Origin of the sequence: Planctopirus hydrillae (genome assembly GCF_001707835.1) — a bacterium.
Taxonomy (GTDB): domain Bacteria; phylum Planctomycetota; class Planctomycetia; order Planctomycetales; family Planctomycetaceae; genus Planctopirus; species Planctopirus hydrillae.
In genome coordinates this window covers 57,672-110,291 of the sequence record NZ_LYDR01000137.1, presented here as the reverse complement: position 1 = coordinate 110,291, position 52,620 = coordinate 57,672, and the positions used below count along the sequence as shown (strand labels likewise).

Annotated in this window: 38 protein-coding genes (1 of these 38 cut by a window edge); 15 read left to right on the top strand and 23 right to left on the bottom strand. The window is 53.1% G+C overall.

Going from position 1 to position 52,620, the window contains the following annotated elements; translation table 11 throughout:
* Positions 1 to 168: 168 nt before the first annotated feature.
* The 6 genes from A6X21_RS17045 to sppA all read right to left on the bottom strand — a co-directional run bounded on the left by A6X21_RS17045 (position 169) and on the right by sppA (position 13,548).
* Positions 169 to 3,597, bottom strand: a complete 3,429-nt coding sequence (locus A6X21_RS17045) for a DUF7133 domain-containing protein (RefSeq protein WP_083233687.1) — start codon at positions 3,595 to 3,597, stop codon at positions 169 to 171.
* A gap of 235 nt (positions 3,598 to 3,832) precedes the next feature.
* The gene (gene ilvB / locus A6X21_RS17035) at positions 3,833 to 5,614 is read right to left on the bottom strand and encodes a biosynthetic-type acetolactate synthase large subunit (RefSeq protein WP_068850171.1); all 1,782 of its coding nucleotides are present in this window, start codon (positions 5,612 to 5,614) and stop codon (positions 3,833 to 3,835) included.
* A gap of 394 nt (positions 5,615 to 6,008) precedes the next feature.
* Complete coding sequence (locus A6X21_RS17030; protein ID WP_068850168.1) at positions 6,009 to 7,739, bottom strand: ABC transporter permease; 1,731 nt, start codon at positions 7,737 to 7,739, stop codon at positions 6,009 to 6,011.
* Entirely contained in the window at positions 7,739 to 8,743 is a 1,005-nt protein-coding gene (locus tag A6X21_RS17025; protein ID WP_068850165.1) for an ABC transporter permease, read from the bottom strand. Before A6X21_RS17025 ends, A6X21_RS17030 begins: the two co-directional genes overlap by 1 nt.
* A gap of 77 nt (positions 8,744 to 8,820) precedes the next feature.
* A complete protein-coding gene (locus tag A6X21_RS17020; RefSeq protein ID WP_240490305.1) occupies positions 8,821 to 11,463 on the bottom strand; it encodes a peptide-binding protein in 2,643 nt (880 codons plus the stop codon).
* 120 nt (positions 11,464 to 11,583) lie between these two features.
* Positions 11,584 to 13,548, bottom strand: coding sequence for a signal peptide peptidase SppA (gene sppA, locus A6X21_RS17015; RefSeq protein ID WP_068850162.1), 1,965 nt, complete (start codon positions 13,546 to 13,548; stop codon positions 11,584 to 11,586).
* Positions 13,549 to 14,133: 585 nt separating this feature from the next.
* Here sppA and A6X21_RS17005 point away from each other — a divergent pair.
* The 4 genes from A6X21_RS17005 (at position 14,134) to A6X21_RS16990 (ending at position 17,908) form a co-directional block, all read left to right on the top strand.
* On the top strand, positions 14,134 to 14,961 hold the full coding sequence (locus tag A6X21_RS17005) for a hypothetical protein (protein WP_068850217.1): 828 nt from the start codon (positions 14,134 to 14,136) through the stop codon (positions 14,959 to 14,961).
* A gap of 111 nt (positions 14,962 to 15,072) precedes the next feature.
* Positions 15,073 to 16,257 (top strand): FIST signal transduction protein, encoded by a 1,185-nt coding sequence (locus A6X21_RS17000; protein WP_068850214.1) that lies wholly within the window; start codon positions 15,073 to 15,075, stop codon positions 16,255 to 16,257.
* Between the two features lie 43 nt (positions 16,258 to 16,300).
* A complete protein-coding gene (locus tag A6X21_RS16995) occupies positions 16,301 to 16,792 on the top strand; it encodes a metallophosphoesterase family protein (protein WP_068850156.1) in 492 nt (163 codons plus the stop codon).
* 129 nt (positions 16,793 to 16,921) lie between these two features.
* On the top strand, positions 16,922 to 17,908 hold the full coding sequence (locus A6X21_RS16990) for a glycoside hydrolase family 16 protein (RefSeq protein WP_068850154.1): 987 nt from the start codon (positions 16,922 to 16,924) through the stop codon (positions 17,906 to 17,908).
* A gap of 43 nt (positions 17,909 to 17,951) precedes the next feature.
* Here the strand turns inward: A6X21_RS16990 and A6X21_RS16985 are convergent, their stop codons facing one another.
* From A6X21_RS16985 to A6X21_RS16965, 5 genes are all read right to left on the bottom strand, one after another.
* Positions 17,952 to 18,749 carry a tetratricopeptide repeat protein gene (locus A6X21_RS16985; protein ID WP_068850151.1) on the bottom strand — a complete coding sequence of 266 codons (798 nt, stop codon included), beginning with the start codon at positions 18,747 to 18,749 and terminating at the stop codon, positions 17,952 to 17,954.
* A 32-nt stretch (positions 18,750 to 18,781) separates the two neighbouring features.
* Complete coding sequence (locus tag A6X21_RS16980; protein WP_068850148.1) at positions 18,782 to 19,777, bottom strand: ABC transporter ATP-binding protein; 996 nt, start codon at positions 19,775 to 19,777, stop codon at positions 18,782 to 18,784.
* A gap of 92 nt (positions 19,778 to 19,869) precedes the next feature.
* A complete protein-coding gene (locus A6X21_RS16975; RefSeq protein ID WP_068850145.1) occupies positions 19,870 to 21,306 on the bottom strand; it encodes an aspartate ammonia-lyase in 1,437 nt (478 codons plus the stop codon).
* Positions 21,307 to 21,448: 142 nt separating this feature from the next.
* Positions 21,449 to 21,856, bottom strand: a complete 408-nt coding sequence (locus A6X21_RS16970) for a hypothetical protein (RefSeq protein WP_068850142.1) — start codon at positions 21,854 to 21,856, stop codon at positions 21,449 to 21,451.
* Positions 21,857 to 21,943: 87 nt separating this feature from the next.
* Positions 21,944 to 22,255, bottom strand: a complete 312-nt coding sequence (locus A6X21_RS16965) for a putative signal transducing protein (RefSeq protein ID WP_165603833.1) — start codon at positions 22,253 to 22,255, stop codon at positions 21,944 to 21,946.
* A gap of 235 nt (positions 22,256 to 22,490) precedes the next feature.
* Here A6X21_RS16965 and A6X21_RS16960 point away from each other — a divergent pair, with 235 nt between their 5' ends.
* From A6X21_RS16960 to A6X21_RS16945, 4 genes are all read left to right on the top strand, one after another.
* A complete protein-coding gene (locus A6X21_RS16960) occupies positions 22,491 to 23,174 on the top strand; it encodes a potassium channel family protein (RefSeq protein WP_068850137.1) in 684 nt (227 codons plus the stop codon).
* A 134-nt stretch (positions 23,175 to 23,308) separates the two neighbouring features.
* Positions 23,309 to 24,391: a flagellar biosynthesis protein FlhB gene (flhB, locus tag A6X21_RS16955; RefSeq protein WP_068850133.1), complete on the top strand. Its 1,083-nt coding sequence runs from the start codon at positions 23,309 to 23,311 to the stop codon at positions 24,389 to 24,391.
* 222 nt (positions 24,392 to 24,613) lie between these two features.
* Positions 24,614 to 25,072, top strand: coding sequence for an STAS domain-containing protein (locus A6X21_RS16950; RefSeq protein WP_068850211.1), 459 nt, complete (start codon positions 24,614 to 24,616; stop codon positions 25,070 to 25,072).
* 212 nt (positions 25,073 to 25,284) lie between these two features.
* On the top strand, positions 25,285 to 25,470 hold the full coding sequence (locus tag A6X21_RS16945) for a hypothetical protein (protein WP_013109654.1): 186 nt from the start codon (positions 25,285 to 25,287) through the stop codon (positions 25,468 to 25,470).
* Positions 25,471 to 25,696: 226 nt separating this feature from the next.
* Here the strand turns inward: A6X21_RS16945 and A6X21_RS16940 are convergent, their stop codons facing one another.
* Entirely contained in the window at positions 25,697 to 26,653 is a 957-nt protein-coding gene (locus A6X21_RS16940; protein WP_068850130.1) for an ROK family protein, read from the bottom strand.
* A 120-nt stretch (positions 26,654 to 26,773) separates the two neighbouring features.
* Between A6X21_RS16940 and A6X21_RS16935 the strand changes: the two genes are divergently transcribed.
* On the top strand, positions 26,774 to 27,583 hold the full coding sequence (locus A6X21_RS16935) for an HAD family hydrolase (protein WP_068850127.1): 810 nt from the start codon (positions 26,774 to 26,776) through the stop codon (positions 27,581 to 27,583).
* An 8-nt stretch (positions 27,584 to 27,591) separates the two neighbouring features.
* Here A6X21_RS16935 and A6X21_RS16930 read toward each other — a convergent pair whose 3' ends face one another.
* The 3 genes from A6X21_RS16930 to hrpA are packed head-to-tail and all read right to left on the bottom strand — an operon-like array spanning position 27,592 to position 33,144.
* Positions 27,592 to 28,302 carry a uracil-DNA glycosylase gene (locus A6X21_RS16930; RefSeq protein WP_068850124.1) on the bottom strand — a complete coding sequence of 237 codons (711 nt, stop codon included), beginning with the start codon at positions 28,300 to 28,302 and terminating at the stop codon, positions 27,592 to 27,594.
* Positions 28,303 to 28,312: 10 nt separating this feature from the next.
* A complete protein-coding gene (locus A6X21_RS16925; protein WP_068850121.1) occupies positions 28,313 to 29,194 on the bottom strand; it encodes a rhomboid family intramembrane serine protease in 882 nt (293 codons plus the stop codon).
* 32 nt (positions 29,195 to 29,226) lie between these two features.
* Positions 29,227 to 33,144, bottom strand: coding sequence for an ATP-dependent RNA helicase HrpA (hrpA, locus tag A6X21_RS16920; protein ID WP_083233685.1), 3,918 nt, complete (start codon positions 33,142 to 33,144; stop codon positions 29,227 to 29,229).
* Positions 33,145 to 33,317: 173 nt separating this feature from the next.
* On the opposite strand from hrpA, the gene A6X21_RS16915 reads away from it, so the two are divergent.
* Positions 33,318 to 34,088, top strand: coding sequence for a class I SAM-dependent methyltransferase (locus tag A6X21_RS16915; protein ID WP_068850118.1), 771 nt, complete (start codon positions 33,318 to 33,320; stop codon positions 34,086 to 34,088).
* 143 nt (positions 34,089 to 34,231) lie between these two features.
* On the opposite strand, the gene A6X21_RS16910 is transcribed toward A6X21_RS16915, so the two are convergent.
* Positions 34,232 to 35,164 carry a ThuA domain-containing protein gene (locus tag A6X21_RS16910; RefSeq protein WP_240490303.1) on the bottom strand — a complete coding sequence of 311 codons (933 nt, stop codon included), beginning with the start codon at positions 35,162 to 35,164 and terminating at the stop codon, positions 34,232 to 34,234.
* Positions 35,165 to 35,376: 212 nt separating this feature from the next.
* On the opposite strand from A6X21_RS16910, the gene mtnA reads away from it, so the two are divergent.
* Positions 35,377 to 36,465, top strand: coding sequence for an S-methyl-5-thioribose-1-phosphate isomerase (mtnA, locus tag A6X21_RS16905; RefSeq protein WP_110766479.1), 1,089 nt, complete (start codon positions 35,377 to 35,379; stop codon positions 36,463 to 36,465).
* A gap of 21 nt (positions 36,466 to 36,486) precedes the next feature.
* Here the strand turns inward: mtnA and A6X21_RS16900 are convergent, their stop codons facing one another.
* The 4 genes from A6X21_RS16900 to A6X21_RS16885 form a co-directional block, all read right to left on the bottom strand.
* Positions 36,487 to 37,008: an MEKHLA domain-containing protein gene (locus tag A6X21_RS16900; protein WP_083233684.1), complete on the bottom strand. Its 522-nt coding sequence runs from the start codon at positions 37,006 to 37,008 to the stop codon at positions 36,487 to 36,489.
* Positions 37,009 to 37,058: 50 nt separating this feature from the next.
* Complete coding sequence (locus tag A6X21_RS16895) at positions 37,059 to 38,546, bottom strand: trypsin-like peptidase domain-containing protein (RefSeq protein ID WP_068850116.1); 1,488 nt, start codon at positions 38,544 to 38,546, stop codon at positions 37,059 to 37,061.
* Positions 38,547 to 38,939: 393 nt separating this feature from the next.
* A complete protein-coding gene (locus A6X21_RS16890; protein WP_068850114.1) occupies positions 38,940 to 42,620 on the bottom strand; it encodes a UvrD-helicase domain-containing protein in 3,681 nt (1,226 codons plus the stop codon).
* A 110-nt stretch (positions 42,621 to 42,730) separates the two neighbouring features.
* Entirely contained in the window at positions 42,731 to 43,795 is a 1,065-nt protein-coding gene (locus A6X21_RS16885) for a M42 family metallopeptidase (RefSeq protein WP_013109641.1), read from the bottom strand.
* A gap of 509 nt (positions 43,796 to 44,304) precedes the next feature.
* On the opposite strand from A6X21_RS16885, the gene A6X21_RS16880 reads away from it, so the two are divergent.
* Positions 44,305 to 44,661: a hypothetical protein gene (locus A6X21_RS16880; RefSeq protein ID WP_068850112.1), complete on the top strand. Its 357-nt coding sequence runs from the start codon at positions 44,305 to 44,307 to the stop codon at positions 44,659 to 44,661.
* A gap of 135 nt (positions 44,662 to 44,796) precedes the next feature.
* Here A6X21_RS16880 and priA read toward each other — a convergent pair whose 3' ends face one another.
* The 3 genes from priA to A6X21_RS16865 form a co-directional block, all read right to left on the bottom strand.
* Positions 44,797 to 47,103 (bottom strand): replication restart helicase PriA, encoded by a 2,307-nt coding sequence (gene priA, locus A6X21_RS16875; RefSeq protein ID WP_068850110.1) that lies wholly within the window; start codon positions 47,101 to 47,103, stop codon positions 44,797 to 44,799.
* A gap of 65 nt (positions 47,104 to 47,168) precedes the next feature.
* Positions 47,169 to 48,824, bottom strand: coding sequence for a RuBisCO large subunit C-terminal-like domain-containing protein (locus A6X21_RS16870; protein ID WP_165603832.1), 1,656 nt, complete (start codon positions 48,822 to 48,824; stop codon positions 47,169 to 47,171).
* A gap of 230 nt (positions 48,825 to 49,054) precedes the next feature.
* Positions 49,055 to 49,516 carry a GlsB/YeaQ/YmgE family stress response membrane protein gene (locus A6X21_RS16865; RefSeq protein ID WP_240490302.1) on the bottom strand — a complete coding sequence of 154 codons (462 nt, stop codon included), beginning with the start codon at positions 49,514 to 49,516 and terminating at the stop codon, positions 49,055 to 49,057.
* Positions 49,517 to 49,819: 303 nt separating this feature from the next.
* Between A6X21_RS16865 and A6X21_RS16855 the strand changes: the two genes are divergently transcribed.
* The 3 genes from A6X21_RS16855 to A6X21_RS16845 form a co-directional block, all read left to right on the top strand.
* The gene (locus A6X21_RS16855) at positions 49,820 to 50,743 is read left to right on the top strand and encodes an NAD(P)-dependent oxidoreductase (protein ID WP_240490301.1); all 924 of its coding nucleotides are present in this window, start codon (positions 49,820 to 49,822) and stop codon (positions 50,741 to 50,743) included.
* A 188-nt stretch (positions 50,744 to 50,931) separates the two neighbouring features.
* A complete protein-coding gene (dapA, locus tag A6X21_RS16850; RefSeq protein WP_068850098.1) occupies positions 50,932 to 51,822 on the top strand; it encodes a 4-hydroxy-tetrahydrodipicolinate synthase in 891 nt (296 codons plus the stop codon).
* A gap of 168 nt (positions 51,823 to 51,990) precedes the next feature.
* Positions 51,991 to 52,620, top strand: partial view of an ATPase, T2SS/T4P/T4SS family gene (locus tag A6X21_RS16845; protein ID WP_068850095.1) — the beginning only. It continues 705 nt past the right edge of the window; 630 of the gene's 1,335 nt are visible here — the first part of the coding sequence; it begins with the start codon at positions 51,991 to 51,993; its stop codon lies off the right edge, out of view.

Here is a 52,620-nt window from a genome sequence, read left to right as displayed (position 1 = left end):
CAACGCCTGACTCAAACCCAACGCCGCCAAGGAGAAAGACTGCTCAACTCCTGCTGAGAAAATCGTGGACGGCGTTGCGTGCCACCCCACCCGGTAGGAGCGAATCGTTGTCTCGCTCAAGTTGACAAAATCAGGCCGCAAGTAGGCATAAAATTCTGGCAGCCAAAGCTATTCAGTCAGTTGCAGATAAGCTTCGAGGTCGGCGAGATCCTGGGCTGAGACACCATTGAGTAAGCCGACCGGCATCAGAGACGTCGTGAGTGGGCGGCGATTCTCAATCTCTTTCGATTCCACACGAAAAACCTGCCCTGTGGCATTTCGCATGAGCAGGCCATCCGTTGATTCATACACAATCATCCCTGTGAGTGTCCTTCCGTCGATATGCTCAATCAGAGTGGCCTGGTACCTTGAAGAAACATCGCGACTGGGATCGATCATCGCAATCAGCAGATCGTCTCGACTGAATCGTTTCGCGGCACCCGCCAGATTCGGCCCCAGAGCACTGGATGTCGACAGCCCTGCACCGGAATGGCACTGCTGGCATGTACGATTGCGAAAGACCATCGAACCACGCTGTGAATCGCCCGTAAGAGTGCGGGCAACCTGCCAGTTATCGACCAGAGCCTTTTGCTCGGCTTGACCAATGTTCGCCAGACGTGTCATTTCCTCTGGATAGAGACGGGACAGGTATCGTTCCCAGGCCGCCAGTGCTTCTGTCTGCGGAACAAAGCCAGCTTCCCCTTTAACAAAGGAGTTTTCGACGTACTGGAGATTTCTCTCCAGAAGTGCGATCACCTGTTCGCGCAAACGGTATTCCTGAGCATCTGTATTCAACCGGCGCGCAGTGGCTAAAAGCGCCAGTTGTGTCGCAGCATCGGTCGCCGGCGTGAGTTGCCCCAGGGCTTGAATCGAAGCTGTGTAGACTTCCCGTTGCGGGGAGGCCAATCCCTCCACAAAAAGTGATCGCTCGGCTTCTTCAGGATGTTCGGAAAGTGCAATCGTGGCCGGCGATTTCAATCGAAACTCCTGGGCCTGTTTGCGGATGAGTTCTCGAAGTTTGGGATCGTTCGCTGAGGCAAGCAGGAAGAGCACATCGCCTGTCCAAAGATAATCAGGATCCGTTTCAATCTGCTTCACGAAACCACCCAGGGCAATTCCAAACAACTCGCCGGGGAATTTACTGAGATAGAGCACATGATGAGACCGGCCCAGTTTGGGATGCTGTGCCATCACGACTGGCAGCATTTCATCAATGGCACAATGGGCCAGATAAATATCTCGGATGCGGTCGTTCCAATAGGTATCACGTGGAAGTTGGTGTGCCATGATCTTGCGATCAAGATCGAGAAACGCGCTGATGATTGCCTCGCGATGGCTGCCAGTGCGAGCCACCCGCATACAGGCAGAAACCGCGAGCACGTGAATATCGTCGATCGGGTTCGATGTTTCGCTCAGTTGGCCAAGGAGCTTTGTGAGGACAGGCTCGTGGGCGAGTTCGATCATGGCGAGAACTCGTTCCAGTTCGACCTGATTGCCCGATGTGCGGCCCAGATAGATTCTGGCGAGGTCAACTCTTAACTGATCGATCTGACGTTCGACTGTCGAGAGATTGGCGCCAGCAACATATCCGAGAAATGCTGGTGGAACATCAGTTGGCCCACCGACACCACCGAGAATTTTTTGCAGAAGTCGAATCGCCTCTTGTTGAGCTTCGATGTCGCTGGATCGTTCCAGAACTTTCAAGGCGACTGAAGCAGCGGAACTTTCGAGCCTCGTTGGAAGAGCATCTGTGCGATCGATCCAACCAAACGCATAAGCTATCGCTGCTTTGGGGCCGCGTTTCCCGGCTTCGCTGGCAATCTGTGGGAGAAGATCCTCAGGAACCCTGGCGACAACTCGCGCAGCCAGAGTACGCACGAGGCGATCAGAATGAGACAGACAGGAGATGATGACGGGAGAGAACTCTTTCCAGTCAGGATTCGATATCTGCGAAGCTTCGATTGTCAATAAGCCTTCAAGCAGAGACTGTTCCAAAAGGCTGCTCTCATGACGGCCTGCCGAAGACTTGGGTTCCTGCTCTATTGCGGGGATCACTCTCTCGATTGCCTCGACCGGTGGAAGGTCACCGTTTCGGAAGACTGACCAGACTGCCCGGGCTACGACAGGTCGACTGGCTTGAGCATCCGGAACCAGATTCAGCAGTTCGACGGCCTTCAGCCCGCCATAGAGTTCGGTGATGGCTTCAATGGCACGGATTCTCTCGGCATCCGATCTGGAAGTCTCCAGCGCTGCAGCCAGAAGTGCTTCCCGGCCAGCCATTCGCGCCAGTGGAATCCACCGCGCCCGCGACCAACTGCTTAAAGGTTGGGGAGCATTCAAGATCGCGTGCATGGACCTATCGACTGGCGATAATGCAGAGTCTGGCTGGGCTGTCGAGACGGCCTGCTTGGGCCGTAAGCGGTAGATTCCGCCTTGTGTGCCGCGACCACCCACACAGATGTAAATGCTCCCATCCGGCCCGACTTCCATATCGGTGGGGGCGAAACCAAATCCTGGTGCGGCAGTGAGAATCAGTGCGGGGGGCTGTGGTGCCTGGCGAGTCTCTTTGTCAGTCGCTGCCACCTGATGGGGAGATATCGACATGAGTCGGCCATAGGTCCAATCGAGCAGAAAAAGCGTGTTACGCCATGATTCACCCAAGGCGTCGTGTTGATAAGAAAGAACACCAGTCGGGGAACCACGGCCTGCAGTGGCGAGCACTCGTGGCGAATCCAACCAATCGTCAGGACGCTTCCAACTGTTGCTTTCCCAGCCCATATGAAAAGTAGGCGTCAGCTCAAGCACGCGAGTCGGCCGATACCATGGCAGCGAAATGTCACGTTCATCATCGCTGTCGAAAGTGACAGCCCGGCCATGCTGATCGAAGGCAAAGTCGTAGGCATTACGTAAACCATCCGTCAAGACCTCAGCGGCCTTCATATCAGGGCGAATCCGCATCCACACGCCATGAACGGGTTTGGTGATGGGAGAAGATTTGAGCGTGACATACCGACTGTCGGCCCGGGCCATGTTTCCGGCCAGAAGATACCACCAGCCATCGGCCCCTTTCTGAAGCGAATGAGCATCATGTTCACCACCAGTCTTGATCTGCAGGTAGACCTTGGCAGGGCCATCTGCGATATCGTCACCATCGCGATCTTCGAAGTGAAGTACGCCACGATCTCCTACTGCCAGGAGGTCTCGCCCATGATAGACCAGACTCTGGGCGCCATTGCGAGGCTCGCTGGCGAAGGTGATGGCTTTGTCGGCGACGCCGTTTTGATCTTCATCGATCAGGATGCGAATATAGCCAGGACCAGCGACAACGACCCGTCCTTGCGGGTCGATGGTCATGCAGTAAATGTCATGGGCCAGTTTATCATCGGCAAAAGGTTCGATCAGAAAGTCGGGATGCACCCGGAAGCCATGCATTTCCTGAAGGGGCTGTTTCGCGTCGTCAGCGATCAAGCGATGGGCAGAAATACCACTGCTGAAGGCCCATAAAAGTCCGAACAAGCACCACAACGATCGTTGAACAGCGAGCCTTTGCAAAGCCATTTGTGGTCATCCTTGCCACATTGCCACCTGCGATTCCTGCTCCATCTCGGGCAAGAATCATTTCCAGAATAGTAGTGAGCCAGCGACTTATGATCCAGTTGAACTTTGGCAACGAGAGTTTCAACGAGCTTGATTGCCAGAGAAACGAGACCGCATGGGTTGAGTAAAACAAGAACCCCATACCTGGCGTCGGCATGGGGTTCTCTCATTCAAAACACATCCGGGGAGAGGTGAACTACTCGAGGATGATGTCTTTCACCGTTTTACCACTTGGGATCATGGGCAGAACATGTTCCTGATATGGTGTCAGCACATCGAGGAGATAGGGGCCCGGGTAAGCCAGCATTTTGGCGAGTGCTGCCGGAAACTCCTTCTTACTCCGCACCTGACTCGCTTCGACACCAAAGCCTTTGGCGATCTGCACAAAGTTCGGATAGGTCTCTTCGTAGTGAGTTCCATCCCCGGCACCCACAGCTTCCGGGTGATCGATGGGCCCCAGATAGGTGTGTGCCCGATTCCCTTCATGGAAGCGATCTTCCCACTGAACCACCATCCCCAGGTGCTGATTGTTCAACAGGAGAATTTTCACGGGGAGTTTTTCACAGGAGAGCGTGGCCAGCTCCTGAACATTCATGAGCATGCAACCATCGCCATCGATATCAATACTCAAAGCATCAGGGAAGGCAGCTTGAACACCCATGGCGGCAGGCAAACCGAAACCCATCGTTCCCAGTCCCGAACTGCTCAGCCAGCGGCGAGGCTTGCTGAACTTGTAGAACTGGGCAGCGAACATCTGGTGCTGACCCACCCCCACACTGACGTAAGCATCGCGATCTTTCGTCTGTCGCCAGAGTTCGTCAATCGCATACTGCGGGATAATGAAGTCACCCGAATCGCGGTACTTCAAAGGATATTTGTCGCGCCATTCATTGAGCTGTCGCCACCAGGCATCCATCTCAGGAATGTCATCATCGCTCACCAGTGCATTCAGCCCATGGAGAACGTCTTTCACATTCCCAACAATCGGGATGTGAGCTTTTTTGTTCTTGTGAAGCTCTGAGGGATCGATATCGACGTGGATGATGCGGCCATGTTTGGCAAACTCATCGAGTTTCCCTGTGACGCGATCATCGAAACGCACGCCCAGCGCAATCAGCAGATCCGCTTCAGCGATGGCCATATTCGAGTAGGCCGTACCGTGCATGCCAAGCATATGCAGCGACTGCGGATGATCACCCGGGAAAGCTCCAATGCCCATCACCGTTGTGGCGACCGGGATGCCCGTTTTAAGGGCAAACTTGGTGAACTCTTCGGATGCATCCGATTGAACGACACCACCACCGATGTAAAAAATTGGCTTCTTGGATTCGCGGATCGCCGCCAGAATTTCGCGAATCTGAGTCGAGGTCGGTTTGCGAATCTCGGGATGGTAACCGGGCAGATTCATTGGCGGATCGAGATCAGGCTCCTCGTCGATCGTTGCGAGCTGCACGTTCTTCGGGAAGTCAATCAGCACAGGCCCGGGTCGGCCCGTGCGTGCAATGTAGAAAGCTTCTTTGACGATGCGTGCGGTATCGCGGACATCGGTAATCAGGTAATGGGCCTTGGTGATCGCGCGGCAGATCTCAACGATGGGTGTTTCTTGAAACGCGTCAGTGCCGATGACTGTCGTTGGCACCTGGCCGGTAATGGCTACCAGCGGAATGCTATCCATCTTGGCATCGGCGATGGCGGTGACGAGATTGGTGGCACCAGGGCCACTGGTCGCCATACACACGCCCACTTCACCGGTTGTGCGGGCGACACCTTGAGCCGCGAATCCGCCACCTTGCTCATGACGCGGGAGGATCGTGCGGATCTCGTCGCGGTGGAAGGTCAGTGCCTGGTGCAGCGGCATACTACATCCACCAGGGTAGGCGAAAATGACGTCTACACCCTGACGAATTAGCCCCCGCACCAGAATTTCCGCGCCGTTGATGGTTTGCGTTTTGGTCTGCGGTCGCTCGACGATCGCCACGATGTCGTTCCTTCTTGAGAATTCAGTCAGGCACCAGTTCAAAAATTGGGGCGGTGCAAACCCCTCAATTCATGCTTGGGACGTTCGCTATTAGTTCGCTGAATGAACTGCTTCTGATCCCAAGGCACTTTATTCTCTCTTTCGTCACGACTCGATGTGAAAGAGAAAAATGTGTTGCCGCAGGATTTTACGCAATTCTCAACGCGAAAACCAGCACCTTGAGAACTCTCGGACTTTCGATACGAGTTCACCGTCCACTGGCGAAGCGGACACCTGGGACGCCGGGAGGGTTCGTGGGACAATCCGAAGGACCGTTGCCAGAAGGTCAGCCACTGTACTAATCGCCCACTCACACGCAATAGACACACAACACAACATCATGAGAAATATGAGTTTATCGCGTGCCACGGAGCCTTGGATCAGCCGCATCCCGCAGCGCCTCGCCAATCAGATTGTAGCAAGTGACGGTGATGAAAATGGCGAAGCCAGGGTACGTCATCTGCCAGGGAGCCTGCAACAGGCGAGTGCGGCCTTCACTGAGAATTGTGCCCCAGGAAGGTGTAGGAACACGGACACCCAGCCCCAAAAACGACAGTGAGCTTTCGAGAAGGATGGCTCCGGCAATGCCGAATGTGGCCGCCACCACCACTGGGGCTAAGGCATTGGGGAGGATATGACGGAAGATCAGGCGAGTGGAAGAAAATCCAATCGACTTACCAGCCAGCACAAATTCCTGATTGACCAGCCGCAAAAACTCGCTGCGAACCAACCGGGCAACACCTGTCCAGCCGGTAAGGCCGATGACAATCATGATGTTGATCAGGCTGGGTTTCAGAAGAGCGACAATCGTTAACACGAGGAATAGTGTCGGGAAGCAGATGACCACTTCAATAAGGCGTGATATCAGAATATCGACCCAACCGCGGAAATAGCCCGCCAGCGCACCGAGCACTATCCCAATCGACATGTAGATCAAAACCGCCACCAGCCCGACAGAAAGGCTGATGCGTGCTCCCCAGATCAGAAGTGTCAGGAGATCGACGCCATTATGATTCGTCCCCAGCCAGTGCGGACGATCCCATGGTGTGGCGAGCTTTTGTGGTTCCTTGAGCGAAAAGGCGGGTGGCTGGGTCTGATTGGACGTGTCGTACTCATCGATGCCAAAAGGAACGAGCGGCCAGACAACAACATCGTAGATCACCGGCGCAGTTCGGGAGAAGTCGTAGGCCGTCAGCACACCTTGCTTGTAATTGGTTTGATCGAGTCGAGAGGGGTTGATTTCGACCCAAATCCCTGCAGCCAGTGTGGGAACGCCAGCCAGAACAAGCAGTTGCACCCAGCGAGGTTGTCGATAAGCGAATGACAAGGTGCGTGTGGCTAGCCACCAGAACGGCCAGAAAATCGCTGCGGCAATAAACCAGAAGTCGATTCCATTGAGTTGAGCGAGTGCCGGGAAATACCAGCGGGAGAGCAGTGGAGGCAATTCGCTTTTCTTCAGCGTTTTGACATCCTTAAGAAGTGCCTGAATTCCCTGAATCAGTTCTGGCGGCAACGCAGAGGACTGGTCAGGAAACGAGCCGAGGGGTTTCTGCAAATCCTGAATCTGTTGAATCAAACCCTCAAATTGCTGGTGAGATTCGCTGCCGTTGGATGTGGAGACATCGATCTCTGCAGCGGCTGTTTCCAGCAGTGACTGCGCCTTTTCCAGAACTGGATAGACCTTTTTTGCCGCCCCACCTTCCTGGCGACTTTCACCATTTGCCAGAGCCACTAACGATTCGACGGTCTGAATCAACTGCTGGAACTCGAAGCGATTCACGCCGCGAAAGGCCATTGGCCTGTCATTCGCAATGAACGGTGCAAAGACCGCAATCATGATTTCGACAATCATGAGAATGGCCGCACAGACAGCGAGTTTTCGTTTCTTGAACTCGCGCCAGATCTGAGCGGCCTGCGACTGTTCACTGCGAGAGGTTTGAACAACCGGCGGCGGAGTTGAACTGGTACTGAGAGAAGCCTCGACCTTCTCACCAGCAGCAACTGGAGAGGCTCCACTTGCTGCCGCTGGCCCGGTCGGCTGAGGCGAGGAAGGTGTCATTGTCTGAAGTGGACGATCCGCAGCCATCAGTTCTTGCTTTCGAACGAGACGCGGGGATCAACCAGAACATACATGATGTCGGAAATCAGAATTCCAAGGAGCGTCAAGACTGCTGAAAGCATCATCGTGACGAGAATCATGTCGTACTCACGCGAAAACACACTGTCGATGGTGAGTTTGCCCATGCCGGGAATGTTGAAAATGTATTCGATGATGACACTGCCGCCAATCAGAGCGGGAAGAAGTGAAGCGAATAACGTGATGATGGGAAACAGGCTGTTGCGCAGAGCATGCACCCAGATGACTCGCGCGGGACTGCAGCCTTTGGCTTTGGCCGTGCGAATGTAATCCTGCCGGACGACTTCAAGCATGCCCGCCCGCATCTGCCGACTGATGTATGCCAGGGAGGCGTACGTCATACAAAGTATGGGGAGCACCAGATGCAGCGTGTAGTCCCAAAGCCAGGGGAGCAGACTCAATCGATCGGCATTGGGGCTCTGCAATCCGCTGACTGGGAGGCCTAAATTCGATTCGAGCACTCCCAACCGCAGCATTTCCGCCACCCAGAAGGACGGGAGGCTGTAGAGCACAAACAGAGTGAGTGTCATGATTCGATCGCCCGTGCTGTGAGGGGCGGTGGCACTGAAGATCCCCATGGGAATCGCCAGGAGATAGACCAGCAAGAACACGATCGAGTTGATCATCAGTGTGATCTTCATTGCCGGGATGAGATCGGGCCAGATGGAACCCTGCTTGGTGTAGTAAATCATTTCGCCACGGAAGATGCGGCCCACAAACCAGAAAAACTGGACATACAGCGGTTCATCCAGTTTGAAGTTCTTACGGAAGGCTTTTTCCGCGTCCTCGGTCCCACGCTCGGCATTCATTCCGCCTTGCGCCGCAGCAGCACCACCAAAACGACCGGAGGCAGGATCGCCAGGTGTGGATTTAATGACGATGAATGACAGCACGAGAATTCCGAACAACGTCGGAATCATCAGCAGCAGTCGTCGAAAGATATACGTCGCCATGCATTCCACACATCAGATGGTCGGACTATGAATTCAATGCCTCGGCAAGTCGCCCTGAAGACTTCACGATTCCCGTATTATTCCGACTTATGAACCTGCTCATCCTTGGGGACATACCACTCAGCCAGATCAAAACCGGGCCGCAGACGATACCACTTCACCCCCCGGAAGCGTTTGTGATATGCCCCCAGATCTTTTGAGCAATAGAGGAACAGATAGGGCTGCTGGGCATCGAGCAGTCGATGGAGTGAATAGTTCAGAAGCGCCCGCTTATCGGGTTCAAGCGTGACTCGAATCTTCTCAATCAGCTCATCGGCCAGATTGTTCGCAAAAGAGCCGGCATTACTGCCTCGCGATTCAGGCGTAGCTCCCGAACTGTGCCAGAGCTGGAAGGGGTCACTCTCAACAGGCATGGCCCACGAGAGGGTCACGACATCGAAATCCTTGGCTTTGAGACGCTCGACAAAAGCCGCCCATTCCATGCGGGAAATCTGCATATCGATCCCGACCTGCTTGAGTGTTTTCTGCAGCAGAGCCGTACGGTCATCAATGACAGGATTGCCGGGAGGAATCAGAGCTTCGAAGCTGAGCTTCACACCGTCTCGGTCAAGAATGCCATCCCGATTTGTATCGATCCACCCGGCAGTCGCGAGAAGATCGCGAGCCGTTTCGGGACTGTAATCGACCGATTTGACCGAGTGGTCATAGCCAGGACCAAAGTAATACTGGCTGCCACTGACCATCGTTCCCAGGTTGTACATCTTGTTTTTCAGGAACGCTTCTTTTTCGAACAGCATAGCTAGAGCCATGCGGACTCGCTGGTCTTTGAAGTAGGGCCGGTTGAGATTCCAGCAGTAGTAGCCATAGTTCGGGGTGTACCAATCGGCTTTGATGAACTTGTCTTTGAACCAGTCGGGCGGGCCAGCCAGATCCTTGGTGAATTGCTCGGGGTCCATCCGGTAATTGAAGTCGATTTCGCCGGCACGCAACGATTGCAGCGCGGTCGTATTATCGGGGAGAAAACGGAAGATCAGCTTATCAAGGTAACCACTCCGTTCGGGCAGCCAGTAACTGTCATTTCTGCTCAGAATGACACGATCGGTCTTCTTCCAGCTTTCGACCATATAAGGGCCAGTTCCCAGAGGCGTCTGGTTGTAGGCCGTGTCGAGATTAAAGAATTTTCCGAACCGTTTGCCGTGCGCACTCACTTTCTTCTGAGCATCTTCTTCCGCTTCGGTGAGTCGATCGAGAGTCAGCTCGTAGCCTGTGATCGCAGGTTCTGTGGTCTGCGTTTTCAATCGATTCTTGAAGAACTCAAATGGAGGCGTATAGAGGCCGATACCGGCACCAAATTCGAACGCTTTAAAGTATTGCTGCCGATACCGCATGCGCACGACCAGCGGCGAAAGAGCATCCAGATCGGTGAGATCTGAGTAATAGGTGCGAACAGCATCACAATCAACCGTGATGTTGTTCAAGACCGCGAAGGCAAACTTGAGATCGGTACTCGTAAAGGGAGTGCCATCAGACCATTTGGCTCGAGGATCGAGATAAAACGTCATCCATGTCTCGCGCTGAATATCCTGGTATTCATCGGCTTTGAGAACGAGCGATGTCTGGCCGGGCGGAAGTGCCTGTTTAAGCGGATTCTCTTCGGAAAGCGGAGTGACCTCGATGGCTCCATCGGCCAGTGGCTTCACTTTTCCATAAATCTCGCTCCCGGTCAGGACGCGGTACTTGCCGGGAATGATTCCGCTGATGACGAGTTCGCCTTGTTCGTTGCTCCAGTTGTGGTAGCCAGTGGTGGGCGCTCCCAGAATCTTGCCGATGGGAAAGAGGCCAACCCAGCCTTTGGCAATGGGCTGCCCTTCCTCATTGACCGTTTTGACAACGATCTTCATGACTTCGGGTTCGCCTTGAGATTCCTTTTTAGCTGGCGCCAGATACTCAATCTCTGCCGACGGTCGTGGAGTGCCGTCACCCATTACGAGGCGATATTTCTTACCGGGATAATCAGGCGAGAGCTTGACGGAATCTTCGATAATCCATTTGGTCGCAAGGTGAGGCACGAACTCGAAGGTCTCGTTGTCCTGCCGAGCCAGAGCTTCCTGGATGTATTGTCCCATGTAAGTTTGGACTGCTGACTGTTCGATGACAGGATTCAAAGATTTGGGCTCAGAATTGAACCGCACAATGACCTGATCACCTTTGACCGGCTGGCTGGGTTTATTAGCCGCGTGCGGATTCCCGACATCCACCGGAATGCCTGCACCCAGTTCCAGTGTTTTGCCGCTACCGGCTTTGACACGAGGAATTTCGATGCCGTCGAGCTCCTTCAGAATGTCGACCCGGGGAACATCCGGATATTTGGCGTAGAGCTCATCAACTTCGCGGATCAGTTTGGCTTCGGTCGACGAGGCGGCTGTCTCTGCGGGCTTGGCCTCTACTGTCGTTGGTGAAGCCGTTGCTTCGGAAGCCGCGGGGCCTGTCCCGGAAGCCACCCTCAGTTCCAGCTTCGACAATCGATCGGCTGCGGCAGCCAGTCGATCAGCCGCCTGTTCCATCTTGAGGGCTGCCGCAGTGAGTTTTTCGGCTGCTGCATCCCCCCCGCCCTGATTTGCAACAGGTGGAGACGATGTGATGAAACATCCCTGAGTTCCGATAAGCAGGCTGACGATCGCCAACCCACTAAAAGAAATCCTTCGTGCGGATCTCCGCATGTCACCAATCTTTCGCAAGAGTCTTCTGAACAAGAATGATCTGTGCCGAGCCAGACTCGCCTGTCGATAATGAGTCATCGACAGGGAAACCGGCCTGCCCTCGGTTGAATTTCTGGCCGACTACTTCAGTTCGAGACGGTAGGGCATGACGGTCAGCACGGGCTGATTCGCCAGCATACGCATCAGCAGTTCATCCTGCAGAGCGGGTTGAAGTGCTGTGGGAATCAGATCTTTAAGACGTTGTTCCAGACGGGCTTCCATGCGTGATTCAGCACCCATGGGGCCCAGCAACGATTCCAGTGGACTGCCTGGCTTGGGGAGTTCCAGGCGTTCGATTTTCGCGGGATTTTCGACTTTGGCCAGTTCCAGTGCCCCGCGGATTGCATCTTCCATGGTGCCGATCTGATCGACAAGTCCGATTTCGAGAGCACGATTGCCTGAGTAGATCCGGCCGCGGGCCAGCTTTTCCAGTTGTGCGACTTCCATTTTTCGTCCTGCCGCTGCCTTGCTGGTGAACTGCTCGTAGATTTCATTCATCAGCAGTCGAGTCGCTTCCCGCTGAGATTCCGTGAAGCCTGTGGTGGTCGAGAGTACGCCGCTGTTTTTGCCGCGTTCGAGAACGACGACGTTGATGCCCAGTTTATTGTAGAGTTTTTCGAGCGCCACTTTTCCACCGACAACACCAATCGAGCCTGTCACCGTTCCGGGGGCTGCATAAATCTTTTGAGTCCCCATCGCTATGTAATAGCCGCCACTGCCGGCCACATCGCTCATGCTGGCGACGAGTGGCTTTTTGGCCTTGAGAAGTTCCAGTTCATGCCACATGAGATCACTCGCCAGAGCACTTCCACCAGGACTGTCAATCCGCAACACAACCGCCTTGACGGTATCGTCATCTCGCAGTTGGCGAACTGCCTTAATGAACGTCTCTGAGCCAAGGACTTCGCCCGAAAGGGGACTGTTCTGGCTGCTCCCTGTGGAGATCATGCCACTGGCATACAGAATGCCAACCTTAGGTGCTGATGACTTCCGAGAAGCGGGTGTCTGCCCGGAGAGTGCATTCATCAAAGTGATAATGCCATTCAGGCCAGAGAGGTCAGCGTCTGTCTTCTTGCGACCATAGTTGCGAGTCAGTTTCGCGGAAGTGACGTTGTGAGATTTTTTGATCACCTCATAGAGACCAGACTCATACTGCACCTCATCCAGAAGGCCGGCGGATTTGGCTTTTTCGCTGGTGAAGACGGCGGTATCGATCAACTCGCGAACTTTGTCTGCGGGAATTTTTCGACTTTCCGCAATGGTTGACACAATCTGGGAGTAGACGTCGTCAAGGAGTTCATCCATCTCTTTTTTGAACTCGGGGCTCATGTCTTTACGGGTGTAAGGTTCACCAGCCGATTTGAATTCGCCAATCCGCACGACTTCGGGCTCAACATCGAGCTTGGAAAGCATCTCTTTATAGAACCAGACCTCAGCGCGCACGCCGGGGATCATGAGCATGGCAGGTTCCGGCATCACGATTTTGTCACAGGCCGAAGCGAGGAGATACGCGGTGGTATCGGCGGAATCGAGATAAGCCCAGACATCTTTTCCGGCAGCACGAATGCGGGCAATGGCCGAACGAAGTTCGTAGATTTTGCCACGACCGAGAGCAAGGTCACCAAACTCCAGGACCACCGTCTGGATTTCCTTGTCGGCTGCCGCTTTATCGAGTCGAGCAATGAGAGTGAATAAGGTTTCGGAAGTTTCACCAAAGAGCCCTTCGAGTGGCGCTCCCTCGGTTAAAGCACCGGAAATCTTCAAATGAGCAATCTTGAGAGGCTTGACTTCGGCTTCCGGAACTTTTTTGCCTGCTGCTCCCGGACCTGTTTTTTCTGAGCCAGGAGTGATTGTGGTCGTGGCTGGAGTGGCTGGTGAATCTTCCGCTGGCTTCTCCTGTGTTGGCTTTACCTGTGTTGGCATTACCAGGGCTGTTTTTACCGGGAGAGACTCACTCGCAACGCTTTGAGACGACTGGTACAGACCAGTCACGGCCAGACACATGGCGACGCCCAGAACCCGACAGAAAAACGAATGACTCAGCATAGAGACGATTCCTTGGCTCGTTAGAGAAGTCAGCAATGAGAAAATTCGCCCGATCTTCTTTCCTGATGAAGACTTCCTGCAGTTGTACGACAATATCATGCCAACTTGCGAAATGAACAATCTATTCGGACCTCTTTTCGCAAAGTTTTTCCTCAAAATGATTCGCTGCAAACCCCTCAGAGCCCGGGCATTTAATCAAAGATATTGATGCCCCGAGAAACACTGGCCATTTTCCTGTCTTTGGAGAAGTGCCGGGTGACCGATCACCGCCAGTGGATACCCTCTCATTGCCGTACCCGTTTCGCATGTCGATTTCACAGAATGTTCGGGCTGACGGGCTGACACTTCTCTCATGAAGCCAACAAACTCAAAGAAATCGGCTTGTTTTGTGCCCTCTGTTCGGGCAAAACTCAAGAATTCGCCAGATCGATGAAGTTGTGAGTCGCGAGTGGTGGGCCGCTTCATCGATCATGACAAAGAAACAACGACATCTCCCCGATTATTGAAATGTGTTCAAAAGCACACTCTTTCAGAAATTCACTTCAGATGCTTTCACTCCGAAAGTCGATGGCAAAAGGGTTCGTTATGAGACGTTGGCAGCCGCAAAAGCTTGCTTGGATGGTCGCACTGGCTCTGGTCTTCGGGATTCAGGCGCACGTCTCAGCACAAACGTTGATCTGGAATTTGCCAGCCGAGGGGAGCTGGGTTCGCTTTCAGGGAACCTTCGAGCAGACCGAAGCCAGGCCGGGAGCCGCTGGAGGTGATCTGGAATTACCACCCTGGTCTGAGCAGGTGACGATCAAGGCTCTGGGATCAGAAATGGCCGAAGTGGCAGGCGAACAGAAGCCTTGCCGATGGATTGAGATCCGTATCGAGCGTGGCAAGGAAGTCGATGGCAAGCTGGATACTGGTCTGGCTGGGCTGGAGATCTACAAAGTGCTCGTCCCGGAGACAGCGATTCCTCAAGGAATTACGAATCAGGAAGGGATTCCGCTCTCCTTCCTGCCCGTAGTCAAAGGTTACCGCAAAGTGGGCAGCGGCGAGATCACTCCTATCGTCTCCCCAGCTTTGCAGCTCTATCCGCTGGGCGTGCTGGCAGGATATTACCGCACCATGACTGTGGGTAACGCTCCGGAAGATCTCTCCACCCCGGCTGGCCCTCAATCAGCAACGAAGTACGAAGGCAAACTCGAAGTCGAGCGAGCTGGCAGCCGAACTCAGGAAGATTCCACCATCTGGCGATCTGCCGAGATTCCGTTTGGTGTCGCGGGCTGGACTGCGAACGTGGTTCGCCAGGTCAAGGATGAACGAGCCCCGCGAGATGACTTCAAGACCGTGAGCACTGTCAAGTCATCAGTTCGCCTCTCTGGAACTGGAACTGATGCAACGAGTGACCTCCCCGATTCCAACTGAGATCAAACTCATTTTGATCCTGATATGGTGAGTCCGTAGCACTTGCCGATGGTTAAAGAATTGCTCATCCTTAGGTGATAACCTTTGAGTCACCTGAGGATGATTGCCTTTATGAACCGATATGCAGCCGCCTGGACGACAGAAGTTTCATTAGCTCGTGCGATGGAACAGGTTGCTATTGAGATTCAAAGCCAGCTTGAGGGGCGACACCCCGATTTGCTGCTGGTGTTTTGCTCCCACCATTACGCGGATGCCTGGCAGAATCTGTCGGCGGGGCTCGTCTCCAAAACAGGTACCAAAGTCCTGCTCGGCTGTTCGGGCGAATCGATTGTGGCCACAGGCCGGGAAATCGAAAATGGCCCGGCACTTTCTGTCTGGGCGGCCTCGTGGGACGGCGTGGGAATGATCCCGTTTCAGGCGACTTTTGAACGCACGCCGGATGGCATCGTCACTACGGGCTTACCACAGGGAGTCAATGGACTTCTTCAGGGGAATGCTCGCTGTGCAATCGTACTGGCCGATCCGTATTCCTCATTGACAGATCTGATCACAGATCATCTGGCAGAGGATTTGCCGAACCTGCCGGTCATTGGTGGTATGGCCAGTGGCGGTGGGCCGGGCGAAAACCGCCTGTTTTATGCTCACAAGGGAATTGAACCGCAGGTTTTCGAAGAAGGGGCGATTGGAGTCATTCTCTCGGGAAATCTGACGTTTACACCAGTGGTCTCACAAGGGTGTAAACCGGTGGGAACAACCTATGTGGTGACGAAGGCCGATCGAAATTTTATCGTTGAACTGGGTGGTGAGCCTCCGCTGGCTCGTTTGGAACAGCTTTACGCTTACTTATCCGCCACTGACCAGAGGCTGATCGAAAACGGCTTACACCTCGGATTGGCCATGACCGAGTATCGCGATCAGTTCCGCAGGGGCGATTTTCTGATTGCCAATGTGATTGGTGCTGATCGTAATACCGGAGTGCTGGCGATTGGTGGAAAAGCACGCGTGGGCCAAACTGTGCAGTTTCATCTGCGTGATCATGTGACGGCCAGCGAGGATCTGGTCGAAATGCTGCAATCGGCCCGTTCCAGCCATCCGGCACCGCAAGCCGCCCTGCTCTTTACCTGCAACGGCCGAGGGACGCGGTTGTTTTCCGCACCTCACCACGATGCCCAGAAACTGGAAGAATTCTTCGGCCCCGTTCCTGTTGCCGGATTTTTTGCCCAGGGAGAACTCGGTCAAGTCGGTACAAAGAACTTCCTGCATGGATTTACGGCAAGTATTGGGCTGTTTGGATGATGGCAAGAAGCGTATTTTACGCTCATTGGAAGGAACACCCTAAGTGCTGCTTGGGATCCTCTCGGATACTCACAACGAATTGGCCCGCACGCGTGTGGCTGTTGAAGTTTTACGCCAAGCCGGTGTGGAGGCTCTGATTCATTGCGGGGATCTGGCCAGTACTCCCATCTTGGAGATCTGCTCTTGCCTGCCCCTATGGTTTGTATTCGGGAATCATGATGCGGACTCCGCCTCAGAATTGAGGGTCGCCGCTGCTGAACTCCATGCAACATGTCTGGGCTGGGGTGATGTCATTTTGCTGGGTGGCCGCAAGCTTGGAGTGGTACATGGCCATCTAACGTTGGACATCAAAAGAATTAGTCGAGACAGCCCAGAAGTTCTTTTCTGCGGGCATTCACATCTCGCAGGGGAATTTACGATTGATGGTCTCAGACGGATCAATCCGGGGGCACTGCATCGTGCTACAAAATTCACTGTTGCCGTTTTTGAAACGACCAACAGTCATATTCAATGGCTGGAAATTCCAAGAAGCTGACATTTCATGCTGTCATTTGTAAAAATCTTGACTCATGAATTGAGAAGCGGGGTAACTTCGGAGATTGATCCATCAACTGTGGTTGATTGTATCTTGCATAACAGTCATCCCATCTTCATAAGACATTTCATGAACTCCATTGCACGTCCTTTCTTTCAGATCCTGGCGGTTGGAATCACCCTTTCAACCATCGGTGGATTATCTCCCGGACGAAATCAAGCGGCAGAGCCAACCAGCGAGTGGGAGCTCACGTGGAGCGACGAGTTTGCCGGCAGCGAAATTGATCGCACCAAGTGGGATTTCGATCTTGGGAACGGCTTCTACAACTACCATTCCAACCAATGGATCAGTGGTTGGGGTAACAACGAACTGCAGTATTACACCAAAGAACCTGAGAATGCGTTCGTTCGTGATGGAATGCTCCATATTCGAGCGGTCAAAGAATCGTATCAGGGATGTGGCTACACATCCGCGAAGTTGAAGACTCGTCAGCGGGATGGATCTCCGCTCTTCAACCAGAAGTATGGCAAATTTGAATTTCGGGCCAAACTGCCCACCGAGAAAGGTGTCTGGCCAGCTCTCTGGATGCTGCCACAAGGGGATCAATATGGGCCCTGGGCAGCCTCTGGCGAGATCGACGTCATGGAAGCTCGCGGACAGGAGCCTGGAAAAGTTTTAGGGACACTCCACTATGGAGGCAGATGGCCTCAAAACGCCCATAGCGGCAGTGAGTTTGTCTTTCCGGCAGCGACATCGATTGCCGACTTTCACACCTATGCGGTCGAATGGGAACCTGGAAAAATCAGTTGGCTGGTCGATGGAAAGGTCTATCAGACTCAAAACTTCTGGTGGAGCACCAGTGGTGTGCAAGGCTCTACCGGACAAGGGAAGAAACCAGCGGGAGAACATGATCTGAATCCGTGGCCGGCTCCGTTTGACCAGCCGTTTTATCTGATCATGAATGTGGCCGTGGGAGGAAATTTTCTGGGCCCACCCGATGAGAAATCCCAGTTTCCGGCAGAGATGATTGTGGACTATGTGCGTGTCTACAGTTCGACAAAAGCGGCTTCCAGCCTCCCGTCCCGTGGACAGGGAAAGTTGCCATTCCAGCCCTAAATGAGAACTCTTCAACCAGCAACGTTTGTTTCGAAATGGCTATTCATTTCGTGTTTTTGGGCAGGCGTGCTCGTTGTAACCGGGCGATTTGCCACATGTAATGCGGGCCATAGCCTGCTTCTCGTGCCCAGGTCGATTGGAGAGCGTCGTCGTACAAAGCTCTGGCTTTGTCTTTCTGTCCGCGAGCATCCATCAACAGGGCCACGTAGAGTGGCAGATAAAAATCGGTCGATTGCTGCTCATTTTTTGAGAGTGAGGCTTTCGCAAACTGTTCTTTGACTTGTTCGAGAGTCACTTCTCCTTCGTAGTAGCGATAGACGAGTGGAAAAGGTTGTCGATCCGTTTTCTCGTAGCGGATTCGCTTTTGTATTGCTGTTTTCTCGTCGAATTGTTCCCGGTTACAGAGAAACTGCCAGAGGCCATTTTCGCGGTCTGACTGACTGATCTGCTCATGGTAAGCTTCAAACTGAAGGGCCCCATCCTTCCACTTGCCCAATGAATGCAGCACCAGCCCTCGCTGCCAGAATGAAGCATAGCGAGCGGGAGAGATTCTCAGGCATTCATCGTATGCCGCCAGTGCCCCAGCGCTATCGCCGGCAAAAAAGCGGGCATCACCAGCCTGCAACCAGAGCACCGGGTTATCGGGCTGATCTTTCAGAGCCATCAAATACGATTCGGCCAACTGAGCGTACTTTTTCTGTTCGCTCTCGTGCAGTTTTTGGAAAGCAGCTTCAGTTGGAGTCTCTTCATTCCCAATCGCCGATTGATTCACACCCAGCAGGAATGCCAGAGCGAAAGGGAACAAGAGAAACGTGTTGAGACAACTGCGATAGCATTTCATTTCAGTGATCACTTTCGCTGGAAACTGAAAACCTACTTCTCAGTTGATTGTGTTTTGGCCGCCGTGAAGACTTCGGCAATGACATCTTCCAGAGGTCGCTCCTGGACTTCAAGATCCTCGATGGAGTAGCGGGCCAGCAGATTTGAAAGGAGTTCGGGAAGATTGTGCCGGGGAACTTCAAGTTTCACCCGTGGGGGCAAGTGCTCGATAATGCGGCCGTAAGTCTGCAGTTCGTCCGCATTGAACTCGCCGGCAAACTGCAAGGAAAGCAGCTTGTACTGGCTGAATTTCTCGACCAGTTCGGCCAGCGGCCCATCGTATCGAAGTGTGCCACCACTGATGATAATGGCCCGTTTGCAGAGAGCCTGCACGTCCTTCATATAGTGACTGGTGAGAATGACCGTAATCTGCTGTGACTGCTGGTAGAACTTGAGAAAATCCTGCACTCGACGCTGCGAGACCACATCCAGGCCAATTGTGGGTTCATCGAGAAGAAGAACCTCAGGCGCGTGCAGCAAGGCCGCAATCAATTCCATACGCATGCGTTCGCCTAAGGAGAGCTCCCGCACTGCTTGTCGAATGAGAGGCTTCACTTCGAGCAGCGAAGTCAGTTCATCGAGACGCCGGTCATAGACCACTTTGTCGATCCGATAGATTTCCTGGTGAAGACGGAAAGATTCGACAGCAGGCAAATCCCACCAGAGCTGATTCTTTTGACCCATGACGAGGGAGAATCGTCTGCGGTAAGCATTTTCCCGCTTCCACGGAATGTGACCTAAAACGTGAGCTTCACCCGTCGTGGGATGAATCAATCCCGAGAGGAGTTTGAGTGTGGTGGTCTTGCCGGCACCATTCGCCCCCAGGAACGCGACCATTTCCCCTTTTTCAATAGAGAAACTGACATCTCGAACTGCTTCAATGACCTTGTACTCTCGATGAAAGACCCCCTGGATCGAACCGAGCAGACCTTCTTTCTTGCGGAAGACCTTATAGCTTTTGGAAAGCTGCTGTGCCTCGATGATGCTCATGGATGCTTTTCAATGATGCCGATGCAGGAGTATGAAAGTCGCCCGCATCTGGTAAGTGAATTCAATAGAAAGTCGAAAGGGTCTGAAGTCTCTTACTCTCGATGTGAGGATCGCCCGGTCATTGCGGAGGGATCGAGCACATGCTGAATCTGCTCTTCAGTCAGCAGTTGCTGTTCACGAACAAGTTGCACAATCCCTTTGCCCGTGCGCATGGCTTCAGCGGCAAGAACAGTCGCCTTCTCGTATCCGAGCAGAGGATTCAATGCCGTGACCACGCCAACACTCTGTTCGATGTACCGCTGGCAAACATCGCGATTGGCCGTGATTCCGTCGATGCAGAAGGTTCGTAACGATCTGGCAGCATTCATAAAGAGCGTTTGTGATTCGAGCAGACAGGCAGCCATCACGGGTTCCATCACATTGAGCTGTAACTGGCCCGCCTCGGCACCCATCGTGACTGTCAGGTCGTTGCCAATGACCCGAAAACAGACCATGTTGACAACTTCCGGCATCACCGGATTGACCTTACCGGGCATGATTGTTGAGCCTGGCTGTAACGCTGGCAGATTGATTTCGTTAATACCAGTTCGCGGACCTGAAGAGAGTAATCTCAGATCATTACAGATTTTGGAAAGCTTAATGGCCAGACTTTTGAGTGTGGCGGAGTAGAGCACAAAGGCTTGAGTATCCTGCGTCGCTTCGACGAGATTTCGAGCCAGATGAATCGGCTTTTTTGAAATGACAGCGAGATGTTCGACACATTTGGCGGCATAGCCTCGAGGGGCATTGAGGCCCGTTCCAATCGCAGTCCCCCCCAGATTCACCTCGTAGAGCACCTGTTCGACGAACTGGAGCGCATCAAGTTCGTCTTCGAGACTGTTGGCCCAGCCCAGAAACTCCTGACCTAAAGTCATGGGGACTGCATCTTGAAGCTGGGTGCGCCCCATCTTGACGATATCAGAGAACTCGTCGGCCTTCGCGCGGAAGGAATTGATCAGCAGTCGGAACTCCCCCATCAGGTCGGCATTCCCCAGAAGCAGAGCCAGATGAAGTGCAGAGGGGTAGACGTCGTTTGTTGATTGAGATTTGTTGACATGGTCGTGGGGATCGCAGAAGCGATACTCACCTTTAGTGTAACCCATATGCTCCAGTGCCCGGTTGGCAATGACTTCGTTGGCATTCATATTGGTCGATGTGCCAGCCCCACCCTGAAGGACATCGAGTACGAAGTGTTCGTGAAGTTTGCCCTCAATGAGATCTTCGCAGGCTTTCTCGATGCCAGCCAGAATTTCGGGAGAGAGTTTACCCACATCAAAATTGGCTCTCGCACAAGCCATTTTCACCATGGCCAGCGCTCGAATCAGATGCGGGTAATGATTGATCGGCACACCTGAGATCGAAAAGTTTTCGATCGCTCGGACAGTCTGCACGCCAAAATAGGCATCTGCAGGAACTTCTTTGGGGCCGATTAAATCGTGCTCGATTCGGACTTGCGGATCGTGTTCATGTCGTCGGGCATTGGCAGTCATCGGTCTCTCTCTGAAGAACTCTCAGCACTCGACAAAGTTGTTTAATTAAGAGTTTGAGTGAATCAAGACGTGGTTTTCAATCATGGCAGGGCAAAAGATGGCCCGTTACGACAGGAGTGCCAGATATCGAAAACATTCTGGGTTAAAGGTTTCGCTGATCACTCGATGGCCGGACAGTGGTTTCTTGGGGAGAAACCAGCAGCTGAATCGTGCCCATGAACATGGCCAGACCGGCTGCGAGTGAAACCTGTATGATTGAAATCGTCCAGGGAGAAAGTTGCCATCCGCCAGTGATGGGCGTTGCCGGCACGACGCCCGGGGTGCTCTGAAGAAAAGTCGTCACTGCACAGATCAAACCGAACAACAGGAGTAATGGAAGTGCCGTTTGCCGGCTCAGCAGACGGTAGACGCTGTGCCAGTCGATACAGAACAAACTGAACCCGCACCAGCCAATCCAGGGTAACCAGGTTCGGCCAACATCCGCGAAAGCCAGCAGCAGATTTGTTGCAGCGAGGAGGAAATCTGCGGCTTTTGACATCAGTTCTTCCATGAGTTGTCTTTCTTTCCAAGCCGGATGAAGAATCTGGAGATGGTCGTAAATGAGATGAGGAGTTTGAAGGAGAGATTTCGAAGTGAACTATTCTTCCTCCGGAGTGCCCACATCAATTCGGTTCCAGTCGATTTGTTGAGCAAGTTTCTGCTGTTGTGAGTAAATCTGCTGGGCTGCCTGATAATCGAGCTGATCGACCAGTATTGAGACCATACCGGGAACTTCGGCTCGAAAGCCCGAAATATAACCTCCGAGTGCTCGAGCATGGATTCCGGCCTGATCCAAAACAGAAACGATTAATTGAGCCTCGACTTCCGTCGCCACATGACAAAGTCGAACCGGCTGCCAGATTCTTTCCAACATCGCCGTATGCTCCAAACGATTTAACGGGAGTGCCATCATCAGAATCTTGCCAGTTGATGAATCTCGAAAACCGGTAGGACGCGTTTCGCTAACTCATGCCAACACATCTTTCGCAGTGCTTCCGTTTCTCACAAGCCACGAAATCCATTATTGTTTCGAGGGTCAGGAAAATCATCGTGTCAAAAGTTGACTCTCTATTCTGACCGTCAATCTTGCGATGCTGATATTTTCGAACGTGCCATGAAGAGTATTTCACTGGGGAACAGGCCAAGTGCAAAGAGTCGCAATTGTTGGTCTTGGTCGATTTGGAATCGCTGTCATCGAGCAACTGGCCTCGACGCGGGCACAGGTGATCGCCATCGATACTTCGGCAGATGCGGTGGCTGATGTCAAGGATCTGGTCGATGTGGCTGTCGTGCTCGATGCCACCGATGAACGGGCCTTGAGGGGCCAGGACGTTCACAAATGCGATTATCTGGTCGTGGCGATTGGCGAGAATTTCGAGGCAGCACTTCTGACAGCAGTGCTGGCCAAGAAACTTGGCATTCCCAAGGTGATTGTAAGAGCCACCACGTCGATGCATGCACAGATTTTTCTCAAGATCGGTGCTGATGAAGTGATTCAGCCCGAATCGGAAGCTGGCATTGCACTGGCGAGAAGGCTGGCCAACCCCTCACTCGAAGATTTCGTCGATCTGGGTGAAGGTTACACGTTGATTGAATTGAGAGCCCCCAGTGCTTTTCGTGGCAAGACACTTCGCGAGCTGAATCTGCGAGCCAAATACGGCGTCAATCTGGTCGCCATCCGTCGGTCCATCCCAGCCCCGGCAGGAAGTGAACTCGAAGAGACTCGTAAAATGATCGGCGTGCCTCAACCCGATGAAATCATCGAGGAGCAGGATATCCTCATGCTGATTGGAGCGAATGAGAATCTGGGTAAACTTCCGCACGAGTGATCTTTTCCAAATTGACGAGAAGTTTTCCCGGATGGATTGGCTGGCTTAGCCACGAGGAGATCCATCAACAAACTGATCTTTCTGGAAACACCCTTTCTTTGGCATGATCACCTCGAAAGGAGGTGCCTCAGGCCATGGCCGAAGATGAATCCGGCGACAAAACCGAAGACCCGACCGAGCGCAGGCGTAGCGAAGCGCGTGAGCAGGGTAACGTCGTCAAAAGCCAGGATCTCACCGCCGCTGCACTGATGCTCGGCTCGGCTGGTGTCCTCTGGTGGCATGGTCGGAATGTGGCCGAGTACATGGCCCGGTTGATGAGAAACAGCCTTTCCGCTGCTCCCTGGACGACGTTCGACCAGAATGATCTTGTCTCTCTGGCATGGGCACACCTGAGCGAATCGGGCTGGCAGGTAGCACCACTGCTGATACTGCTGGCTCTGGCTGCCATTGCGATTAATCTCCTGCAAGTCGGATTTTTGTTTTCACCGGAAGTCCTGCAACCCAAATGGGAGAGGATCAATCCGCTTTCGGGAATTCAGCGGTTGTTCTCGATTACTTCTGTCGCGAGGTTGGGTGCCAATCTGGCAAAACTGGCTTTACTGGGCTCTGTGGCGACCTGGTTCGTGTACGATGGGCTACACCGTTTTGCCGCCTTGGCACATCAACCTCTGACAGTTGTCGCTGTGGTGGCAGGCTCAGAACTGATCTCGCTCATTTTCTGGATGGCTTTGGCGATCTTCGTCGCTGCTCTCGCTGATTTTGCCTTTCAATGGTGGAAGTATGAGCAGGATCTGAAGATGAGTAAGCAGGAAATCCGGGACGAATACAAGGAGATGGATGGGGATCCATTGATTCGCATGCGCCGGCGCGAAGCCCATCGCAAATTGACTCAAGGGCGTGAACTTCAGTCAGTCAAGACGGCCGATGTCGTCATCACGAACCCAACAGAAATCGCTATTGCGATCAAATACGACGTCGCCACGATGCCCGCACCTATTGTTGTCGCCAAAGGAGCGGGAGAATTGGCTGCTCAGATTCGCAGGCTGGCAGCAGAGAATGGCGTCCCGATTATCGAACGAAAACCTGTCGCCCGAGCACTTTACAAACTGACGCGTGTGGGTGACCCAATCCCTTCAGACCTCTATGCTGTCTTCGCAGAAATTCTGGCATACGTTTACAAAATCACCGGTCGAAAGCCTCCTCGAAACCTCAGGTAAGGCCCCGGGTCGTTGGTAAGCGGGAAATGAATATTCTTGATGGAAGTTGCTCAAACCTGAATGTTTGCGGATTTCATCAGCAGAACCGCGAACAACTGCTTGCGGTCGTCGGGTTGGATTGGCACGATGTTGTCTGGATGAATCGAGAGTGTTGACTGATCATCCGGCAAAGTGCCTTTGTGCAGGCAAGTTTGAGTCCCTGAGATGTCTGGAGACTCCGAAATGGCAGATACAGCAGATCTTTCTGGTGATTCAGTCCACGAAAAATCATCCGATAGCAGTGCCAACTCCGGCAGCATCTTTGATGATGGAGAAACGGCCTGTCCTCCATCCAAAGCTCGTCAAAAACCGGCCGTCCGAAATGACGTCCTCCAGGTTTATCAGACCGGGGCTTTGACTGTGGTCGGTTTTGGCGGGCAGGATGTTCCCGACGAAGTCTGCATTGCTTCTTATCGTGAGCAGTTGCGAAAACTTCTCGAAGACAACACGTGTTCAGTCCTCGCGTTTGACTGCAGTGGCGTCAAATTAATGCCCAGTGGCATGCTCGGCTTACTCACAACCCTCCGAAAGCAGGTTGACAGGATCGAGCTTTATAATCCGAGCGAAGATATTCAGCAGGTACTTCGATTGACGAATCTCCTTCCCATGTTTGAGGTTAAGTCAATCACCGTCGCTTCCTGACCACCTGCTAAGTCTCAATCAGAAATGCTTCTTAACAAAATTCGGGCATAACAAAGTCCGCCGTTGGCCAGCTCTCGTGAGCCCGCGGAAGGATCACCCTGTCAGACGTGACAAAGCGGAAGCAACGTGTTATTCTTCCTCAACTTACAGAGTCACCCCGGAAGAGTGTCTCTTTATTGATGATCATTGCTTTGCTGAATGGATGATTGAACATGTCTCTGAAAGTTTTGAAGAACAAGATCGAAGTCAAGAAAGCTCTCGCAGCCAAGTACTCCAACCTTGCCAATATCGCTGGTAGCTCTGTCAAGCGGGCAACATTCATGTTTCACTCCAACCGCTTCAACAACCAAGTGGCCGTCATGAGTGAAACACTTCGCCAGCTTGAAGCCGCCAAGTAATTTTTATTCAAGCAGAATCGATCGACTCGCAGGTTGAGTAACGGCTGATTGAGTCGCATCCGAACTTTTCAGTTTATTCCATCACGGTTTCGCTCAAAAGTTGACGACCACATTTCGTCAACTTTTGAGCGAAACCGTGATTGTCATTACTCGCGTTGCCACGTTCGTCATTTCACCAGTCGAGTCAAATCACCAGTTGTTTTATCTCATGAGCCAGATGTCCTCTTCAGGCATTCTGGGCAAGTGCCAAGGCTCCGTGCAGGACAACAGTCTCCCCCAGTGCTGCGGGAACAATGTCATACGAGTCTTTCAGTTGACCAAAGACATAGGTTTCCGTGAACTTGGCAAGGGGTTCGAGAAAAACATGCGGTTTCGTGAGAGAGACACCCCCGCCAATGACCACTCTTTCCGGGGCGATTAAGGTGATCATCTGAGCAATGCCCCAGCCCAGAGCATGAGCCGCCTCTGCAAATGCACGTAGAGCAATGCTGTTGCCATTACCAGCATGTATACCCAACAGCCTGGTCGTGAGGCGATCAAGATCTCCTTCGCAACTGTCGAGGATTTCTCGCGCATCCGAAGAGAGTGTTTCGGTTTCCGTCAGCACACGAAGCTGGCGGGCAGTGAACTCACTGATCGCCGGCCCTGCTGCCAAAGCCTCAATTGTCTGACTCGGGCTGCAGGCATCGAGGCCGGGTCGCAAATGCCCGATTTCTGCCGCAGCCGGTCGTGATGTGCCATGAATGCGGCCATTGAGAATCAGCCCGCCACCAATTCCTGTCCCGACAGTGATGTAGAACATCGACGATTTGCCCACGCCGGCTCCAAATCGAGCTTCAGCCAGACCAGCCGTGTCACAGTCATTGGCCAGGATGACGGGGCAACGTGACCGTTCATGAAGCCAGTTTCCCAATGGAAAGTGATCCCAGCCGCGAACCTGATGTGAGGTCTGCACAATCCCTTGATCCGACCAGACGGGGCCGCCAAACCCCACACCTACACCACTGATCTGATACTGCTGGCAAAGCCTGGGAACTTCAACTTCCAGGACGCTCAAAATGCTCGGGGCTCCCAGAGAACGGTCGATATCATGCCGTACGATTTCTACAAAACTGGTTTCGCCAGCTTGACCGACGGCCAATTGAAGTTTGGTTCCTCCGATTTCAATTCCCATCTGGTACATTTTCGAATCCTTCAAGTGACATCACTCAGCGGTCGCAAGAGATTGTGGCTGGCGTATTGAACATTACTCGGATTCAATTCATCAAGAAAATCTTTTCTGGAATCTTGAGGAGTCGAATCTGTGCTGGAAGTCGTTTTGTCACGATCGGTGGATGTCCCGGTGCGTCTGGCTGTGTTTGATTTTGATGGGACATTAAGCCTCGTCCGAGCTGGCTGGCTGCCGATCATGCTCGAAATGATGCTCAAGCATCTCGAACCCACATTCACTCCCCTGGAGCAGCGGGAACATCTCATTCCTCAATTGCGCACAGAGATTCTCTCGCTCAACGGGCAGCCCACCATACTGCAGATGGAACGCCTGGCTCATTCGATTCTCTCCCGAGGAGGAACGCCAGAGCATCCGAAATTCTACTTCGACGAGTTCGCACAAGATTTGAGACAAACGATTGATCATCGGCTCGAAAAGCTGAGTCGTGGTGAGAAGACCATGGCTGATCTCGCCTTGCCGGGGGCTCATCAGTTTCTGGAAGCCCTGGCCCATCGAAATGTGACTCTCGTGCTGGCAAGTGGCACTTATCGACCGGATGTTGTTCATGAACTGGGACAACTGGGGCTGAGCCATTTTTTCGAAGGTCGAGTTTACGCACCAGATGACGGGCCTGTCGTCTTCAGTAAGCAGGCCGTCATGGCCGAATGGTTGGCAAAGACCAACTGCTCACCGCAGGAAATGGCGGCCTTTGGAGACGGAGTGACAGAAATTCGTGCGTGCAGTCAGTTGGGTGGTTATCCCATTGGCATCGTGGGTGAAGAACTCAATCCGTGGGTGATTGACCACGAAAAATCTGCACAACTGAAACCTGCCGGAGTTCAACTCCTGACACCCAACTACCTTTCGCAAACCGAACTGCTCAAAACTTTAGGTTTACAATAGCGGCTCCATCAACTCGGGCGGTCAGTGATCTCCAGCAGACGATGGGCCTCCGCAAAAATGCTGTCGAACATCGATTCGGTGAGCCTGCCTGTGAAGGTGTTCTGCTGACTGGGATGATAACTGGCCAGGCCACTTCGCCCGTCATTGAAGGTGATTGTGGCACCATGAGCGAACTTGACTGGCTGACTGGAAAGTAGCTCATGAGCATTGGCATAGTCCAATAGGCTTTTCCAGGCAATTTGCCCCAGTGCCAGAAAAACATGTGGCTTGAAGAACTCGATGGTCTGAGTGAGATATTCCTGGCAGTTTGCAATCTCGAATCTGTCAGGCTTGTTATCAGGTGGAGCACAATGACAGACCGCAGTAATCGCACAACAGGAAAGAGTTAAGCCATCATCAAGATGGTGGCTGGTGGGCTGACTGGCAAAGCCCGCCTTATTTAGAGCGCGATACAACCACTCGCCACTGCGGTCTCCCGTGAACATTCTGCCGGTGCGATTGGCACCATGGGCAGCGGGTGCCAGCCCGATAATCAGCAGCTTACGATCGTGGGTTTGTGGTGGTACGGGTAACAGATTGGGAACTGGCCGCCCCCAATAGTTGTCGGCCATAAACTCGCGTTTCTTTTCGCGGGCAATGTCCTCGCACCATGCACGTAATCTCGGGCAACGTTCGCAGGCCACAATGCGTTGATTCAAATGTTCCAGGGGCTCGATCATCGGGGATCCATTATCTGCTCTTTTCAGTTTCAGCCCATGCCCAGAAACAACCGACTGCAAAGCCGACACCATGTGCCCAATTGGCCATCCATGATTGATGATGCACAAACTCACCCGCAATTCCCAGCAGACCCCAGGCGATAGCTAACCCTGCGGATTGCGGAGAGAGCCTGATGCCAGAACCAGGTGCTCTTCGTCCCATGATCCAGGCGTAGCCAATCAGTCCATAATTCACTCCGCTGAAGCCGCCAAATGCCGGGCTGACGAAATAAGCCTGTGCAAAGTTCGAAGCAATGCCCGTGATCAACACAAATCCCAACAGCCACAATGATCCATTGCGTCGTTCGATCATGGGGCCCAAATTGATCAGCCACATGGCGTTAAAGAGAATATGCATCAATCCAAAATGCAGGAAAATGGGAGTAATCAGCCGCCAGAGTTCACCCTCCTTCAATTCGCTCCAGTTCATGTCAGTCGAGAAGAGCAACCTGGGCGTGATCGTGTTTCCGGCCTGACCTAACCATGTCAGATATCCCACAATCAGGCAGATCGAGAGCAAGAGTGCAGAGACAAATGTCGGGCCAGTCGTGGGAGCAAAACTCCATGATGAGCGGATGTCTTTGATGTTCTTGCGATATTGCTTTCGCCTGGCGAGTTCCTCTTTGCGGATCTGCCGGGCCGCTTTGGCCCCTTCGGCATAAACCGGATCGAGAGGGTTGGCTTTGAAGGCCAGCAGATGTTCTTTGGCTTTCGCCACCAGATCGTCATCCAGTGCCCACAGCACGAACTGAGAATCCTGGTTATCGATGTGACATTTGATGCCTTCTGACAGCAGATAATCTGCCAGCAGATCGGCCTGTTGAACATGATCGAGAACACCAATCTCTCTCACGGATCGATCTCTTTTCCAAGCTCAGAATTGAACTAAGGGGTGGTCGCCAGCCACTGTTTCTCCAGCCGTTTATCCGAAACGGGTACAGCGGTCGCCATGTCCTGGACAAACAGATGAATACGATACTCTTCGATCATCCAGCGGAAGGTTTCCATCTCGACATCAATAAATTTTCGCCGCTTGTGTTCATTCCATCTTTGGGCATAACGCACAATCCACGGCTCCAGATTCATGATTCGATCACGATCTTTGGCAGCGTTGCCCGTCAGTCGATCCATGCGCAGCAGCATCGCTTTCAGATATCTCGGAAACTGGGCCAGCCAGAACCACGGTGTCTGCGTCAGAAATCCGGGCGTTAACAGCCATTGATACTGCCTTTGCAAGTCGCGTTTGGTCAGATCATGCACCGGTGGAATGCGATCCAATCGTACTCGAATTTCTGCCGTCTGCTGAAAAATGCTGCTCATCAATCGCATCACGTCCGTGACAGCATTCCCCAGTTCATCAAACCCGGCATCAATCGCTAACTGGAATTGTTCGGGAGAGCGCGGCAAGACTTTCCCTTCACAGACGGCCCTCATCGCCAGGAGATCGTTCAAATGCTCTTTGAGTGGGAAGGGTTGTGGGAGCGCTTTCGCGGCCAGTTCCCAGCGTTTGATCTCTGGAAGGTGGGTCACCTGCATTGAGAGTTCTTTCTGCAGCTTCAGCACAGCCAGTCGCCGCACGCCCCGCTTATGCTCGTGAAGTGCGCGAATGGCGGTATCGAAGAGCTTCAGCCCCACCGTTTTCCCCTCATCGACAATGGCAGGAAAACCATCAATTTCGAGCCCGTTCTGCCGTACGATCACCTTTTCGTGGACAGTCGCAAAGTCCCAGGTCTTCAGGCCCGTTCGCTCCATCGATTTGGAAATCAGTTCACTGGGAATGAGTTGCCCGGCATGAGCTTCCAGTTGAGTTTGCTCTCGACTGGAGAGGACTTCCTGACCTGAATTATCAATCAGGCGGATGTTCATGCGCAAATGATTCGGGAGCTTCGATTCATCGAACATCCCTGGAAGGACTCTGGCTCCGAAGCGCCTCCGCACAATCTCTGCCAGTTGATCGACGAGTGAACCTTGTCCCATCTTCAGCAAAGGGAGAATCTGCTTGACAGATTCCGGGATCGGGGAAAGCGTCACTCGATACTCTTTGGGCAATCCTCGGAGCAATGCGACAATCTTCTCCTCAAGAAGGCCTGGAACGAGCCAACCCAGTCGCTGCCACTCCAATTGGCGAAACGCCGCCTGTGGAACTTTGATGGTAATCCCATCCTGAGCTGTCCCGGGTTCCAGATGATATTCGACCTCTGCCTGCAGACTTCCCACACGAATCTGGTCGGGAAATCGTTCTCGCCAGTCTTCATCGGCCTCCTGGGCCAGCAGATCTTCCCGAGTCATTTTGAGGAGATCGGGCGAATCTTTCGCGGCAATTCTCAGCCACTTATCAAGACGCGGGCCATCATAAATATCAGGAGGGAGTCTTTGAGCATAGAACTTTGCCTGGGTTTCAGGATCAGCAATGAGCGAGGTTTTTCTCAGCCGCGCCTGCAGATCTTCCAGTTCCTGCCTTAATGCCAGATTATGAGCCAGGAACGCTGGAGGATTTGGATAATCACCTTCTACCAGTGCTTGACGGATAAAAATCTCCTGTGCCTGGGCCGCATTCACTCGTCCGAATTGAGTCTTCCGCCGATTGACGATTGGCAATCCTTGCAGACTCACCTTTTCATAAGCGACCACACTCCTGCTACGGGCATCCCAGTGAGGATCGTGATAGGTTCGATTGACCAGATGTTCCACATAGGGCTCGACCCACTCGGACTCAATCTTTCCTGCAATTCGCAAAAAGCGGCGAGTCGTTTCCACAAACTCGGCAGCCACAATCCAGCGAGGCTTCTGTTTCGCCATCCCGGAACCCGGCCAGATGACACCCAGTGCTCCACCACCCATCTGATATTCACCGCTATCAGTTTTCATAGCGATGTTGGTTGGGAATCCAGCCAGAATCGCCCGATGGATGGCGGAGGTATCCTGCAAACGGGGGCGAATCTTTAACCCTGCGGCACGAACCAGTTCAGACAGCTCTCGATGCAGATCGCTCCACTCTCTCAATCTGGTTAATGAAAGATAATTCTGGGAGCACGCCTTTTTAAGCTGGCTATGTGACAGCTTGGCTTTCAATTCGTGGTAAAAATCCCAGATTTTGAGATATGTCACAAAATCCGAGGTTTCGTCCAGAAACTTCGCATGGGCTTCATCAGCCGCATCCTGTTTTCCAACAGGGCGCTCGCGCACATCCTGTGTTTCGAGGGCAGAGGCAATGATCAGCATTTCGGCGAGGCAAAGCTGTTCGTCGGCAGCGAACAACACGCGCGCAATGCGAGGATCGGTCGGTATTCGCGACAGTTTCTTACCCAGTTCCGTCAGACGATTGTCCAGATCGACGGCACCCAGCTCGAACAAGGTGCGATAACCATCTCGAACAGACTCTGTTCGGGGAGGATCAAGAAATGGAAAGCTCGATAAGCTTCCCAGACCGAGAGATTCCGTTTTAAGAATCACCTGAGCCAGGTTTGTTCGCAAGATCTCTGGAACTGTGAACGGATCTCGTGCTGCAAAATCGGCCTCATCATACAGTCGATAGCAGATTCCGGGGCCGACACGCCCGCAGCGTCCTGCCCGCTGATTCGCGGAGGCCTGTGAGACCGGTTCAATTGGCAGTCGCTGGATCTTCGAACGTGGAGAATACCTGCTGAGCCTCACGGTCCCCGTGTCGATCACATAGCGAATGCCGGGTACAGTCAGTGACGACTCGGCCACGTTGGTTGCAAGAATGATTCTGCGCTGGCTCTGAGAAACCTGGAACACTCGCTGTTGCTCGGCTGCAGAAAGTCTCGCATACAGCGGCAGAATCTCGCGATGAGAAGCCGCTCGCTCGCCACCACGCAAAATCTTCGCTGTCTCGTGGATTTCCCGTTCGGTGGGCAAGAAAACCAGAATGTCTCCAAAACCCTGCGAAGTGGCTTCCTGAACGGCTTCGACAATCGCCTGTTGCATGTCGATGTCGTTGTCTTCCGCCGCATCCCCCTTACTCAAAATGGGCCGGTAAAGAATCTCGACGGGATAACTTCTTCCGGAGGCTTCTATGATCGGAGCGGGTTGACCATCCACCTCAAAATGCTGGCTGAACCGCTCGGCATCGATCGTTGCCGAAGTGATAATCACCTTGAGATCTTTGCGCTGTGTCAGCAATCGCTTGAGATACCCGAGCAAAAAATCGATGTTCAGCGACCTCTCGTGCGCCTCATCGATGATGATTGTGTCATAACGACGCAAGTACGGGTCAGATTGAATCTCTGCAAGGAGAATTCCGTCAGTCATCAGCTTGATGTAAGACTCGGCTCCTACAGCCTCCTGAAAGCGAACTTTGTAGCCAACGGCCTGCCCTAAAGGTGAACGAAGTTCTTCGGAAAGCCGCATGGCGACGGATCGAGCGGCAATTCGTCGTGGCTGAGTATGTCCGATCAGTCCATCGATCCCGCGTTGGGCTTCGAGGCAGAATTTGGGCAGTTGCGTCGATTTTCCAGAGCCAGTTTCTCCACAAACGATGATCACTGAATGCTGGGATAAGAGTTTCAGAAACTCTTCCCGCCGCTGCATGATAGGCAGCTCGTTGTCGTAATGAATGGCGGGCCGCCGTGCCATGCGGTCATTGCGGGCTGTGATCGATTTTTCCAGCCAATCCGTGAATCGATGGAGGTTTCGATCAAACGGCTGGCCGCGCTGGGCCATGCGGGCTGTTGTTTCGAGCAGCTTTGAAAGCCCTGAACGATCAGCGGCCATGGCTTCGGGCAGTCGCTTTCTCAACGCAGCAAAGTCTGGGGCCGCAGGGGCCGGTGAGAGCGCATCCATGTTAAAAAACGAAATCCAGTCAATGACGAAAACTCAGGAGCGGCCAAATGCCATCTTGCAGCAATTCCCGGCAAATCTGCCGTGCTTGAATTGTAGCTGACAGCGTTCATTGGCAGGATGTTCGTGAGAAAGTTCTTTTCGATTATCCAGAAGTTGTTAATTGAGTATCCAGATTGAACGAGGAATCATCTTTTCCCGCACCGGCAGAAGCCCCCGCTGGTGCACCGCCTTTACTTCAGGAAATCCGACACCCAGCCGAGCGTTTGCCTCAGACACCACCGGGATTGTTCGAGATTCCCTCCGGCTGGGCACTGGCCACTTACGATGTCGGGGGGGGCAGGCCTGTTCAGCTCTACCAACCTGCCGATCCGGATGCATTTCTGGAATCTGACAGTGTTCTCGCTCGGCATGAGGCGGATGGTTACATGCCCTATTGGGCTTATCTATGGCCAGCGGCAGTTCTCATGGCTCGCGTCCTGCAGTACGCCCCCTGGCCGAAAGGAACACGTCTTCTTGAACTGGGTGCCGGTGTGGGGCTGGTGGGTGTATCTGCCGCTGTGCGTGGTGATGAGGTGACGATCACCGATTATGATCACGAAGCGATTCTCGTGGCCCGGGAAAACGCCCGACTCAATCTGGTCGAGGCACAGGCCCGGCAGCTCGATTGGAGAGACCCGCCCGCCGAATCATTTCCAGTGATTATTGCCAGTGAAGTGCTTTATGAAGAACGCAATCACGCGCCGATTCTTCAACTGATCGACAAAACGCTTGCGCGTGACGGACTCTGCTGGATTGGTGACGCCGGTCGTACGCGGGCTGAATGGTTTGCCGAGAAACTCAAATTTACACCCTTTGAGTATCAGCTCTACGACGAAAACTATCAGCCTCTGGCCAAACCTCGATTCGGCCGCTTTCAGCTTTTTGAACTTCGCCGCAAATCGTGAGTTCGGGCGCTGAAATCCTCTGACATCTGGCATCCATATTCACACAAAAAGCCAAAGCTCCCGGCAACAGATGAGCATTGCGGGAGCTTTGTTGCTAATCAAATCCTTGTCTCGATCCGATTCATCGATGACTTCTTCATTCATTACTTGGCAGGCTCTGCGGCTGCTTTGGCCTCTTCCTGAAGTTTGGCCTGGAGCTCTGGATTGGGTGTGGCATTTCCTTCTTCGAGCCGCAAAGCCCAACGAATTCCCTGATGTGCATGCTCCAGGAAAGTGGGGTTGGTCCAGGTTCCTTCATTATGGCCGAGATTCGTGTAGAACAATCGGCCCTTGCCATGTTCTTTGACCCAAGAGACCGGCACCATGTAAGGACGCTTGGTTTTGCACTTGGACATATCGAGGCTCATCAAGACCCGCACGTTTTCAGGTCGATAATTCTTGTACTGATAGATTTCGTCCTTGATGACCAGTTCACTTCCTAGTGGCTTCATGGCAGGAAACTCAGGATCGTGAATCTTGATGGTAACAGTCTCGCCCGCTCCCCAGGGATGTCCATCAAACGTACCACCCACAAAATCAAAATAGGGTTTGTAGTTGTTGAACGTATCTGTCGCGGAATGGAATCCGATAAAGGCATGACCTTCCTGCTTCAGCCAGTCATTGAGAAAGTATTCTTTGTCGGCCTCAGCAATTGGGAGATTGCCAGTCGTGTAGAAGATCACCATGTCGTACTTCGACAGGTTCTCTTTCGTGAAATCGCTGGCGGCATCCTGCGTACAGGTCACATCAAACAGTCCGGTCTGCTGACCGAGCTGGGTCATCGCGATTTCTGAAGCACTCAACTTCTGTGGTGCATCGCCTTCAGCTTTCGGACGACGAACCGAGCCATGTGTAAATCCTGCACTTTGAGTCAGCATCAGAGCTTTGTATTTCTTGGCAGGTGCATCAGCAGCCTGTAAAGCTCCCCCCTGTCCTGCGAACAGGCTCAACCAACCCAACGCCAGCACCAGAAAACTTTTGCAGATCACTCGCATGGCCAGACTCCAGAGGTCAAAACATCCCAATACATGTTCCATGAACAGATTTGCATGTTATCAACTGTCGGGTCTGGGTTCACCTCTTTCCAAAAAAGTTTGTCTCGTCCCGAAGGGCTTCCATTGAATTCAGTCACTTTGAACTTCAATCCGTTGAGAATCAGCCCTTCGTTGGTACGCACCAGCCATTTCGGTTAGCGTACCGATTCTTGAAAATCTTCCTGAATGTTCGACCCAGCCAAAGAGAATTCCCCATGGTGTCCAACTCTGTGTCGTTGCCCAGTTATCGTGCTCTGGAGTGGCAAGGCGACGAACTGACCGGATCACTGAAGCTGATTGACCAGACGGTATTGCCCACCCAACTGAAGCATATCGATGGTAACACCGTGGAACTCATCTGGGAGGCGATCAAGCAGCTCAAAGTTCGCGGCGCCCCTGCCATTGGCGTGGCGGCAGCCTATGGAATCGTTGTCGGTCTTCAACCTCTCTTTCAGCCAGGGGCAGAAGTCTCGCGAGAAGAGTTTGATCGACAACTCGCCAGGGTGGCCAAATACCTGGCAGAAAGTCGGCCCACGGCTGTCAATCTCTTCTGGGCCATTCAGCGCATGGAACAGGTTGCCAAAGATCACCCACAATGCAGTGCTGCTGATCTTCAGCAGAGATTACTTCTTGAGGCACAGGCCATTGAAACGGAAGACCGTGCCATGTGTGCCAGATTGGGAGAATTCGGAGCCTCGCTCCTCCCTGCAAATACTGGGATTCTGACACACTGCAATACCGGCGGATTGGCCACCGCTGGCGATGGAACAGCGTTTGCCGCTCTGGCTCACGCGCATGCCGCTGGCAAGCAGATTCATGTTTATGCTGATGAAACCCGCCCCTTGCTTCAGGGAGCCCGATTGACCATGTGGGAACTCATGCAAAGAGGAATCCCCTGCACACTCATTACCGATTCCATGGCCGGGCAGGTCATGAAGGAAGGACGAATTGGCGCTGCCATTATCGGGGCTGATCGGATTACCGCACGTGGCGATGCCGCCAATAAAATTGGGACATACAGCGTTGCAGTTCTATGCCACTACCACAAAATTCCGTTTTATGTCTCAGCCCCCTCTTCCACATTCGACCTGACGCTGCTCGAAGGGAAATCAATTCCCATCGAAGAGCGAGTCTCCACTGAAATTACACATCCCGGGGGTGTCCAGCTCGCCCCCACAGGTGCCAATGTCTACAACCCGGCATTCGATTTCGCACCGGCAGAACTCATTACGGCAATCATCACTGAAAAGGGCATTATTCAGCCGGTGACAGAAGCCAACGTCCGTAAAGTGCTGGGAGCCTGAGTCGCGGCTTAACGAGGACTGTCAAAGATTGACTGAAACCTGCTGACCGAGTGGTGTCCATTCGTGGAACATCGCGGCCTGTCCCTGGTAGACGCCCATTTCATCAACCACATTCCAGACCGTTGCCTGATGTATTCGAAATCGGGCTCCGGAGGCAGAGATGCGGATTCCCTGGTAGTCGTCGACAAATCCATATCGGGTCGTGCGTTCGAGCAGTTGTGCCCGTTCATCACGATGCATGGGTTCGGCAGTGTATCGCGAAGGTGTTTCGAGGAATTGCGAGAGGTTCATTTCCCACAATTTCAGAGCGGTCTGGTTTCCATAGCACAGGATTGGGTCGGCTTCCTGCCCATGCGAGACCAGCACGAATGGGGCATGGTACAGCACTTTGGGCAGTTCTTCCTCGCCTGCGTCGGAAAGGGCTTTACCAGTCCATCGAGCATATGAGGCGACCACCCACTTGATCCATTCAACCCAATGAGGATGAGTCCACGGCGATTGAGAGGCGGCCACTTCGATACGCCAATGATCGTTTGACGCCAATGATCTCTCCCTACCCAACCCGTGTACCTCGATCCCTCGAAGACATGCGTTTATTGCAGTTTCGATTGTGGCAGTTGCACGACATGCTCGACCGATTTTCCACCTTCAAGTCGCATCAATCGAATGGGTATCGTCGGTAATGCCTCGCCTGCCTTCAACACACTGGCTAACTCGCTTTCGGAAGCGACTGGCCACTGATCGACTTCGACAATCAGGTCGCCCACTTCGACAATCCCTTGCCAGACACTGTCGATCGCGACCTCGTTGACAAGAATACCACCAGCACGAGCTGGTAGCCGGTGCGTCTCCCGCACTTGAAAATCGAGTGGCTTCAATTTCAATCCCGGTGTGAGACTCGTCGTCCGAACGGGCGGAAGACCCATGTCGGGAGTTGGTACAGCACTCTGCTCCCGCATCTCGGCACGATCACCGAGTTGAACCAGGACAGGGATCTTACTCCCACCGCGCCAGACGACCATCCGCACTTTCTTGCCGAACGGTGTCAAGCTGACCAGATTGATCAGATGATTCTCATCTTCAACATCGACTCCATCAAAACTGAGAATCACATCGTCGTAGAGCAGGTTGGCTTTGGCTGCTGCAGTGTTGGGATAGACCTCAGTAACGCGCGCTCCCCCCACTCGATCGAGCTTCAGCCGGTTGGCAGATCGCAGATCAAAGGCTGGATCGAGTCGCACACCCAGATATGCCCGTTGTACCACACCAAATTCGAGGAGCTGATCCATCACCCGGCGGACGAGATTACTCGGAATGCTGAAGCCAATTCCTTCGTTACCGCCACTGCTGCTGGCAATCGCAGTGTTGATGCCGATGATGCGTCCCTGCAGGTCAATCAATGGGCCGCCACTGTTGCCGGGATTGATGGCGGCATCGGTCTGGAGAAAATCCTGATTCAGAACAGCCGTCGTACCCAGCTTAAGTTTGCGACGACCTTTGGCACTGATGATTCCAAAGGTGACTGACTGACTGAGCCCAAACGGGCTGCCGACGGCCAGCACCATGTGACCAATATCGACTTTATCAGAATCAGCCCATCGGGCCGGTGAAAGATTGGGAGCATTGACACGCAGAACGGCCAAATCGGTATCGCGGTCTGCGCGAATGTCATCGGGATTGATCACGCGGCCGTCAAAGAGCGAAATCGAGATATTTCCAGGAATCGCTCCATCAATCACATGCCGGTTGGTAACGACATAAATTCCTTTTCCATCACTGCCACTGACGAGAACTCCCGATCCAGTTTCTTCCACAACACCCTTGTTGGGGACATTCCGCCGGCTCTCGATGTGTACCACACTGGGAGTCGCTAAATGAGCGACTCGTGCCAGCAGGGAACTCCCTTCCTGAAGGGCGGTCACTTTCTTATTGAGATCCTCGTATGCTTCTTCCAGAGCGGCTTTATCAACAGCAGATGCGCGAACGGCGTTCATGACGGGAATTGACAACAGCCCACCACCGGCCAGGCAACCCAGAAAAAACATGCTGGCGGGAACTGTCCATTTTGTCAGTTTCGACATTTCAGGCTTTCTGAAGAAACGGCCCTGACATGGGGCGACGCTGGGAGGAGACCAGGCAGAAGTCGCTCGTATGTCTCTTCGGCGGAACATCCCACAGATCTCAGACAAAGCCATACTTTGCGGGTTGCATCACCTGCGGAGATTCTAGTTGCGATCTTCGATGTGCCGGAGAGTTTTCCAATCCGTCAAATCTTACCTGATTGGTAAAGTTACGCACCAAAAATTCGGCTCAGGAACAACATCTATCACAGAACAACGCTGCCACATCGTCGGCAGTGTGCGTTCAATATGGACGTCAAACTGACAATTTATGGCTTTGACTTTAACGATTGTCACAGTCCGGAAGTCTCGCTGGCAGATTCCAAAAACGAAGACTTTTTCGTCCGGCAATCCTCAGATCGAACTCGAAGCCTGTGCCGCATCCCACTGATTGATGGCCTCGGTCACAAGTCGTTCCAGATCGGAAACAAGCACCTGCTCCATGTTCCAGACTACCCGGCGGGGTGTGGGGCGCATAAAAATCAGTTCGGCCTTTTGGGGAAGGCGACCAAAGAGCCGCTGCACGGCCAGGGCATATGTTCCCAATTGCAATCGATAGGGCTGGAGTAGCAGCTCATCAGTGGCTCCAGCCGCTACGCGACTCGTCTTGTAATCGAGAATGATCCAGTCATCCTGAGAGTCTTTCATCAGGACATCGATCAGGCCATAGATCTCTGTCTCTCGTATCGGCTCTGCTCCAGTCAATTTCCAATCAAGACTGAACTCCAGTTCTCGATGCAGTTCACTGGCCATGGCCAGTTCATCAATCAGTTCGGTCGATGCAAACGTCTTGAGCCATTGCTGTGCCTGCTCCAGAATCTGGCCTCCAGGTGGTGCAGGCTGCCTCTGGCACCACAGCCAGAGTCGTTGAAGCAGCGATTTCTCTGAATCTTCTTCTGCGCGAGGTTCAAATCGCTCCAGCACGCCATGAATCATTTCTCCCAACAGTTCTGCATCGCTGCGACTGAGACTCGCCGACTGCGTTTCCAATTCACCTGCTGGAACGAAACTCTTTAATTCCGATGAGCTTTGTTCCTGAAACTCCTCCAGTCGCGAAACACTCAATCTTCGGCGACCTTCCGCATCCCGTTGGACATCCGCCACGAGTTGAGGCCAGGGCAAAGATTCTGCCAGTTCCAGTTCATTCCAGACCTGTGGAAATGACAGCTTGTGAAGACCCTGTCGATGAACACCGTGGTCGATAAATTGCGGTGGCTGATGATGAGTACGAATCAGCGGAATTTCCTGCGGGGTTCTCACATCCTCATGTCCGCTCGCAAACCAGGGATCATTCCGCAAGAGGCCTGTCTCGAGATGAAAGACTTGCTTCAAAGCCAGCATCCAGGGCGAAAACTTTCCTTCATCAAAACCTTTGATCCCTGCAGACAGAATCAACAGATCCCGGGCCCGAGTGGCGGCCACATACAAAAGACGCTGATACTCTTCGAGGCTGGCAGCCTCTTCCATGATCTCAATGAATTGGCCGACAGGATGTTTTTGTCGTTCCCCCAGAGGGTTCGAAGGTGTCACCAGAGCCCCTAACCGAGGATGGAGCGTCGGTTGAAGCGTTTCGGTCTTTCGTGGTCGATTCATGTCGGCCACAAAGACCACTGGAAACTCAAGTCCCTTGGATTGGTGGATCGACATCAAACGGACCACACTGCTCGATTCGGGATGTGTGGCAGCTAACTCCTCGCGAGATTCCTGATCGATGGATTCCCGCAGTTGCGTCACAAACTCCGCACGACTTCCGCCCGCCAGATCAAACTGTCGGGACAGTTCAATCGCTTTATGCACATTCGCCAGCTTCCGTGAACCGAGAAATTCCTGAGCGACAATCGCCTCATAGCCCGTCAACTCCAGGGCCCGGCGAATAATTCTCGCCAACGGCCAGTGATCCCGCTGCTCGACGAGTGAACCAAGAGTCTGGGCAGCAAACTCAACCTGTGCAGACTCTTCTGGCGACAGACCGCTGACGACCGAAGCCTCGGCAAATAACGATTGCGTGATTCCACCCGCGCGAGAAGCGAGGCGATGAATCAATGGATCGCTGAAACAGAAAAACGGCGAGCGTAACAGGCCCACGAGACTGAACCCATCCTCCGGGTCATCCAGAAACTGACACAAGTGGGCCAGATCGTAGATTTCCTGCTGGGCAAAGAACGCTCTGCCACCCGCCACATAATAGTCAATTCCGGCGGCTTCTAGTGCCTGTTCGTAAACCTCCAGGTTTGTCAACGCCCGGAACAAAATCGTAATATCCCCAGGTACGATTGTACGCCAGTGGCCACTTTTCTCCCGAATTCGCGGTGTCGGATCGGCCAGCAACTCAAGAATACGACGGGCAATCCAATCAGCCTCGCGCCGTCTCAAGAAAGGTGCTGTTTGCTTCTCACCGGAATCAGAGCGGGAATCATCATCACCATCTGCAACATCCCGACTTTCTGTATCAGCGGCATCCTGGGCCTGTTCATCGGCCAATCCTTGTGCTGTGGAATCCTTGCGCGAGATACTTCCCTGAACGGCCCTGTTCTCAACGACATCCGTTGTTGCCCACAGAAACTCAATCCGCTCAAGTTCAGGTTTTTCATCTGCGAAAGATGGTTCCAGTGCTTCGTAATCTGCTCCCATCACCCGCCGAAACAGAATGTTTACGAAATGCAGAATCGGGGGCTGACTGCGAAAGTTCATGGTGAGTGGCAGTTGACCAGCGGCTGGGATTTTGCTCTTCAGCGATCGGAAAACCAGAGGATCAGCACCTCGAAAGCGATAGATACTCTGCTTCTGGTCACCGACGAGGAACAACTTCCCTGTCGTCAATTCCTTGCCGCAGATCATCTCGACCAGATCAGCCTGAACGGGATCTGTATCCTGAAATTCATCCACCATCAGCACACGAATGGAGCGCGACAACGCCTGGCGCACCGTCAGATCGTTCCGCAACAAATCCCGGCTCAAAACCAGCAGATCGTCAAAGTCAACACAGGCGCGCGATTTCTTGAGCAGTTCGTAATCTCTGATTGACTCGCCAGCGATCGACAGCCAGGCGAGGCTCTTCTCGGCGTAAGGGACAAACTCAGTTTGAGCCAGTTGAATGGTTTCAATCAACTTTTTGCATTCGTCTCGAACCTGTGTGAACAACTCCTTAGCCAGTTCGTGATCATCAGGGGTTCCCCAATGGTCAGGCTTCACCCCTACCACTCGCGCCTGAAGCGTTAGCTCCGCAAATAACTCTTCCAGACGCCCCGGTACTGGCGAGTCTTGCTGACTCTTCAATTGCTCCATGATCAGCCGAAGAATCTTCAGCTTCTCGTCAAGCTTGGGGGTATTGGCTGATGTTCGTGAGATGAATTCACTGAGCCTTACAAACGTCGGCTGGTGCTCGATCTGCCGCACCAACGCGGGCCAGCCCGTCTCTTGCAGCCAACGTTGCCAGATCCCTGCCAACTCTTCCGCTGTCATTTCGTCAAAGTCTGCGAAAGTGATCAGTTGCCGTTGTCGGACAAGGACTCCTGACGATTCGAGGAGTTTCTCAATACCATAATCAACAGCCAGCAGTCGAAATGCGGGTTGATCGTTGACCAGCAATCGCGTGGCTGTGGCTTCAATCGATTGCCTGAGGAGCGAATCAGCCACACTCGCTTCGAGGGTGGTGAATTCGGGATCGAGACCGCTCGCGATCGCATGCGAACGCAGGATGTTGCCGCAAAAGGAATGGATCGTACTGATCCGCGCACGATCCAGATCCCGCAGCAGACTTAACCAGTGGTCAGCTTCTTCGGGTGGACATTCTCGCACACGCTGCAGACAAGTAGCCCGTACCCGATCCCGCATCTCGCGAGCGGCTTTATCGGTAAAAGTGATCGCCACCAGCGATGTCAGCGGATACTGCTCAGGCCCGGGCTTCAAATACCCGAGAAATCTCCTCGTCAGTACAAAGGTTTTTCCACAGCCGGCACCTGCCGAGAGAGCGATCGAGACCGATTTCTCAGTCAAAGCCCGCGTTTGCTGAGGTGTGTAGCGGGGAGTTGACATAACGATTCGTTCCCTGCGGAACACGCCATCTGTTGCTGGCTGTCGTGAAATTTCGCTGCAACATCATTGTCAGCAGCATTCCTTTGGTGGCAGCATTTTTTGTGGCAAGCTTACGGAATGAGATTCGTATCGTCCTGAATCCGCACGCAAAACGCCGCCATCAGATTGGCCGCATGATCCAGATCCTCCAGCGAAACCATTTCAACGGGGCTGTGCATGTATCGATTGGGAATGCAGATCAATCCCATGGCCACTCCATCGCCCGCCAACTGGAGTTGAGCTGCATCGTTACTGGCTGGTGTGCCTAATGAAGCCAGTTGATAAGGGATCCCATGTTTCGCAGCTTCTTCTTCAATCAGGTCGAAGACCCGAGGATTGGTATTCGGCCCGCGATAAACGACTGGGCCTTGTCCCAGCTTGATGCGACCATGCTGATTCTCATCAATCGTCGGACAATCGGTGGCATGGGTCACATCGGTCACCAGACCAATCTGTGGCCGAATAGCGGCTGCACTCGTCTGCACACCGCGCAGACCAATTTCTTCCTGTACGGTGGAGACGGCATAAATCGCCGCCTTTGGCGATTGAAGTGCCGCCCGGCGGGCCGCCGTAAATACAGTCCAGACTCCCACCTTATCATCCATGGCCACACCGCTGACAAAGCCGTTTCGCATGGTCTGCTGATGAAGTTCACAGGTAATGACATCGCCAACTCGCACGGCCGCCCTGGCTTCTTCTCCATTCAGAGCACCAATATCGACCCACAAATTCTTGATTTCGGGAACAGCTTTGCGATCTTCAGGCGACTGCAGATGAATCGGCTTGCGAGCCATAATCCCTGGGATCGGTCCGCTGCGTGTCCAGACCTGCACGCGCTGTCCCAGCAGTACCATGGGATCCCAACCACCAATCGTCTGTACCCAGATAAACCCTTTCTCGTCGATGTTTTTGACAATCAGGCCAATCTGGTCGCAATGGCCAGCCAGCATGATGCGCACCTGTCCTTGAGGATTCACACAGGCCATCACATTCCCATGTCGATCTGTGGTCACAGTCTCTGCAAACCCGGCTGCATAAGCCCGGACGACATCCTGAATCGGTTGCTCATATCCCGAAGGACTGGGGGCAGCCAGGAGATCATCCAGAAATTTGCGGTCCAATTCAGAGAGAGGCATGAGCATAAACCTTTAGTGTTTTTAAGACTCTCAGGATAAAGCCGAGGCGAGGTGTTCCGACAACCTGTTGCATTCAGTAACAGACATTGGCCAGCACTCAAGAAGAGGCTGTCACCCCAGAGATCCCCCCGGAGTTTCCAATTCATGAGAATTTACATGGCTGACATTCTTCGACAGCTTATATCAAGCGATGAAAGTTGTCTCTCCACGCAGGGAGGCTGCTTCAGAAAAAGTTACTGTTTGATACAAAAACAGCATGGAAATAGCCATTTCCCGTTACAGAATGCGAATCGACACAGCAAGACACACTCAGTGAGAACGAGGCTGAAAACGAATCCAGGATTCATACAAAATTTCTTTGACGGATTGATTCGCGAGGGGTAGCTTGTAAAGCAAATGAATTCAGTCAAGGAAGGCTGCATGATTGTCATTGTCTTGTACAGCAATCATTCTCAATGCTCGTCGTTCTGACATGGGCGGCTTAAGAATTCACAAGCAGGGATGGCACCATGATTTCTCAAACAGCGAAGTTTCCAGCGATCAAAACGGCTTGGCCACACGAGCCACGTGCGGCTGAAAATGACGTTACCGTTGCGGTCACTGCCGTGATCACTCCAACCTCTTCGGGTCTACCGGTCTTCGAAATGATCGACCCTGCCACCAACCTGGAAGAAGACGATACGGCAGAGATTCTCCGCAATCGTTTAAGAGGTTTGGTGCACCAACTCGAACTCTGCTGGTCGGATGATCGTGTCATATTGACTGGTGTTTGCCCATCCTATCACGCCAAACAGCTTGTCTCGTCGATGACACAACAGTTGGTGACCGACCGGCATATCTGCAACCAGATTTGTGTCGAGCGCTAGATGCCGTTCGTCATTGAGACACCCCGATGGTCGACCATGTGGCGTATGTATCAATCTTTCTCGACTGCGTTGCCAATAGCTGAAAACCCTCGGCAATGAGTATTCCTATGGCTGCAAACAGGTCTAAGAATTGATTCAGCGGAAGCTGATCGGGTCAAGATCCACAGAGATTTCTACCGGCGTGAGTTCAGGCACGATAGGTTCAATTTCTCTCCACAATTGACCTAGAACTTCTCCCGAAGGATGAGAAAGCTGTAACTGGTAGCGAAAATACTTCTTGAGCCTGGCCACAGGGCAAGGTGCCGGGCCGAGGATTTTTGCCAGGATGCCATCCCTTTCCAACCCCTTCGATTCTAATCCCAGGCGAATTCTCTCGGCGGCTTTTTCCACATCAGCTTCGATCTCACCGCGAAGAATGATCCGCAAGATGCGGACAAACGGCGGGTATCCCAAAGTATGCCGGTGCTCGAGTTCTTGCCGTGCGAAGGCCGTGTAGTCATGACGGGCGGCATAGAGGATCGCTGGCTGATCCGGGCACGCGGTCTGTACGAGGACTTTACCGCCCAGTTCACCGCGTCCTGTTCTCCCGGCCACTTGAGCAATCAACTGAAAAGTTCGTTCAGATGCTCGAAAATCCGGTTGATGCAGTGATGTATCGGCATCAATTACGCCTACGAGTGTCACGTTGGGGAAGTCCAGACCTTTCGCAATCATCTGTGTTCCCAGCAGAATCCGCACCTCACCTTGCCGGAAGGACTCCAAGGCCCGATCGTGGCTTCCCTTTTTCTGCATGGTATCGCTATCCATGCGCAATACACTGACACCAGGAAATCGAGCCTTCACTTCATGTTCCAGCCGCTCAGTCCCCTGCCCAAGAAACAACAGGCCGGGCTTACCACAATTCGGGCAACTGGTCGGTGGATCGATGGAATACTCACAGCTATGGCACAGGGCAATTTGCCGCTGTTTATGATAAGTGAGTGTGACATCACAATCCGGACACCTCACGCTCTGCCCGCAGGCCCGGCAAAAGAGTGCCGGCGAATACCCTCGAACATTCAGAAACAGAATAATCTGCCCCTTCTTTGCTAACGATTCCCGCATGGCCACGAGCATTGCCCGCCCCAGAGAAGCTCCTTTCTGAAGTGACTGATCGTTGCGGGTGTCGACAATCATCACGGGTGGCAGAGGCCTTTGAGCCACTCGATGAGGTAGCGAAAGCACGATCTCTTCTTTTCGAATTCCGCGAAGCCACGTTTCGAGAGTCGGTGTGGCGGAACCAAGAATCAGTGGTATCCCGGCATCGCGAACTCGTTGCCTGGCAACCTCCCGGGCATGATACCGAGGGGTCGAATCCTGCTTGAAACTCGTCTCATGTTCTTCATCAATGACCACCAGGCCCAGATTTGGAGCCGGTGCAAAAATCGCACTTCTGGCCCCGACGATCACCTGCACCTGACCTCGCGCAATCTGCTGCCAATAGCTATGTCGCTCAGCATCACTTAAATGAGAATGCAGGACTGCGACCGAGGCAAATCGCTTACGAAAACGCCGGATTGTCTGCGGAGTGAGACTGATTTCCGGTACCAGTACAATAGCCTGCCGACCGTACCTCACGACTTCTTCAATCACGCGGATATAGACTTCTGTCTTGCCACTGCCAGTGACGCCGTAGAGTAAAAAAGTTTCCGACTTCCCGGATGCCAGCGATTCGATGACCCTGGTGACAGCCGAGTGTTGATTTCGATTCAGCAGAATAGCCGAAGTATCGTTCTCCCCTACGCTGGAAACCGACTTCGACCAGGTGCGGATTTTTGTGGCAACAACAATCCCTTTATTCCGCAGCGTCTGCAGAGGTGAGAGCCCACATTCCGCAAGACCGGTCAATTCATCTCCGGCCATCGGCTCAGTTGTTGATCTCAGCACATCGACAATTCGCTGCTGAGTGGCCGACAATTTGAGAGTCGTCAGTCGAGTTTCATAGCCTTCGGCCAGTTCGAAGTGCAAAAGTTCCCGAGTTCCGGCTTTCGACTTCACTCCCGCAGGGATCACCGAATCGAGCACCTGACCCCAACTGCACAGGTACTCTTCACTGATCCATCTCGTCAGTCGCAACATGGGTGCATCGACCAGTGGGGCGGCATCAAGTAAAGATTCGATGGCTTTGAAGTTGCGATGTGCAGGTCGCGTCCTTGTTAAAGAGACACAGTACCCTTGCGTCAACTTCTGGCCAGTCCCAAAAGGAACCCGCACTCTGGCACCTGGGCGTAAGTTGTCTCTGAGCCCCGAAGGGACAAGATAATGGTAGGATTTGAGCATGGGCAGGTTGAAAACCACCTCAGCGTAGAGTTGATCTTCACTGTCCACGATCTCCCACGGGGTTGAGACCTCAGGAAGGTCTTCTGGCGTAAACAACGATGGTTGCTGGGCACTGGACTGCATGCTGGTGCGATGTATTTTTCCAACAGGCAATAAGACGTTCAATCCGCAAGCGGAACCGAGCCCGGTCAAGGGGCCATCGGTGCATCACGATCATGATCAACAATGCACAGAAAACCAAATGGTTCACTGGTTGGATTCGACAATTGATGCACAGCCAGTGGCGGAACGTAAGCAATATCCAGGTGATGCAAAGGAAAGATCTGTCCCTGGCACTCGAGTTGACCCTGGCCGCGAACGGGAATCACGACATGCGTATGGAAATGCTTTTCACGACTCGAATAGCCACCGGGTGCCAGTTCGAAGTATCGCACATCAAATGCTGTTGACTCTCCAAACTTCCCAATCAGTTCCTGTCGATCCACATGCGCAAATGGCAGACCTGCATTGGGTTTGTAAACCGAAACTTCGCGTTTTTCCCATCGATAACCGGGAAGAAACTTGAGCAGTTGAGTCACGATCGAATTGGCAGAATCGGAAGACGAAATTCCTGACTTTTCATTTCCTTGAGCATACTTGTCGATGCCGGAATTCTGAGATCCTGATGGATGCGCTGCTGGCAGTTCACACGAAGAAACATATTCGCCACGAGGATCCGGATCAGAATTCTGAGAAGCTCGATTAGTGAGAAACAGCTCTTCGATTCTGGAGCGAAATGCCGCCGTGCTGTCGGCAAGATTTTCTGAGTAACCGAGCAATCCGCCTCCGACCAGAAAGATCGTGTCCGGGCCGTAGTCGCGAGCCATTCCTGGAAGCGATGCATACGACATGCCTCCTGCCGGTGCCGGGAAGCAACTTTTCAATCGTCCGAGAGGTTTTCGTGCCGCGTCTGCGATCGACAGACAATCCGCTTGTGAGAAGGAAAATCTTCCTCCCGCATTGGGGAAAACTGTTCCATCACAACCGCACAAACGCATCATGGTCGATAGCCAGAACGCATGCGAAAGACCCTGCCCTTCCTGCAGGAACGAACCCGACATTGTCGGATGGGCCAGAATTGCCAAAGGAAAAGATTCCGACAGATGGCGGATGGTTTCGAGACCGGCAATCATAGGCGCCACAAGGACACCCCGAATGCCGGATTCTACGCAAAACGCTGCCTGCCGTTCCAGATCGCGCAGAGGCCCGGAAAGATTGGGGAAGTAAAGGCACTTTTGTCCTCGTGGAGTCTTCGAAAGCACCGCTTGCTGGCAGGCTTCGACACGGGCTCTGAAGGCGTCGAACGTGCTCTCTACGAGATTGTGATCATCCTTGACGAGATCACCGCCCCCAGCCGCAAACTCTCCCGCGATCTTTGCCAATTGCGAGACAGACGATCCCTTTGGCTTGATGGCGGTCGCCAGCAGAGGACGTTCCCACACTCCGCAGGCTGATCGAAGACCTTCAATCCCAAGTTTAGGCCCGGCCAATCCACTGAGAAAAGATTCCGGAAACTCGACATCTAACAATCGAACTCCGGGTTTCAGACTGACATTTCCAAACAACAGGTTCATCAACTGAGCCAGGTGTCCACTCGCCAGATGAGCGTGGTACTCAATCGTTGCGACCTGGACATGCTCTGAGACCGAGCGAACAGAGACCACCTGGCCAGCGAAGTTCTGCCAGATCACTTCGTCCGTGATCAATGATTCTGGAACCTCAACCGTCTGTTCGAGGGCAATATCTCTGGCAACAGCTTCTGCCGATTCTGTCGGACAGTTCAGTTGATATTGAACTCGAAACACGTCCTGCCTGCAGCTTGGCGATGTATCGTCGGCCTGGCCAGACAGCCACTGGGGCCCGGGTTGACCATTGGCTAGGAAATGCGACGAAAAAGAGGTCATGGACTCAGTCACGCAAGATACTTTTCAAATAAACTCTTCACAGTACTTCGTGAAAATCTACTTGAAAGTCTGCCAAGATGCACCCCAGTCACCAAATCGCTCATGAGCGAAAATGTTGGGGGAAGTTCAAACTAAGCGGCTGTTCGGCGTCGGCGACGGTAAGTCACCCGCTCACCACTGTTGAGATCTCCTCCATCGACCGCTTCCACAATGAAGTACGAGTTCGACAGAATCCGGTAGAACAAGAGGAGGGCGAAAGCTCCAGCAGTAGCGGCTATAAATCCACTAATACTGATAGGCGAGATTCGCAAGGACGAATCCCACAACAGTAACGATCCGCAGCCAATCACACTCCCGGAAATCCCGATACAAACTGTCCCCACGGCACCGCCGGGATCTTTCCCGGGCATGATGGCTTTGCCGCATAGCCCAACCAGCGTGCCAAAGCCCACCCACATCAACATTTCGTGGGCCGCCTGTTCAATGGCGAGCATAAGTTCGGGACTGAGCATTCCCATCGGAAATCCATCTCCGCAAGGGCTAACAGCCCGATTCCAGACCACATTCGAGCGGCAGATTTCGCCGGTCATCATGACGGCAAAATCTCCCCCTGCTTTTGACATCGGGAATTGGCTGAAGAAACTTGGCGAAAAGTTGTCCCTTCGCCACTTTCACCTCCAATTCGGCTGATCTGAATGACGGTCCTTCAGCAATTTTCTTGACTGAAGTCCGTAAAGAACCGCTGGAATGATGCATTTGACCTGGATATCCCCGGGCGGACTGATGACGGTGAGAAGAACGAACGGTACACTGCCACACTGTAAAAGATTATCATGAACTAAAAATCGCCAGTTGATGCTCGTCCAGAAATTCACGACTGAGGAATGAGGTTTACAGTGCTTGAGTTTGCTCCCGGAAAGACACGTATTGGCTGGATCGGCACTGGGGTCATGGGTCGCAGCATGGTCGGCCACCTCATGAATGCCGGCTATAGCGCCACAATTTACACCCGCAGTCCAGAGAAGGCGACCGATCTCATTTCGCGAGGTGCTCAGTGGGCCGCCACACCTGCGGAAGTCGCCACCAATTCCGACGTCGTCTTTTCAATTGTCGGTTTTCCGTCGGATGTCCGGGAAGTCACACTGGGGACCAAAGGTGCTCTCGCCGGGGCAGCGGCTAACACCGTCCTTGTCGATATGACGACCAGCGAACCTTCTCTCGCCGTCGAGATCTATCAGGCAGCCAAAGCAAAGCATGTCCATGCGGTCGACGCTCCTGTTTCGGGTGGAGATATCGGTGCAAAGAATGCAGCCCTTTCCATCATGGTGGGGGGGGAAGCGGAAGTGGTCAACGCCTTGCAGCCATTGTTTTCCGTCATGGGGAAAACGATTGTGCATCAGGGAGGACCGGGGTCTGGGCAACATACAAAAATGGTCAATCAGATTCTGATCAGCACAGGGATGATCGGTGTCTGCGAGGCCTTGTTATATGGTTATAAAGCCGGTCTGGATCTGAACACTGTGATGCAATCGGTCGGGCCAGGTGCAGCCGGAAGCTGGTCGCTTTCGAATCTGGGCCCACGCATGATTGCGAATAACTTCGACCCGGGATTTTTCGTAGAACATTTCATTAAGGACATGGGAATTGCCCTGGCAGAATCCCGCCGGATGGGTCTTTCCTTACCTGGCCTGGCACTTGCCGAACAATTCTATCTTTCAGTGAAAGCCAAAGGCTTTGGCCGCAATGGGACTCATGCGTTGATGCTGGCACTTGCAGAAATGTCGGAGATCGATTGGCGTAACCGTACCGTCAATTCGTAATTTCGAATGGACGAGACCCGGGAATGAACCGGTCATTGCCTGACTGACCCAGGCAAGTTTTGTGACAGACCTGAACAGTATTCCGATACGATTCCCTGAATCGAGATTTTCTGGTTTTTGAACTACTGATACCCGCCATCAAGGGGCAATTGCCCACGAGTATCAGGCTTCCTTGAGGATTGTTGAAAATGCCTCGCAAAGGCGAACAGTTTGCAGGTTTGACCGTCGCGATCGTGACTCCGTTTCGAAATGATCGTCTGGATGAGGCGGCTCTGAAGAAGATCATTGATTTTCAGATTGAAGCGGGCACCAACTGCATTTGCCCGGTGGGTACGACTGGCGAAAGCCCCACTTTGACGCATGAAGAGCACGAGCGTGTGATTGCTCTCACCTGCGAACATGCGGCTGGACGCATTCGCGTTATGGCGGGTACTGGTTCGAACAGCACACAGGAAGCGATCCAGCTCACAAAGTTCGCCAAGTCTGTCGGTGCTGACGGTGCGATGATGGTCGCCCCTTATTACAACAAGCCTACTGGTGAAGGCTTTTTCCGTCATTTTGAAGCCGTCGCCACAGCCGTCGATATTCCCATTATTCTGTATAATATTCCCGGCCGAACCGCAAAGAATATGGAGCCGGAAACGATTGCCCGCATGGCGGAAATCCCGTCGATTGTGGCTATCAAGGAAGCGACAGGGTCGATGGATCAGGCTTCGCGACTCCTTGCCGAAACAAATCTCACAGTTCTCTCTGGAGACGACAGCCTGACTTTACCCCTTCTCTCGATGGGGGGCAGCGGCATTGTATCGGTCGTCGGGAACATCGTCCCGCAGGACATGCTCAAACTGGTGGCTGCCTGGAAGGCTGGCAAAATTGCTGAAGCCCAGGCGATGCACTTCAAGCTCTTTACGTTGTGTCGCGACCTGCTGGGGCTGGCAACCAATCCCATCCCCATCAAGGCTGCCATGAAGTTGCTGGGACGTGATACGGGCGAACTCCGGCTGCCGATGACACCCCTCGGCCCAGCCGAAGAAGCCAAGCTTGTCCAGACTCTCAAGACCTACGGCTTGCTGTCATAGAGCTCTCGAAGACTTCGAGAAGTTTGCATGATGAAAATTCTCGATGATAAATGAGCGTGTGATTGGTTACCCCTGTCGTTTAGAATGATTTGGTAACAGCCCCTCCCGTTCTGGCTGCCAGCTTCTGACATACGTGCTTTTGATTGCGTGTTTGGCAAAGGATCGTCCATGATTTTCGGCATGTTCGGTAAAAAGCCCGCAGACCAGGGTGGGGGTGAAGATCATGACGAAGACGAAGAAATTGAACTGGTCTCATTTCAGGGGGCCCTCAATGGAAAATCAGCCGATCTGCAAGCTAATGCCAAGCTGGCCCAGATTGGTTTGATTCCCGCCAAAGAATTCGTGACCGATGCGCTGTCGCGCCGAGCCGAGATGGTGCGGATCGATATCAAAGGGGAGCGGGCGCAATCGACACTTTCGGTGGACGGAGTCGTTTACGCCGGCTCACGCATGCCCAGGCCACAGGCTGTTGCCATTACTCAGATTATGAAACTGCTGGCTGGGCTCGACCCCAAAAATAAAGCCACAGCACAGCAAGGCGGCCTGAAAAGCGACTACGAGGGTCATCCTTGGGAAATCTCTGTGGAAACCACCCCACAGGCTGAAGGTGTTGAAAGGCTGACACTTCGATTTCGCGACTTGAAAGCCAAACTCAATACGCTCGACGAACTCGGGTTCCCTGGTATTGTTCGCCAGAAGATTCGCGAAAAAACGCCACATCGCAAGGGTCTCGTGATTATTGCCGGCCCTCCCGGCAGCGGTGTGACAACCACGACGTTTGCTGCCATTCGCGGCATC

Bases quoted from the DNA above. Each gene is read 5' to 3' on its own strand.
- A6X21_RS17000 (WP_068850214.1), top strand. From the start codon at position 15,073: ATGAACCGATATGCAGCCGCCTGGACGACAGAAGTTTCATTAGCTCGT.
- A6X21_RS16930 (WP_068850124.1), bottom strand. From the start codon at position 28,302: ATGATCGAGCCCCTGGAACATTTGAATCAACGCATTGTGGCCTGCGAA.
- A6X21_RS16965 (WP_165603833.1), bottom strand. From the start codon at position 22,255: ATGGCACTCCCGTTAAATCGTTTGGAGCATACGGCGATGTTGGAAAGA.
- A6X21_RS16885 (WP_013109641.1), bottom strand. From the start codon at position 43,795: ATGCCTCTCTCTGAATTGGACCGCAAATTTCTGGATGATCTCCTGGCT.
- A6X21_RS16950 (WP_068850211.1), top strand. From the start codon at position 24,614: ATGGCAGATACAGCAGATCTTTCTGGTGATTCAGTCCACGAAAAATCA.
- hrpA (WP_083233685.1), bottom strand. From the start codon at position 33,144: ATGGATGCGCTCTCACCGGCCCCTGCGGCCCCAGACTTTGCTGCGTTG.
- A6X21_RS16945 (WP_013109654.1), top strand. From the start codon at position 25,285: ATGTCTCTGAAAGTTTTGAAGAACAAGATCGAAGTCAAGAAAGCTCTC.
- A6X21_RS16940 (WP_068850130.1), bottom strand. From the start codon at position 26,653: ATGTACCAGATGGGAATTGAAATCGGAGGAACCAAACTTCAATTGGCC.
- A6X21_RS16990 (WP_068850154.1), top strand. From the start codon at position 16,922: ATGAACTCCATTGCACGTCCTTTCTTTCAGATCCTGGCGGTTGGAATC.
- A6X21_RS17005 (WP_068850217.1), top strand. From the start codon at position 14,134: ATGAGACGTTGGCAGCCGCAAAAGCTTGCTTGGATGGTCGCACTGGCT.
- A6X21_RS16980 (WP_068850148.1), bottom strand. From the start codon at position 19,777: ATGAGCATCATCGAGGCACAGCAGCTTTCCAAAAGCTATAAGGTCTTC.
- priA (WP_068850110.1), bottom strand. From the start codon at position 47,103: ATGCAGTCCAGTGCCCAGCAACCATCGTTGTTTACGCCAGAAGACCTT.
- A6X21_RS16865 (WP_240490302.1), bottom strand. From the start codon at position 49,516: ATGATGACCGGCGAAATCTGCCGCTCGAATGTGGTCTGGAATCGGGCT.
- A6X21_RS17045 (WP_083233687.1), bottom strand. From the start codon at position 3,597: ATGGCTTTGCAAAGGCTCGCTGTTCAACGATCGTTGTGGTGCTTGTTC.
- A6X21_RS16970 (WP_068850142.1), bottom strand. From the start codon at position 21,856: ATGGAAGAACTGATGTCAAAAGCCGCAGATTTCCTCCTCGCTGCAACA.
- sppA (WP_068850162.1), bottom strand. From the start codon at position 13,548: ATGCTGAGTCATTCGTTTTTCTGTCGGGTTCTGGGCGTCGCCATGTGT.
- A6X21_RS16895 (WP_068850116.1), bottom strand. From the start codon at position 38,546: ATGTCGAAACTGACAAAATGGACAGTTCCCGCCAGCATGTTTTTTCTG.
- A6X21_RS17030 (WP_068850168.1), bottom strand. From the start codon at position 7,739: ATGGCTGCGGATCGTCCACTTCAGACAATGACACCTTCCTCGCCTCAG.
- A6X21_RS16985 (WP_068850151.1), bottom strand. From the start codon at position 18,749: ATGAAATGCTATCGCAGTTGTCTCAACACGTTTCTCTTGTTCCCTTTC.
- flhB (WP_068850133.1), top strand. From the start codon at position 23,309: ATGGCCGAAGATGAATCCGGCGACAAAACCGAAGACCCGACCGAGCGC.
- mtnA (WP_110766479.1), top strand. From the start codon at position 35,377: ATGGTGTCCAACTCTGTGTCGTTGCCCAGTTATCGTGCTCTGGAGTGG.
- A6X21_RS16975 (WP_068850145.1), bottom strand. From the start codon at position 21,306: ATGACTGCCAATGCCCGACGACATGAACACGATCCGCAAGTCCGAATC.
- A6X21_RS17020 (WP_240490305.1), bottom strand. From the start codon at position 11,463: ATGCGGAGATCCGCACGAAGGATTTCTTTTAGTGGGTTGGCGATCGTC.
- A6X21_RS16880 (WP_068850112.1), top strand. From the start codon at position 44,305: ATGATTTCTCAAACAGCGAAGTTTCCAGCGATCAAAACGGCTTGGCCA.
- A6X21_RS17025 (WP_068850165.1), bottom strand. From the start codon at position 8,743: ATGGCGACGTATATCTTTCGACGACTGCTGCTGATGATTCCGACGTTG.
- A6X21_RS16910 (WP_240490303.1), bottom strand. From the start codon at position 35,164: ATGGAACATGTATTGGGATGTTTTGACCTCTGGAGTCTGGCCATGCGA.
- dapA (WP_068850098.1), top strand. From the start codon at position 50,932: ATGCCTCGCAAAGGCGAACAGTTTGCAGGTTTGACCGTCGCGATCGTG.
- A6X21_RS16890 (WP_068850114.1), bottom strand. From the start codon at position 42,620: ATGTCAACTCCCCGCTACACACCTCAGCAAACGCGGGCTTTGACTGAG.